The following is a 45530-nucleotide window of genomic DNA, read 5'->3' on the forward strand; positions in this document are numbered from 1 at the left end:
AGCCCGCGCCGATGATGCAGACATCGCAGTCCACCGCCTCTTCAAGCACCGGGAAGTCGATGACTTCGTTGCGGGTGGCGGCGTAGTAGCTGTTGACGTGTTGTTGTTTCATACGATTCTCCGATGGCCGCCAGACACTGGCGACCGCCGCTGTTAAAGAATTAGAGCTTGATCCAGGTCGCTTTCAGCTCGGTGTACTTGTCGAACGCGTGCAGCGATTTGTCGCGACCGTTGCCCGACTGTTTGAAACCACCGAACGGCGCGGTCATGTCACCGCCGTCGTACTGGTTGACCCAGACGCTGCCGGCGCGCAGGCCGCGGGCAAAGGTGTGCGCCTTGCTGAGGTTGCGGGTCCACACACCGGCGGCAAGACCGAAAATGCTGTCGTTGGCAATCTGCAGCGCTTCTTCGGCGGTGTCGAAGGTGATCAGCGACAGCACCGGGCCGAAAATCTCTTCCTGAGCGATGGTCATCGCGTTGGTCACGCCATCGAAAATCGCCGGCTGCACGTAGAGCCCGCCGGTTTCTTCGAGGCTGCGCTGGCCGCCGGCAATCAGCTCGGCGCCCTGCTCACGCCCGATGCTGATATAGCGCAGGACGTTGTCGAGCTGACGCTGATCGACCACGGCGCCGACGGTGGTCGCCGGATCGAGGGCATGCCCCGGTTGCCACGCTTGCATCGCCTCGACCAGCAACGGAATGAACTGCTCACGAATCGAACGCTCGACCAGCAATCGCGAACCAGCGGTGCAGACTTCGCCCTGGTTGAAAGCGATGGCACTGGCCGCCGCCTGGGCTGCGGCGCGCAGGTCCGGCGCGTCGGCAAACACCACATTGGGGCTCTTGCCGCCGGCTTCGAGCCAGACGCGTTTCATATTGCTCTGGCCGGCATAAATCATCAGTTGCTTGGCAATCGCCGTGGAGCCGGTAAAAGCCAGTACGTCGACATCCATGTGCAGCGCCAGCGCCTTGCCCACGGTGTGGCCGAAGCCCGGCAATACGTTGAACACGCCTTTCGGGATACCGGCCTCCAGCGCCAACTGCGCGATGCGGATGGCCGTCAGCGGCGACTTTTCCGAAGGTTTCAGAATGAACGAGTTGCCCGCCGCCAATGCCGGAGCGAATTTCCAGCTGGCCATGATCAGCGGGAAATTCCACGGCACAATCGCCGCGACCACCCCGGACGGCTCGCGGGTAACGAGGCCGAGTTGATCGTGCGGCGTGGCGGCAACTTCGTCGTAGATCTTGTCGATCGCTTCGGCGCTCCAGCGGATCGCATTGGCGGTCGCCGGGATGTCGATGCTCATCGAATCGCTGATCGGTTTACCCATATCAAGGGTTTCCAGCAGCGCCAGTTCTTCCTGGTGTTGCAGGATCAGATCGGCGAAGCGGATCAGGATACGCTTGCGCTCGGCCGGGGCTTTTTTCGCCCAGATGCCGGAGTTGAAGGATTGGCGTGCGGCTTCGACGGCGAGGTTGGCGTCGGCTTCATCGGTGCTGGCCACGGCGGCGAGGAAGCGGCCGTCGACCGGGCTTACGCATTCGAACGTGTCACCGCTGATAGCCGGGCGGTATTCACCGTTGATGAAGGCGCGGGATTCGATGGACAGAGACTGGAAGCGTTGTTCCCAGTCGTTGCGGGTATTGGTCATTGTTTTGGGCTCGACAAGGAGATTGGGTGGCGGACAGACCCGCTAATCAATTTGCTAACCCGATCCCATGTAGGAGTGAGCCTGCTCGCGATAGCGTCGTCACATTTAACAGAAATGTTGACTGATGCACCGCTATCGCGAGCAGGCTCACTCCTACAGGATCAGGTTTTGGCTTTCAGACGGTATGCAGATACCAGTTGTACTCAAGGTCAGAGATCGAGTTCTCGAACTCGGCCAGCTCGCTCTCCTTGCACGCGACAAACACGTCGATGTACATCGGGTCGATGTAGCGCGCCATGACTTCGCTGTCGTCCAGCTCGCGCAAGGCGTCGCGCAGGTTGTTCGGCAGGCTCTGTTCGTTCTGCTCGTAGCTGTTGCCTTCGACCGGGGCGCCCGGTTCAATCTGATTGGTCAGGCCGTGGTGAATACCGGCCAACACTGAGGCCATCAGCAAATACGGGTTGGCGTCGGCACCGGCGACGCGGTGTTCAATGCGCACGGCGTCCGCTGAACCGGTCGGCACGCGCACGGCAACGGTACGGTTGTCGATGCCCCAGCTCGGCGAATTCGGCACGTAAAACTGCGCGCCAAAGCGACGGTACGAGTTGACGTTCGGGCAGAGGAAGGCCATTTGCGCCGGCAGGGTCTCCAGCACACCGCCGATGGCGTGTCGCAGCGCGGCGTTCTGCTCGGGATCCTCGCTGGCGAAGATGTTGTTGCCTTCTTTGTCCAGAATCGAAATGTGCACATGCAAACCGTTGCCCGCCTGACCCGGATACGGCTTGGCCATAAAGGTCGTGTCCATCTCGTGGTCGTAGGCGATGTTCTTCACCAGACGCTTGAGCAGGACGGCGTAATCGCAGGCCTTGATCGGGTCGGAAACGTGATGCAGGTTGACTTCGAACTGCGCCGGGGCGCTTTCCTTGACGATGGCGTCAGCCGGGATGCCCTGCTCTTTCGCGCCTTCGAGGATGTCCTGCAGGCAGTCGACGTATTCGTCGAGGTCGTCGATCAAGTAGACCTGCGTCGACACCGGGCGCTTGCCCGATACGGGCGAGCGTGGCGACTGGGGACGACCATTAACGTTGTCCTGGTCGATCAGATAGAACTCGAGTTCGAACGCGGCGCAGATAGTCAGGCCGAGGTCGTCGAATTTGCGCACGACGTTGGCCAGCACTTCACGCGGATCGGCAAAGAACGGCTGACCTTCGATCTCGTGCATGGTCATCAGCAACTGTGCAGTCGGACGCTTTTGCCACGGCTCGATGCTCAGGGTGCCGGGGATCGGGTAGCAGATGCGGTCCGCGTCGCCGATGTCCAGGCCCAGGCCGGTGCTTTCCACCGTGGAGCCGTTGATGTCGAGCGCGAAAAGCGAGGCCGGCAGGTTGATGCCTTTCTCGTACACCTTATGAAGACTGGTGCGTTCGATGCGCTTGCCGCGCACCACACCGTTCATGTCCGCAATCAGAAGGTCGACGTACAAAACCTCAGGATATTTCTTAAGGAATGCGTTGGCTTCGTTGAGTTGAACGGTACGCAGAGGGACCGACATGATGCACCTATCTAGCTGTTAATTATTATGTTCACTGCCGTGTTGCGCAGCCAGTCAACCCGAAAGGCAAAGTGAAGTCAATAGCGAACAGCTGGGCCTTCAGCCTTTATTTTTCGGGCTTTTATTAACACTTTCGTGCCTTATCGACCGCCAAACGCCGTAAAACCTGAGCGATTTGACTAGCGGCGTTTAGAATTTTTTACATGGCAGTTGTTAATTAAAATCAACGAGGCTAAGCTCCGGAAAAGCTCGTTCAAGTGACAGACTTCGAGGTGAATAAAAATGGCATTCAAGCCATTGATCGGCGTTACTGCGTGCGTCAAACAGATTGGCCTGCACCCCTATCACATCAGCGGCGACAAGTACGTTCGCGCTGTCAGCGTTGCCGCTGATGGGTTGCCCGTGGTCATTCCATCCTTTGGCAACCTGACGGAAATCGACGACCTGCTCGGTCAGCTCGACGGCCTGTTGCTGACCGGCTCGCCTTCCAACGTGGAACCGTTCCATTATCAAGGCGCCGCCAGCGCCCCGGGCACGGATCACGATCCGGCGCGCGACGCCACCACCCTTCCTTTATTGCGTGCAGCCATCGCGGCGGGCGTTCCGGTGCTTGGCATCTGCCGGGGCTTCCAGGAAATGAACGTCGCGTTCGGCGGCAGCCTGCACCAGAAGGTGCACGAGTTGCCGGGCATGCTCGATCACCGCGAAGCCGACAGCCCCGACGTCGCCGTGCAATACGCACCGGCCCATGTGGTCAGCGTGCTCGCCGGCGGTGTGTTTGAAGCGCTGCAGTTGCCGGATGAATTTCAGGTCAACTCGATTCACAGCCAGGGCATCGACCGCCTCGCGCCCGGCCTGCGCGCCGAAGCCGTGGCGCCGGACGGGTTGATCGAGGCGATCTCGGTCGAGCACAGCCCGACCTTCGCCCTCGGCGTGCAATGGCACCCGGAATGGCAGGTGCTGTACAACCCCAACTACCTGAAGATTTTCCAGGCGTTCGGCGCCGCCTGCCGGCAACGGGCGGCGCGGCGCAGCCAGCGCTGACACCAGCAACGAATACGTAACGATTGACTGCCCCCACAGCGGTCGGGCGTGCCTGCGCGCACCCGTCAGTTGTGAGCAACAACACCTGTAATAACAACAAGTACGACCCAGGCAGCCAGGACGGCGGCGCCGAACAAGCCGGATCGGTAAGTGCAATACCTGTCAGAACAATGCAAAACCCTGTGGGAGCTGGCTTGCCAGCGATGAGGCCGTCACCTTCAACCTTAAAGGTGACTGACCCACCGCCATCGCTGGCAAGCCAGCTCCCACAGGGTATTGCGGCGATTCGACCGGGGCAGCACTTACAGGCTTGCAATCCACTTAAGCCCGGCCACATTGGCCAGGCAACTGAAACCTGTTGGGAGTTTCACATGGCAAACGCCTCCAGCACTTACAGGAAGGCACTTGAAGGTCATCAGCAACCGAAAAAGGTGCTGGTGAAGGTCGATCGTGTCACCAAGAAGTTCGACGAAACCGTCGCCGTGGACGATGTGTCCCTGGAGATCCATCAGGGCGAAATCTTTGCCCTGCTCGGCGGCTCCGGTTCGGGCAAATCGACCCTGCTGCGCATGCTCGCCGGTTTCGAGCGGCCGACCGAGGGGCGGATTCTGCTTGATGGCGTCGACATCACCGACATGCCGCCGTACGAACGGCCGATCAACATGATGTTCCAGTCCTACGCGTTGTTTCCGCATATGACGGTGGCGCAGAACATCGCCTTCGGCCTCAAGCAGGACCGTTTGCCCGCCAGCGAAATCGATGCCCGCGTCGAAGAAATGCTGCGCTTGGTGCACATGAGCCAATACGCCAAACGCCGCCCGCATCAGTTGTCCGGCGGTCAGCGCCAGCGCGTCGCCCTCGCCCGCTCACTGGCCAAACGGCCGAAGCTGCTGCTGCTCGACGAGCCGATGGGGGCGCTGGATAAAAAGCTGCGTTCGCAGATGCAACTGGAGCTGGTCGAGATCATCGAGCGCGTCGGCGTGACTTGCGTGATGGTCACCCATGACCAGGAAGAAGCCATGACCATGGCCGAGCGCATCGCGATCATGCACCTGGGCTGGATCGCGCAGATCGGTAGCCCGGTCGACATTTACGAAGCGCCGGTCAGCCGCATGGTCTGCGAGTTCATCGGCAACGTGAACGCCTTTGACGGCACCGTGGTGGAAGACCTCGAAGGCCACGCGATCATTCACAGCCCGGATTTGCAGCAGAAGATCTACGTCGGCCACGGCGTCAGCACCTCGGTGCAGGACAAGTCGGTCACCTACGCGATCCGCCCGGAAAAAATGCTTGTCAGCACCACCCAGCCCGAAGGCCGCTACAACTGGTCCGAAGGCAAGGTGCATGACATCGCCTACCTCGGTGGCCACTCGGTGTTCTACGTCGAGCTGCCCGGCGGCAAGGTCGTTCAGTCGTTCATGGCCAACGCCGAACGCCGTGGCGCGCGGCCGACCTGGGACGACAAGGTCTACGTCTGGTGGGAAGACGACAGCGGCGTGGTACTGCGCTCATGAGAACCTTCAATCAGCAATTCCTGCGCCTGGTGCCCAGCGGACGAAAACTGGTGATCGGCATTCCGTTCATCTGGCTGTTCCTGTTCTTCATGCTGCCGTTTTTTCTGGTGATGAAGATCAGCTTCTCGGAAGCGGCACTGTCGATCCCGCCGTACTCGGAGATCTACACCTTCGCCGAGCAGAAATTCCAGCTGCTGCTGAACATCGGCAATTACACCCTGCTGGGTGAAGACGAGCTGTACCTGTCGGCGTACCTCGGTTCGCTGAAGGTCGCGGCGCTGAGCACACTGATGTGTCTGGTGATCGGTTTCCCGATGGCCTATGCGATCACCAGGACCGGCAAGGAAACGCAAAACGTCCTGCTGCTGTTGATCATGATGCCGACGTGGACGGCGATTCTGATCCGCGTATATGCGTGGATGGGCATCCTCAGCAACAATGGCCTGCTCAACGGTTTTCTGATGTGGACCGGGCTGACCGATCACCCGATCGAGATCCTCAACACCAACACCGCCGTCTATATCGGGGTCGTGTACGCGTATCTGCCGTTCATGGTCCTGCCGCTCTACGCCAATCTGGTCAAGCACGACAACAGCCTGCTGGAAGCCGCGCAGGATCTGGGGTCGAGCAACTTCAACAACTTCTGGAAAATCACCGTGCCGTTGGCCAAAAACGGCATCATTGCAGGCTGCATGCTGGTGTTCATTCCGGTGGTCGGTGAGTTCGTGATTCCGGAACTGCTCGGCGGCCCGGAGACCCTGATGATCGGTCGCGTGCTGTGGCAAGAGTTTTTCAATAACCGCGACTGGCCGGTGGCGTCCGCCCTGGCGGTGGTGATGCTGTTGATCCTGATTGTGCCGATTCTGCTGTTCAACCGCAGCCAGGCCAAAGAGATGGAGGCACGGGGATGAAACGCTTCAATTTTTCAAAATTCATGCTGATCTTCGGCTTGATGTTCATCTATCTGCCGATGCTGATCCTGGTCATTTACTCGTTCAACGCCTCAAAACTGGTGACGGTCTGGGGCGGCTGGTCGGTGAAGTGGTATGTCGGCCTGCTCGACAACACGCAACTGATGGGTTCGGTGGTGCGCTCACTGGAAATCGCCTGCTACACCGCGATTGCGGCGGTGGCGCTGGGCACGCTGGCGGCGTTCGTGCTGACCCGCGTGACGCGCTTCAAGGGCCGTACGCTGTTCGGGGGGCTGGTGACGGCGCCGTTGGTGATGCCTGAGGTGATTACCGGTCTGTCGTTGTTGCTGCTGTTCGTGGCGATGGCGCAGTTGATCGGCTGGCCACAGGAACGCGGCATCGTCACGATCTGGATCGCCCACACCACGTTTTGTGCCGCTTATGTAGCAGTGGTGGTCTCTGCCCGTCTGCGGGAACTGGACCTGTCGATCGAAGAAGCGGCAATGGATCTCGGCGCCAAACCGTTCAAGGTGTTTTTCCTGATCACCATTCCGATGATCGCGCCGTCGCTGGCGGCAGGCGGGATGATGTCTTTCGCCCTCTCGCTGGACGACCTGGTGCTGGCGAGTTTCGTTTCCGGGCCGGGTTCCACCACCCTGCCGATGGAAGTGTTCTCGGCGGTACGTCTGGGCGTCAAGCCTGAGATCAACGCCGTGGCCAGCCTGATTCTGCTGGCGGTGTCGCTGATGACTTTCCTCGTCTGGTACTTCGGCCGTCAGGCAGAAGCCAACCGCAAGCGGGCGATTCAGGAAGCGATGGAGCAGACCGCGAACGAGTCGTGGCAGCCGCAACGTGCGGCGACCGCCTAAGCAAACATTGATGAACAACTGTGGCGAGGGAGCTTGCTCCCGCTTGAGTGCGCAGCGCTCACAGCTTTTTGGGTCTGCTGCGCAGCCCAGCGGGAGCAAGCTCCCTCACCACAAAGATTCTGTGTACATCAGGATTCGGTTTGTGTTTTTGAATAAGAAGAATGGAGTTGTACCGATGAAAATGTTTGGCAGGACTCTGCTGACACTGTCCTTAACGGGCGCAATGGTCATGGGCGCCCAGGCCAACGACAAGGTGCTGCGTGTTTACAACTGGTCCGATTACATCGCGCCAGACACCGTGAAGAAGTTTGAAGACGAAACCGGCATCCGCGTGACCTACGACGTTTTCGACAGCAACGAAACCCTTGAGGCGCGCTTGCTGGCGGGCAAATCCGGTTACGACATTGTCGTGCCGTCGAACAGTTTTCTGGCCAAGCAGATCAAGGCCGGCGTTTACCAGCCGCTGGACAAATCGAAGCTGCCGAACTGGAAGAATCTCAACCCGGTGCTGCTGAAAAACGCCGCCGCCAGCGATCCGGACAACGCCCATGCGTTCCCGTACATGTGGGGCTCGATCGGCATCGGTTTTAATCCGTCCAAGGTCAAGGAAGTGCTCGGCGCCAACGCCCCGACCGACTCCTGGGACTTGCTGTTCAGACCCGAGAACGCTGAAAAGCTCAAAGCCTGCGGTATCAGTTTCCTCGATTCGCCGACCGAAATGCTCCCGGCCGCTCTGCATTACCTGGGCTATCCGGTGAACGACAGGGACAAGGCCCACATCGCCGAAGCCGAAGCGCTGTTCATGAAGATCCGTCCCTACGTGGCGTATTTCCATTCCTCCAAGTACATCTCGGATCTGGCCAACGGCAACATCTGCGTGGCCGTCGGTTACTCCGGCGACGTGTTGCAGGCCAAGGCCCGTGCGGTGGAATCGGGCAACAACGTGGTGATCGACTACAGCATTCCCAAGGAAGGCGCCGGCAGCTTCTACGACATGGTTGCCATCCCGCGCGATGCGGCGAACGTCGACAATGCCTATCTGTTCATGGATTTCCTGATGCGGCCTGACATCATCGCCGAAGTCACCAACAGCATCGGCTACAGCAACGCCAACGCCGCCGCGACGCCGTTGGTCGATGAAGCGATCCGCAACGAGCCGGGCTCGTACCCGTCGCAAGCGGTGATGGCGACGCTGTATGCGGTGCCGGATCAGCCGATTGCTACGCAGCGGATCATGACGCGCGGGTGGACCCGGGTGAAGCTCGGTAAATAAGCAAGCTAGTCAATGCCGATCGACTGATCGTTCCCACGCTCCGCGTGGGAACGATCAGTGGGAGAATTTTCCGTTCACGCAGCGCCTTACCACCGCTGCACTCTGCTCTGAACGGCCTCACCCGGCTCCCTCGGCTCGGGTGAATTTGCAGGCGCCTTCGTGCGCCTTTTTTTATGCGGTCAGATCAGCGACCAGTCCTGCAACACCCGATAGCGCCCCTTGTGTGATTCGAACAAAGCGAAGCGTTCAGCGCGCAGCAAGAATTCCGGCGGCGTGCTTGCTTCCGGTTCCGCTGCTCGAAATTCGCGCGCCAGGGTCAGGTGCGGGCGGAACTCACGGGTGGACTCTTCAAAGCCGAATGGCAACATCGCCTGCTCCAGGGCGTAGACCAGACGCAACAACGCCGGCGGTGCCTGCTCGGGTGCCCGCGATAAAACCCCCGCACGTTGCCAGACCTGCAAACGGTCCAGCGCAACCCTCAACGCCTGCCCCGGCGTGCGCACGCTGCCAGCCGCTTCGCAGACGCCATGAATCTGCGCTAACGGCACCGCACCGAGAAACAGCAGGGTCAGATGAAAATTATCGGCCGGCACCGGTTTACCGCTTCGCAAACCCAACTGCGCACGCCATTGCGCAATCGCCTTGCGCTGAGCCGGCGGGCAGTCGAGGGCGAAAAACAGCCGCTTCGACGGTTCGTCCCTGCGCACCTCATCCATCATCGCCCTGCCCCCTCGCTCATTGTGATACGCGCGATTCTACACAGCCTGTTCTGACGACTCGCGACAGGACGCTATAGTTCAAGGATTGCCAATAACCGGAGGCTGCCATGCGCACAATCCTCAGCAAAGAACCCTGGTGGGCCCGGCCACCGCACCCCGGGCAGGACGAAAGCGAACTGGAATGGGGCTGGCTGGTGCACTACAGCGAGGGTAAACCCCGCTTTGAATTCGTGCGCGACAGGCCCACCGACGAGCAGATTCGCAACCGCAAGGGTTGCCGCATCACCCCCTCGCCCGATTAAACACGGCCCGTGAGCACTAATCCTGTGGGAGCGGTGGTTCAGACACTGACTTCTTTCATTCTCCTTGCATACTGGCTTCGATCGGTCGACTGATCGACTGCCCCGGGCGCCATTCGACCCGGTTCACCCCCAGCCCCACCGGCGACTCATCAGCCGCACCGAGACTGCGCTCGATGTGCCCGGCCATGTGCAGCGTGCCGGCCATGACCCCGGTCGTCGGGTTTTGCACCAGCTTCAGCCAGGCCTTGTCGAAGGTATTGCCCAGACTGCTGCGAATCAGCGCTTCGCTGTCGGGGCGGTCGTTGGCCTGGATAATTGCGCGAATACCCGCCACCCCCACTGAAATCATCGCCCCGGCCAGCTTTCCCGCGGCGGCTGCTACGGCGCTGGCCGCGCCGCGCGGGGCCATTTCCGCTTCGATGCGCTGGCTGGCGCGCTTGGCGACCGGGGCCATCGCCGCATCGGTAGAGGAAATGCCCTTGGCGCCGCCGTCGGTGTGGATCTTGTCAATCAGCGCGGCATAGGCCGGCAGGGTGTTCAGCGGCTCGGTGCTGATCACCTTGAACAAGGAAGCGTCGCGCGCAGGCGGCGGCCCAAGGGCGATGGCGGGAATCTTCTGCAAGCGCCCGTTGAGTTGCGCCACCGGCACGCCATGGCGCTGGGCGATGAGCGGCATCTGCTGCGCCATCAGTTGCGCATAGAACGCCGTGGCCTGGGCGAGTATCGCATCCGGATCGATCTCTACAGCGACGGGGGCCAGCACTCTTTCCTGATATTGCTCAAGCAGATACGCCGCCAGCCGTTTCGCCGAAGCGTCCTGCTCGCCGCCGGCGCTGATCGTGTACCAACTGACCTTCATCGACAGCCATTCCTGGGTCCAGTAGCTGCTGAACCACGGGATGAAATTTTCTTCAGTTTGCTGATAGACCCGCGTGCGCCAATGTTCCATCGAACCACGGGCGAACAGCTTGACCTGCTCGGTGGCCTGCTGCGAGGCGCTGAGGATGTCGCGATCGATTTGCTGCCAGGTTTGCGGTGACACCACCACGGCTTGCGGCGCACTCACCGGCGTCCGGGCCGAGGAGGCGCAGCCGGCCAGCAGAAACAGTGCGACGACAACCAGCGCGCGCGGGTTCACGGTGGTGGTGTCCTTTGGATGAGGGAGGTGCAGGTTTGAGTATAGGTGCGTCAGTAAAAGGTGATGGTGGATGCAGCGGCCTCTTCGCGAGCAGGCTCGCTCCCACAGGGGATATTCGCTAACCATCACTGTTGTCGATATCCACCATCGCCACGATTGCCTTCCGCCCATCGTTCATGGAAGGCACGATTAGCGCATCCGACACACAACGAGGCGTTCACATGAAAATGCATACCCCAATCACCCTCTGCGTGAGTTTCCCGGTGTTCGGCAGCAACTACTACGAACAGCATGTGGTGAACCGCAAGGTGCCGACTCTGGTGTTCAACGAAGATTTCGAAGATCTGCTGATGCCCGCCGCGAGCAATCACTTCAGCAATGAAGTGGTCGGCCTCAACGATCAGTTCCGCTTTCTGAGCGACATCCTCGCCACCCATTTGCTGGACATCGAGGCCGCCGTGCCTGCGCGATCCAGCGTCCGGGCGAGCGCTCATTTTTAACCGTTGAGGGCGTTCCCCTTTCGGATGAACGCCCTCTTTTTCATTCAATCAGTCATCGTCGCGATCACGGTAATAACGACGCCCGTCGCGGCGATCGTCATCGCGGTCATCCCAGCGCCGGTCATGATCGTAATAGCGGCCATGATCACGGTCGTAATGCCGGCCATGCCGGTGGTCATCATCAAAGTCTGCAATACAGCCGCCGAGCAGTACGGCGGCGCAAACGGTCAGCAGCATCGTTGTCGCGCGCTTCATTCAACACTTCCCTAAAACCAAGGTCTTGACGACGGAAATCGCCGCGCTGCCCGTGTCTTCGAAACACGCTGCGCGCAGCCGCAGATACGACCGGGCAATCGGTCGATGATTCAGTGGCCACTATCGACCGTTTGTCGCCCCGCCTGCGCTGACCGAACAGCGGCGAAATGCCTCCTATACTGCTTGCAACCAACCCCCACGCAACGGATCTGCGCCCTCAATAACAACAAGCAGAGGTGGACCATGGTCTGGCAGCAAATTTATGACCCGTTCGGCAACCCGGTGCTCTCCACATTGATGGCCGCCGTGCCGGTGGTGGTGATGCTCGCGGCACTGGCGTTTTTTCACGTCAAGGCGCATCTGGCAGCGTTGCTGGCGCTGGCTTCAGCGTTGCTCATTTCGATCTTTGCCTTCGACATGCCGGCGGGCATGGCCGGTTCGGCGGCGTTGTTCGGCGCGGCGAATGGCCTGCTGCCGATCGGCTGGATCGTCCTTAACATCATCTTTTTGCATCGCCTGACCACCGAGAACGGTTCGTTCAAAGTGCTGCAAGACTCTCTGGCGCGCATCACCGATGACCGCCGCTTGCAGCTATTGCTGATCGCCTTCTGCTTCGGCGCGTTTTTCGAAGGCGCGGCTGGCTTCGGCACCCCGGTGGCGGTGACCGGGGCGATTCTGATCGGCCTGGGTTTTTCGCCGCTGGCCGCATCGGGCCTGGCGCTGATCGCCAATACTGCGCCGGTCGCGTTTGGTGCGCTGGGCACGCCGATCATCACCTTGGCCAAAGTTACCGGGCTGGACGAAATGGAGCTGTCGATGATGGTCGGGCGGCAGTTGCCATTCTTTTCGGTGCTGGTGCCGTTCTGGTTGATCTGGGCCTTTGCCGGGTGGCGCAAGATGCTTGAGGTATGGCCGGCGATTCTGGTGGCCGGCGTCAGTTTCGCCATCCCGCAATTCGTCGTGTCGAACTACCACGGGCCGATGTTGGTGGATGTGATCGCCGCGCTGATTTCCATGGCCTGTCTGACGCTGTTTTTGAAAGTCTGGAAACCGGCAACCATTCACACATCGGCGGCGCTGTCCGGCCGCGTCGACGATTCAAAGGTTGATGAAGAAAACATCACCGCCAGCGCCGCGTTCAGCGATCAGGCGCGCCCGGCGGTGATGCGCGCATGGATGCCGTGGATCATCCTCACCGTGTTCGTGTTTGCCTGGGGCACCCAGGGTTTCAAAAACATGTTCGATACGCGCCCGGTGATTGATCCGGTCACGCAGTCGGCCAAGCTTGATGCGCAAGGCAAACCCATGCGCGAGGCCAATCCGCTCTTCGCCCCGGCAGTGACCTTTACCAGCCTGCACCTGCAGATCGAAAAAGTCCCGCCAGTGGTCGCGGCACCGAAAGCCGAGGAAGCGGTGTACAAATTCACTTGGCTGACCGCGACCGGCAGCGGGATTTTGCTGGCGGCGATCGTTGGCGGCTTGCTGATGGGCTATTCGATCCCGCAGTTGATCAAGCAGTACCTGCGCACGTTGTGGGTGGTGCGCTTTTCGCTGATCACCATTGCGGCGATGCTCGCGCTGGGCTTTCTCACCCGGTATTCGGGGCTGGATGCGACGATGGGGCTGGCGTTCGCCGCGACGGGGATCTTCTACCCGATGTTCGGCACCCTGCTCGGCTGGCTCGGGGTGGCACTGACCGGCTCCGATACCGCGTCGAACGTGCTGTTCGGCGGCTTGCAACGGGTGACCTCGGAACAGCTCGGGATCAGCCCGGTGCTGATGGCGGCAGCGAACAGTTCCGGCGGCGTGATGGGCAAAATGGTCGACGCGCAATCCATCGTCGTCGCCTCCACCGCGACCCGCTGGTACGGCCATGAGGGCGAGATCCTGCGTTACGTGTTCTTCCACTCCATCGTGCTGGCGATCCTGGTTGGCGGGCTGGTGACATTGCAGGCGTATGTGCCGCCGTTTACCTCAATGGTAGTAGGGCATTAACTGGAAAACACATCTCCACTGTAGGAGTGAGCCTGCTCGCGATAGCGGTCTGTCAGTTGATATTGATTTGACTGACGGACCGCTATCGCGAGCAGGCTCACTCCTACAAGGGGGTTTGTGTTGTTTTGAAGATTGATGAATCCAGTACATAACCCTTTAGCGCAAATCCGACAAAACCTTTTCCCCTCTCCGGCGGTCACTCCTTTTACGAGACTGGCATGCATGCCGGCGCGCCCCTTTGGGCCTTTTTGCAATCCTGCCGCCCGATGAGACAAGGAATCGAATCATGCCGATTTCCCGACGCAATTTCATGATCCTCGGCGCCGTAACCGCGACGGCGTTCGCAATGCCCCCTTTCATCAGCCTCAAGGCCTACGCGGCCAGTCTGGAGCAACCGGCCATGAGCAAAGTCCCCCTGCACGTCAACGGTAAACCGCAAACGCTGGATGTCGACAACCGCACCACCCTGCTCGATGCCCTGCGCGAACACCTGCACCTGACCGGCACCAAGAAAGGCTGCGACCACGGCCAGTGCGGCGCCTGCACGGTGATCGCCGACGGGCGGCGGATCAATGCCTGCCTGACCCTGGCGGTCATGCACGAGGGCAGCGAGGTCACCACCATTGAAGGCCTCGGCATGCCGGACAAACTGCATCCGATGCAAGCCGCATTCATCAAGCACGACGGTTATCAATGCGGCTATTGCACGCCGGGGCAGATCTGCTCGGCGGTCGCCGTGCTCAAGGAAATCCGCGACGGCATTCCCAGCCACGTCAGCCCGAGCCTGACCGAGCCGCCGAAGCTGATCGCCGCCGAATTGCAGGAGCGCATGAGCGGCAACATCTGCCGCTGCGGCGCTTACTCGAACATCATCGAAGCCATCACTGAAGTCGCGGAGGTGCCGGCATGAGAGCCTTCAATTACAGCCGCGCCGACTCGCCTGCCGCAGCCGCCGCACAAGCTGCGCAAGTCGAGGGCGCCAAGTTCATCGCTGGCGGCACCAACCTGCTCGACCTGATGAAACTCGACATCGAGACCCCGGCGCACCTGATCGACATCAACCACCTCGGTCTGGATCAGATCGAAGCCACGCCCGAGGGCGGCCTGCGCATCGGCGCATTGGTGCGCAACACCGACCTGGCCGCCGATGCGCGGGTGCGCAAGGATTACGCCCTGCTTTCCCGCGCCCTCCTCGCCGGCGCGTCCGGGCAACTGCGCAACATGGCGACCACCGCCGGCAACCTGTTGCAGCGCACCCGCTGCCCGTACTTTTACGACACGCACCAAGCCTGCAACAAACGCAATCCCGGCAGCGGCTGCGCAGCCATCGGCGGGGTCACACGGCAATTGGCGATCATCGGCGTCAGCGACGCGTGCATTGCCACCCACCCAAGCGACATGGCCATCGCCATGCGCGCCCTCGATGCGCAGATTGAAACGGTGAAACCCGACGGCAGCACGCGCAGTATCCCGATGGCTGACTTTCATCAGTTGCCGGGCAACACACCGAATATCGAAACCAGCCTCACGCCCGGCGAATTCATCACTGCCGTAACGCTGCCGCCTCCGGTCGGTGGCACGCACATTTATCACAAGGTGCGCGATCGCTCGTCCTACGCCTTTGCGCTGGTCTCGGTGGGTTTGATCTTGCAAAAGGACGGCAGCGGCCGCGTGGCGGTCGGCGGCATCGCGCCGAAACCGTGGCGGGTCGAAGCGGCAGACGCGCTGTTGCCCAAAGGCGCAAAAGCGGTCAGCGAACGCCTGCTCGAAGGCGCGACACCTACCGCTGACAACCAATTCAAACTGACACTGGTCGAGCGCACGCTGGCCTCGGTGTTGGCGCAAGCGAGGGAAACGGCATGAAATTCGACACGCCCGCCACCACCAACCCCATCGACCGCCTGAAGGTCGTCGGCCACCCCACCGAGCGCATCGAAGGTCCGCTGAAAACCAGTGGCCAGGCCACTTATGCCTACGAGCAACATGAGGCAGCAGCCAACCAGGCTTACGGCTTCATGGTCGATTCGGCCATCGCCAAAGGCCGGATCAAAGCGATTCATCTGGACAAGGCCAAAGCCGCGCCGGGCGTGCTGGCGATCGTCACTGCCGAGAACGCCGGCAAGCTCGCCAAGGGCGATTACAACGCCGCGCACCTACTCGCCGGGCCTGAAGTCCAGCACTATCAGCAGGCCGTCGCACTGGTCGTCGCCGAGACCTTCGAACAGGCCCGCGCCGCCGCGCAATGGGTCAAGGTTGATTACGAAACCACCGAAGGCAAGTTCGATCTGGCCAGCGTCAAAGATCTGGGCGTCGAGCCGAAAGACGAGTTGCCTGACGTCAATCACGGTGATTTTGACAAGGCGTTTGCCGCGGCGCCGGTGCAGTTCGATCAGACCTACACCACCCCTGACCAGTCCCACGCGATGATGGAACCGCACGCGACACTGGCCGCATGGAAAGGCGATCAGCTGACCGTGTGGACGTCGAACCAGATGGTCGCCTGGAGTGTCGGTGACATCGCGAAAACCCTTGGCCTGCCGAAGGAAAATGTCCGTTTGGTCTCGCCGTACATCGGCGGTGGTTTTGGCGGCAAGCTGTTCATTCGCGCCGACGTGATCCTGGCCGCCCTCGGCGCACGCATGGCCGGCAGACCGGTGAAAGTCGCCCTGGCCCGCCCGCAGATGGCGAATAACACCACCCACCGCCCGGCGACGATTCAGCGCATCCGCATGGCTGCGACCGCTGACGGCAAGCTCACGGCCATTGCCCACGAAGGCTGGTCGGGCAACCTGGCGGACGGCAAGGTCGAACTCGCCGCGCAGCCGAGCCAACTGCTCTACGCCGCGCAAAACCGCCGCGTCAGCATGCGCCTGGCGCCGCTCGACTTGCCCGAGGGCAACGCCATGCGCGCGCCCGGCGAAGCACCCGGGCTGATGGTGCTGGAAATCGCCATGGACGAAATGGCCGAACAACTGAACATGGACCCGGTGCAATTTCGCATTCTCAACGACACCCAGGTCGATCCGGTGAAAACCGAGCGGCCATTCTCCCAACGCCAACTGATCAAATGCCTGCAGACCGGTGCCGAGAAGTTCGGCTGGAATCAGCGCAAGGCGAAGCCGGGCACGCACCGAGAAGGCCGTTGGCTGATCGGCATGGGCGTCGCCGCGGCGTTTCGCAACAACCTGCTGGTCAAGTCCGGCGCCCGCGTACGGCTGGAGCGCGATGGCAAAGTCGTCGTGGAAACCGACATGACCGACATCGGCACCGGCAGCTACACGATCATCGCGCAGACGGCGGCCGAAATGATGGGCGTTGGCCTCGATGATGTGGTGGTGCGTCTGGGTGATTCAAACTTCCCGGTGTCAGCCGGCTCCGGCGGCCAGTTCGGCGGTAACTGCTCGACCGCAGGCGTCTACGCTGCCTGCGTAAAACTGCGCGAAGCGGTGGCGGCCAGACTGGGGCTGGCGGCGGATCAGGCCGAATTCGTCGACGGGCAAGTGCGCGTCGGCAGCCAAAGCCTGCCGCTGCGCAACGCGGCGGCAAACGGCGCACTGGTCGGCGAGGACAGCATCGAGTTCGGTGATCTGGCCGAGAAATACCAGCAATCGACCTTCGGCGCGCACTTTGTCGAAGTCGCCGTCGATGCCGCCACCGGCGAAGTGCGCGTGCGGCGCATGCTTGCGGTGTGCGCTGCCGGCCGGATTCTCAACCCGACGTCGGCACGCAGTCAGGTGATCGGCGCCATGACCATGGGCGTCGGCGCCGCATTGATGGAAGAACTGGCGGTGGACAAACGCCTGGGCTTTTTCGTCAACCATGATCTGGCTGGATATGAAGTGCCGGTGCATGCCGACATTCCCCATCAGGAAGTGATTTTCCTGGATGAAACCGACCCGATTTCTTCGCCGATGAAGGCCAAGGGTGTCGGTGAGTTGGGGATTTGCGGCGTGAGTGCGGCGGTGGCGAATGCGATCTATAACGCCACCGGGGCGCGGGTCAGGGAGTATCCGATTACGCTGGACAAGATTCTTGATTCGTTGCCGGAGATGATCTGAAAACGTCCCTGTAGGCGCTGCGGCACGCTGCGATCTTTTGATGTTCAAAGCAAGGTCAAAAGATCGCAGCCTCGTTGCACTCGACAGCTCCTACAAGTGGCGCCACTTCACGGTAATTGCGTTATTGCTCGAAGCGTTGCGCTGGGGCAGCAACGTTTGTGCGGGGTCAGCCCACCAGTGCAATCAACTGATGCCGCTGCGCATCGGTCAGCATCGGACCGAATCCCGCCCCGGCGTTGTCGGCCATGTACCGCGGATTGCCGGTCCCCGGTATCACACAGGTCACCGCTGGATGTGCCAGCAGAAATTTCAGCGCCAGTTGCGGCCAACTGTTGACCTGCACATCCGAGACCCACGCCGGCAGGGCTTTGCCCTTGAGCCGGGCGAGCAAATCGCCGCCACCAAACGGCCGGTTGCAAATCACCGCCACTCCACGTTCGCGACACAGCGGCAGAATGCGTTTCTCGACACCTCGGTCGTCGAGGGCGTAATTGATTTGCAGAAAATCGAGCTTTTCGGCTTTCAGGACAGCTTCAACTTCGTCGTAGGCCGAGGAGGTGTAATGCGTGATGCCGATATAGCGAATCCGCCCCTGCTCTTTCCATTCGCGCAGCGTCGGCAAGTGGGTTTTCCAGTCGAGCAGGTTATGGATCTGCATCAGGTCGATGCGTTCGGTTTGCAGCAGGTTGAACGACTGCTCCATCTGCGCGATGCCCTCCTCGCGTCCGCGGGTCCACACTTTGGTTGCCAGAAAGGCCGGCGAGCGTGGTTCGTGAATCGATAGCAACTCGCCGGTGGTCTGCTCGGCGCGGCCGTACATCGGCGAGCTGTCGACCACCGTGCCGCCCTTGCGAAACAGTTCGCTGAGTACCGCCGGTAACTGTTTGTAAGCCGGATCACCCGGGGCGACGTCGAAACCGCGATAGGTGCCCAACCCGACCATGGGCAGCGACTCGGAGCTGGAAGGGATGGTACGGGTCTGCATAGTCTGCTCTCCTGCCTCGTCCGGCGAAGTGACGGTTGGCGGCAAGACAGTGGCCAGCGCCCGATCAACCGTAAAAACCGCCGTCGCCTCGGCAGCCAGCCTCAGCAAGCGACGACGGGAGTAACCCTCAGTGTGGCGCATGCGGGTCCTCCTGCTGCGCGGATCTGTTGCATGTTGTGTGCGACGGCTGTCTGGCGCAGTCGCTGAACTACACTGCGACAGCAAACCCCTCACCCCGTTAAAAGTAGCCGAATGTCCCGAACGCTGATGTCACTCGTCGTTTTCATCGTTGCCGTGTACCTGGTGCTGTGTGCGGCGCTGTTCGTGTTTCAGCGTTCGCTGATCTATTTTCCACAGCCTGCCGCAGTAACCTCAGAAGATTCACGGCTGAAGCTGTCGATGCCGGACGTGGAGGTTTGGGTGACCACTCGCGAGCGCAGCGGATCGCGGGCACTGATCTATTTCGGCGGTAATGCCGAAGACGTTTCGCGCAATCTTGAGGAATTTGCCGAGGCGTTTCCCGATTACGCGCTGTATTTTTTGCACTATCGGGGCTTTGGCGGCAGCACTGGCTCACCTTCCGAAGCGGCGATTGCCGAAGATGCGCTGGCATTGTTCGATCAGGTGTATGCGAGCCACCCGCAAATTGCCGTGGTCGGACGAAGTCTGGGCTCGGGCGTGGCGGTGCGTCTGGTCAGCCAGCGGCCGGTGCAGAAGCTGATATTGGTGACGCCGTTCAACAGCCTCAAGGAAATCGCCGAGCAGCAATACCCATGGGTGCCGGTGAAGTGGTTGCTCAAGGATCGTTTCGAATCGGGCAAGTACGCGGCGCATATCCGCGTGCCGACGTTGTTGTTGGCGGCCAGTGATGACGAAGTGATTGGACGCAGCAGCACGCAGCGGTTGTTCGAAAGTTTCCCTCAAGGCGTGGCGACGCTGAAGGTGGTACCGGATTCGGGGCATAACTCGATTTCCGGGCGGGGGGAATATTTGCAGTGGATGGAGGATGTGTTGAATCGCTAGAGGTTGTTTGCCAGTGGTAGAGGGGTTGACCGGGCCGGCCTCTTCGCGAGCAGGCTCGCTCCCACAGTTATTTTTGGTACACCATAAGTCCCGTGTGGGAGCGAGCCTGCTCGCGAAGGCGGCAGTCCAAACGACACCATTTTCGATTGCCACCCACCCGAACAAATCCCCGCGCCTGCGCTGAACCAAGTCCGCAAACCCCAGTCCTATTCGCGCCGCCCTGCGCGGCTCTCCCACTTTAGCGCTGTCCCCCTTGAGCTGCCCTTCCCATGCGCCACGCCGTTCGTTCGTCTCGCCTGCTTTCGCTGTGCCTGCTGATTCTGTCGCCACTGTTTGTGCCAACCGCCCATGCCGGAGCGGAGCGACAATTGGTGGCCGCGATCAACGACTATCGTGCGCATCCGCAGCGTTGCGAGCGCCGGCCGGGACAACGCCTGGCGCCTCTGACGTTGCAGGCGAATCTGGCCTTGCCGATCGGCTATCGCTATGGCGGCGGCATGCGGGAAGCGTTGAAGTCGTCCGGGTATTCGGCCGTCGCAGTGCGCAGCATTCGCATTGTCGGTGCCGAGGACGCCGACGAGGCTTTCGACCTGTTGCAGAGTGATTACTGCGCCGCCTTGCTGGATGCCAGCTATGCCGATATCGGCGTCAGCCGATCGCGCAATCAATGGCAAGTGGTGCTCGCGCAACCGGTGCTCGACCGTCGCGTCGGCGATAACCGCAGCGTTGGCAAAACTCTGCTCGCCGAGGTCAACGCCGCCCGCGCCCGTCCGCGGATGTGCGGGCGCCAGCGTTTCGCCGCGGCCCGGCCACTGAGCTGGAATGCAGCACTGGGCGCAGCGGCACAGGGACACAGCAAAGCCATGGCGTATGGCAACTACTTTGCCCACCGCGACCCTGACGGCGATATGCCCGCCGATCGCGCCCGGGCTGCCGGTTATCGTGGTCGGCAAGTGGGCGAGAACATTGCCGCCGGACAAAGCTCGCCCGGCAAGGCGATGGCGGGCTGGCTGGCCAGCCCGGGCCATTGCGCCAACCTGATGAGCCCGATCTTCACGCAGGTGGGCACGGGGTTCGCCAGTGAATCGCGCAGTGATAAAGGCGTCTACTGGACGATGCTGTTCGGCGCGCCGTAAGTCACGGCTGGCTCCGGGCGTTTTCATCGCCGGGAGTGGCCGGGCGCGGCATGAGGTGCTGGTGTCCGGTCGGATCCTTGATCTGCACAACATTGCCCTTCTGCCAGGCGTCAGCCCCAGGCGCAACAGGCGCCGGTTTGATCCCGGCGCGAGCCTGTTTCTTCTCGGCGCTGTCGACGCCCAGGCGCTGATCGCGCTGGCGGACCATTTGCGCATCCGCTTGACCGTCAGCAGTGAAGCCCATCATCAATTGCGGCACGCCCAAAGGCAGTTGCTTGTCCTGATCGGTGTGCCAGGTGTGCCAGGTCTTGCCGTAGGTATTGGCGAGTTTTTCCATCAGACGGGTTTCCGCCACTTGCGGAATGCCTGGCGCGATCAGCTGACCCGAGGTGACTTCGTGCGCGTGACTGTGCCACAGCGCCTTTTCCTTGGCAGGCAACTGCGTGAACAGACGCTGGCTGATGATGTACTCCACGCCCATCAACTTGGCTTCGGCGGTGTTGCCATCGTAGATCACGCACTGAAACACTTCTTCGTTGAGCGCCGAACAGTAGTGATGCGCTTCCATCTGTGCGCCAGGATGGCCGTTGTAGAAATGGAAGCCATCCAGGTACATGTTCAACGCACGGATGGGCGGCTTGTCCTGCAGCCATTGCGCGCCGACTTCGAGCATCTCTGTGTCGGAGGCTTTGGCCTGACCGGGCGTCTGCACCGGCGAATCGGTGTTGCTCATCGCGCAACCAGTCAGGGCCGCAACCATCAAGCCCACGGGAACCCAACGTCCCTGCAAGGTCGTGCTACGCATGTTTCGCTCCTCGATCATTCAGTGGCGGGCTGAGTGCCCTGTTCTGCAACTGAAAGCAGGAGAACGACAGAGTTCGAAAAAATGCGCCGGGATCAGACCGGAGAAATCGTTGCGAGGACACCAATCAGAATGGTCAGGGTCAGAAAACCGCCGAGAAAAAACGCCATCTTGTACATACAGCTCTCCTCAATGCCAAACCTGCGGTGCACTGGACGCTTCGGGATGAAGACTTGTCGCGAGTGACCGCACCTGCCGGGCATTTTGAGCTTGTGGCTGTATTGAATACAGAGGCAGATGAGACTGAAAAATACGGATCAGATGCGCATCTGATCCGCTTCCGACATAGGCGGGTATTCAATTTAATATTCAAGGATCCCATTTCAGCCGGACTGATCTAGAGTCATTGCCGTCGAACAACAATAAAAAACAGGAGTGACCATGCCCGATCTCGCCTTACAGCCCAATGTCAGCGCATCCCTAAAGCGCTGGCACGAAATGATTCGCAGCGGCAATCTCACCGCCCTTCCCGAACTGCTTGATCCGCAAGCCGTGTTTCGCTCGCCCATGGCCCACACGCCCTACCCTGGCGCGCCGGTGGTGACCATGATCCTTAACACCGTGTTTGAGGTCTTTGAGGATTTCACCTATCACCGCGAGCTGGCCACCGCCGATGGCTTGAACGTGATTCTTGAATTCAGCGCCAGGGTCGGTACGAAAGAACTCAAAGGCATCGACATGATTCGCTTCGACGGCAGCGGCAAGATTATCGAGTTTGAAGTGATGGTGCGGCCGCTGAGCGGGTTGCAGGCGTTGGGCGAGGAAATGGGCCGGCGGTTGGGTGCCTACCTGGCGAACGCGAAAATCTGAACTCACCCCTACGCTCCTTCCAAATCCAGGCCACAAAAAAACCCACTGACCGTCGCCGGTTCAGTGGGTTTTGTGTGTCAGGGTTCTAGTTACAGAGCCATGTCACGTGCAGCGCTTTCCTTCGGTGCCACAGCCTTCTGAGCCGCAGCGCCGGCTGCCGGAGCAGCGGCCTGACCGATCACCGGAGGCGTCGGCAGTTCGAGGATCTTGGCGGTGTAGGCCCACTCTGCGGCCACTTTGGCCGGATCGCTGTTCAGCTGGGTGCCGTAGCTAGGCACGATCTGGTGCAGCTTGGTCTGCCACTCAGGGGTCGCGACTTTGTCTTTGAAGACCTTCTGCAGCACGCTCAGCATGATCGGTGCAGCGGTCGACGCGCCTGGCGATGCGCCCAGCAGGCCGGCGATGGAACCGTCTTGCGAGGTAACGATCTCGGTGCCCAGTTTCAGCACGCCGCCCGCGGCTTCATCACGCTTGATGATTTGCACGCGCTGGCCGGCTTGCCACAGGCGCCAGTCTTCAGCCTTGGCGTTCGGGAAGTACTCCTTCAGCGCGTTCAGACGGTCTTCATCCGACAGCATCAGTTGACCGGCAAGGTACTCGACCAGCGGGTATTCCTTGATGCCGACCTTGGTCATTGGCCAGATGTTGTGGGTGGTGGTGCTGGTCAGCAGGTCCAGGTACGAGCCTTCCTTGAGGAACTTGGTGCTGAAGGTCGCGAACGGGCCAAACAGGATGACGCGTTTGCCGTCCAGAACACGGGTATCCAGGTGCGGAACGGACATCGGTGGCGCGCCAACCGACGCTTTACCGTAGGCCTTGGCCAGATGCTGCTCGGCAATGGTCGGGTTCTCGGTCACCAGGAACGAGCCACCCACCGGAAAGCCTGCGTATTCCTTTGCTTCAGGAATGCCCGACTTCTGCAGCAGGTGCAGGGCACCGCCGCCAGCGCCGATGAACACGAACTTGGCGTCGGTTTCGGTTTTGCTGCCGTCTTTGAGGTTTTTGTAGCTGACGCGCCAGGTGCCGTCGGCGTTCTTGGTGATGTCCTCGACTTCGCTCGACAGTTTCAAGTCGAAGTTAGGCTTGGTCTGCAGGTGCGCGGCGAACTGGCGGGTGATTTCGCCGAAGTTCATGTCCGTTCCCAGCGGGCTCCAGGTGGCCGCGATTTTCTGGTTCGGGTCACGCCCTTCCATCATCAACGGGACCCACTTCTTGATCACAGCCGGGTCTTCGGAGTACTGCATGCCAGCGAACAGCGGGCTCGCTTGCAGGGCTTCGTAGCGCTTTTTCAGGAACTTGATGTTGTCATCGCCCCACACGAAGCTCATGTGCGGAGTTGTGTTGATGAACGAGCGCGGGTTCTTCAGAACGCCTTGCTGAACCTGCCAGGCCCAGAACTGACGGGACACCTGGAACGCTTCGTTGATCTCGACAGCTTTCGGGATCGTCACGTTGCCTTTGTCGTCTTCCGGGGTGTAGTTCAGCTCGGCGAGCGCCGAGTGACCGGTACCGGCGTTGTTCCAGCCGTTGGAGCTTTCCAGGGCGACGCCATCGAGGCGCTCGACCATTTCCATCGACCAGCTCGGCTCCAGCTCATTGATCCACACACCCAGGGTGGTGCTCATGATGCCGCCGCCGATCAGCAGGACGTCAACTTTCTTTGCTTCTTCAGCATTGGCGGACGACATCCCCATCGCCAAAGCCAGCCCCAGCAAGGCTGTGTTCACTTTTTTAAACATCTGTTGCACCTATGATAAAACGCCTTCCGCCCGCCGCTGTTATCTGTATGCGCTCCGCTTGGCTGACGCTCAGGCTCGCGTCGCGGATGACGGCACACTTCAATAATGACGGGTGGGCACACAAGGCCGACATGCAGCATCGACCCCAGTTAATGTCCCTTCTGAACTGACTTCTTATCGTTATTGGCTTCAGCTGCTTGAGCGACAGGGATCCCGTCGGCCCGCCCCAAAAGGCAGGCCAACCGAATTAGGTCAAACCAAGTTGGCGCGAAGAATATCACGTCAGGGCAAACTCGCGCGTCGCTTCCTGACCTGAAAGTCTTTTTGCACTCAGGCACTTATCGGCCGACAAGCGCCGAACATGACCCGCCGACGCTGCACAATCCTGAAAGAACCTGCTACGTTGTACGATGACTGACGAATTCAGCAGTCAACAACCCATAACAACAAGGAAAATCTTCAATGAACAAGACCCGCCTCCTGATCGGTTTTCTCTGCGCCTTTAGCGGCTACGCCCTCGCCGCCCCTGCCCCGGCCGAGAAAGATGTCGCCCAAGCGGTTGATCACCTGACCCAGGCGATGCTGCACAAGGACATTGCCGAGCTCAACGCACTCACCGCGCCCAACCTGACTTATGGCCACTCCAGCGGCAAAATTCAGGACAAAAAGGAATTCATCGCCGACATCGAAACCGGCCGAAGTGCATTCAAGACCCTTGAAATGCAAAAACAGACCATCACCCTGTCTGGCGATACCGCGCTGGTGCGTAACCATTTTTCCGCGCAGGCGTTGAAGGGTACCGAGGTGATTCCGACTGAGATCGAAAATTTTCAGATCTGGCAGAAGCAGGATGGCAAGTGGTTGTTGATCGGGCGGCAGGCGTTCAAGTTCTGATCGAAGGTCAATTGGCCTGATTCAATGTTGCCTGGGCGGGCCTCTTCGCGGGCAAGCCCGCTCCCACAGGGTTTGGTGGTGTTGAGTTCCTTGTGGGAGCGAGCCTGCTCGCGAAGGCGGCCGGCCAGGCACTACAAAACCGCCTGACTCTATTGAATTTCAAAGACGAAACCGATCCACCGACTGCGCCAACTGCCCCGCCAGATTCGACAACTCATCTGTCGTCGTAGCTGTCTGCCCGATCACCCAACTATTGCCCTCGGACATCCCGGCAATCATTTCCACCTGATGAGCAATCTCATTGCTGGCCTGACTCTGCTCGCCAATGGTGCGGGTGATGTCATTAACCAGTTGCGTGGTGTTCAGTGTGGCTTGGAGGATTTCGCGAATCGCCCGCTCCACGTCGGCCGTCACCGCCATGCCCTTGTCGACTTGCGCCACACCCGCCTCCATGCTGGTGACCGCTTCGCGCGTGCTGTTTTGAATGCGCGCGACCATCGCAGCAATTTCCTGGGTCGAGGCGCTGGTGCGCGCCGCCAGGCTGCGCACTTCATCGGCCACCACGGCAAAACCGCGGCCCTGTTCACCCGCCCGGGCTGCCTCGATTGCGGCATTGAGCGCCAGCAGGTTGGTCTGGTCGGCGATGCTCTTGATCACTTGAATAATGTTGAAGATCGCCTCGGATTCCTGGTCCAGCGTGCGAATCACCTGCGCTGACTGTTGCGCCGAACGCGCAATGTCGTCCATGTCGCTGACCACTTGATGAATCACCCCTCCGCCCTCCTTGGCCAGGGTTTCGGCCTGATTGGCCATGTGCAGGGCACGCTCGGCGTGGCGGGTGATTTCTTCGATGCTGGCGGTCATCTGGCTGGCGGCGGCCGCCATCGTACCGGCGGCGACACTTTGTTGCTGACTGCTGTCGGCGACCTGATGGCAGCCCTGACTGAGTTGCTCGCTCATGCCGCTGACGCCGTGGGCGTTGCGCCGCACCACATCGATCATGTTGCGCAAATCCCGTTGCATCGTCGCCAGCGTGCGGATCAGAACACTGGCTTCGTCTTTACCGGCGGGTTCGATGATCGGTTCGCTGAGATTGCCATGGGCGATGCTTTCAGCAATGCGACTGGCAGATTTGAGCGGGCCCATGATACTCAGGATGACCCAGCGCCCCTGTCCCAGCAGCAACACCAGGCCAGCAATCAGCACCGCGCCCAACGCGAGGTTGGCGTGGCGGATGGCAGCTTCGGTGCCTTCGCTGGTGTGCAGGGTGTTGCTTTCGATCAGTTCGCTGAGCGCGCCCATTTGCTCTTCGAGCTGGGTAAACGCGCTATTGAAGGTGCCAAGCTGTTGCTGGGCGGCGTCCGGATTGTCCAGCGCCACCGCGACGATCTGTTCGCCGGTCTTGATGTAGGTGTCGAGGCTCGGCTTGATTTGCTCCAGCGCCGTGCGCAAGGTCGGGTTGATCGGCAGTTTCAGGTTGTCTTCGAGCACTTGGTGAAAATGCCCGGCGTGCTCGGCGATCGACTCACGCACTTCAGCGGCGGTACTGGTGCTTTTGCCCAGGCCGACCAGCAGCGCCGAATAAACATCGGCGCGCAGGGCGTCGTGCATCATGTCCGCTTCCATGTGGTTGCGCAGCGCACTCATGCTGGCGGCATTGTCGCTGACGGCGGCAGCCATCCGCTGGTTACCGACATAACTGACCAGACTCACGATCAGCGCCGTCAACAGACTGGTCGCAATCAGCAACACCAAACGCAGTTTGATCGACACCGTGGAATCTCCCCTGGACACGCGGAATTGCGCTTGTCGGGTTTCAGTTAAGCCTATTTCGCTATACCTGCCGACACAGAGCGTATCGGCTGATGTCAGCACCGACTTGAATCCGGCAAAACTTTTGCTTTGAGCGGCCAGTCACATTTTGCAGCGCCGATGGATTCGCCTTCATCGCCGGTTAACTCAGGCAAGGTATCGAGTCCGTCGTCAAGAACACTCATGCAGCTAAAGGAAACGCTAATGAAACGCGCATTGTGGTTAGGTCTGCTCGGCACCTTCGTCATCGGTTCGGCACAGGCAGCAACAGAAAAAGTCGCGATCAACCTGGTCAGTGCCGACGGTGCGCCGCAGGCGATCGGCTCGATCACGGTCAGCGAGACCCCGTATGGTCTGCTGTTCACGCCCGATCTGAAATCGCTGCCGGCCGGCGTTCACGGCTTTCACGTCCATGAAAACGGCAGTTGCGAGGCCGGCGTGAAGGACGGCGTCAAAGGTGCCGCGTTGGCGGCGGGCGGGCATTTTGATCCGCAGAAAACCGGCAAGCATCTCGGTCCATACGCTGACGGCCATCTGGGGGACTTGCCAGCGGTGTACGTGACGGCGGACGGCGTGGCCAACTATCCGGTGCTCGCCCCGCGCCTGAAGAAAATCGCCGAGATCAAAGGCCACGCGCTGATGATTCACGCCGGTGGCGACAACCACTCCGATACGCCCAAACCATTGGGCGGTGGCGGTGATCGCATGGCTTGTGGGGTGATCTGATCCTTCAGCGCGGCGCTCGGCGCCAACCTGCCAACACCAGCAAAGACAGCCCGGCGCCGAACAGCGCCAGGGCCATGTCTTTCTGCGAATCCCACGGATCGTTCTGCGCGCCGACGAACGCCTGGCCGGTGTCATCCCCCAGATAGGCGCCGCCCACCCACTCGATCAATTCGTACAACGCCGAGGTTGCGAGGACCACGTTCAAGGTCAGCAGCGTCAGCCAGGCGCCGCGCAATGGCGTCAGGCGCAGCAGCACTTCGCGTATCGGCCAGACCAACAGCAATCCGTAACTCAGGTGCACCAGCCGATCATAGTGATTGCGTTCCAGGCCTAGGGTCTTGTTGACACTGACGCCGGTCAGCAGCGTGCTCCACTGATCGTAAGGCACTCGCGAATAGGTGTAATGGGCGCCTACTTCATGGATGCACAGGAAGGCGAAGATCATCCCCAGCGACAGTGTCGACAGGCGAAAACGTCGATGCGCCAGCAGCAGGGTCAACACCAGCGCCACCGCGAGGACATTCTCCAGCAACCAGTCGACGCGGCTGCGCGGGGCAATGCCCAGCACGATGGTAAACAGGACAAATGCGCCGAACAATGCGGCTTCGATTCGCGGATCTGCGGGGCGTACAACGTTGTGGCTGACTCTGACGAGCATGATTCGTTTCTCGGCAATGCAGGCATGCGGTAGACCCTTCGCCGCTTCGCCCGGTTCCTCACCGCTGCGCTCTCATCGCTTACGGAACTCCCGCGCGCGGTTCACCTCTGACGTTATGCAGTCCCTTCCTTTTTGCTTCGCGCTTGTGGAGGAACACGTCATGCGCAAGTTAGTCCTGGTTTCTTCTTTACTCCTCTGCCTGCCGGTCGGTTCGGCGCTGGCCCGCGTCGATGCGGGTGATGTTGCCACCTCGGCGGGTGTCTCCGCGTCGCTGTACTCGACCTTCAAGGACGACAAAATGGTGATTCCGGCCCGTGACGACGTGTCTGCCTTTGTCGCCAGCGGCGGGGCCATCCGTGGGGTTTATCTTGAGTCGGTGCTGCAACAGGTGCGCCAGGCCAACCCTGGCCTCAATGCCAGTGACGAAGATCTGGCCAACGCCATTCTGGTGCAATACGAAGGCTTGCATCAGTAGCCACGAGGGAAGCAGCGGCCGATGGACGGCCGCTGAGTGCACATAGGCAAAACTGTCCGACGGCCTCTATGATGGAGGCCATGACGACGAACGTGCCCCTGCGCTCTCCCTGCCCACCCGGCGCCTGCATCTGCGGGCGCGATCCGTTGCTGGAAACGCCCGGTGCGGATCTGCGCATTCTGCGCCTGACTCGCGCCGAGGAAAAAATCCTCCTGGCGCGCCTGGAACAACTCAAAGACCTCGACGATCTCAAACGCCTGCAGCAGCGCATGTTTGAGCAATTGGGCATCCGCGTCGACGTTGCTCCCGGCTTCAACGAAGTGCGCACCATGCGCGGTATCGCCATTCAAATCGACCACTTGCCCGGCCTCTGCCGCAAGACCCGCGCGGCGATCCCGGCGGCGATTCGCAAGGGCCTGGAAAACCACCCGCAAATCGCCTTCGAACTGCTCAACGCCCACGACTTGCTACGCGATACCTGATCATTTTTTCAGGCCGACGCGTTTACGCATTTCGGCGGTGATGGTCTGTCGGGTTTTCTTCAGGTCCGCCCAAGGCTCCTCGCCGACCTCGGCCAGGCGCTCATGGACGTTGTGGATGTTCCAGTGATTGCCGCCCTTGATCTCGGCGACTTCCTCGCGAAACACCGGCACGGACACCGGCATGCCTTCGCGCGCGCGCGCCGCGTAGGCACAAATAGTGGTGGCGCCCAGACCGTTGCGCAGGTAATCGATGAAGATCCGCCCCACGCGGTTTTTCGGCCCGGACACCGCAGAAAAACGGTCCGGCAACAGCTTGGCCATGTGACTGACAATGGCGTGGCTGAAGTCCTTCACTTCGTCCCAGCCGTGCTTGCGGGTCAGCGGCACCACCAGGTGGATGCCCTTGCCGCCGCTGGTTTTCAGAAAAACCTTGAGGCCCAATTCGTCCAGCACGGTGAGAGTCAGCGCGGTGGCTTCGACCATGCTTTTCCAAGGCAACGCCGGGTCCGGGTCGAGGTCGAGGACAAAGCGATCGGGCTTGTCCAAGTCGACGGTCGTGCCGTTCCAGGTGTGCAATTCGACCGTACTCATCTGCACCGCGCCAATCAGCGCCTCGGCATTGTTGATCAACATCACGGGCTGGCCGGTGAGGTCCTTGTCCAGCGAAGTGATGCCGGGGATCGCCAGGCGTTCGGCGTTCTTCTGAAAGAACAGTTCGCCAGCGATACCATCCGGCGCACGCACCAGCGCCACGGGGCGATCCTTGAGTTGCGGCAGGATATGTTCGGCAACGCTGGCGTAATACTGCGCCAGTTGCATTTTGGTGGTGCCGCTGACCGCGTCGATTACCCGATCCGGGTGGGTGATGCGCACCTTGCCGCCGGCCAGCCCCGATTGCGACGGCGCGGTTTCGGCTTTGCTGGCAGCGGCTTTCTTTGCCGGTTTCTTCGCGGCGGTTTTGGTTGTTCCGCCCTTTGGGGATTTTTCAGATTTGGCAGCTTTCACAGGCTTCGCTCGCTCCTCTGTAATGTCCTTGGCCGGCTTGTCGTCGCGCAATCCATGGAATACGGCGTGGCGCACCGAGCCGTCCTTGGTCATTTCCGCGAACGCCACTTCGGCCAGTAACCTGGGTTTCAGCCAGTGCACGCCTTTGGCCTCGAAACCGCTGGGCGGGTTGACCACCGCGGCGCTTTTGGCGTGCAACGGTTTGAGCTGGGCGAGGATGCTTTTCAACGTGGTTTCGTTGAAGCCGGTGCCGACCTTGCCGGCGTAGCGCAACTCGCCGCTGTCACGGTCATGCAAGCCAAGCAGCAAAGCCCCGAACGCACTGCGCGCACCTTTCGGATCGGTGTAGCCGACGATGACGAACTCCTGGCGATGTTTGCACTTGAGCTTGATCCAGTCACTGCTGCGCCGCGACACGTAGGGCGAGCCGAGGCGTTTGCCGATCAGACCTTCCATCTGCATCTGGCAAGCGCTATTGAGCAGCGCATCAGGAGTTTCTTCGAAGGCTTCGGAAAAGCGCAGCAGCGAGGATTCTGGCTGAGCGCCGAGGATGGTGCTCAGCGCGGTGCGACGCTCTTCGACCGGCACGTCGCGCAGGTCAACGCCGTTGAGATACGGCACGTCGAACAGGTAATAAACGATGTTGCCACTGCGTCCGGCATCGAAGGCGTTTTGCAGGGCCTGAAAATCCGGCACGCCCTGCTCGTTGGCGACGACCATTTCGCCGTCGAGCCAAGCCGACTCCAGACCCAACGCGGCCAGGGCCTTGGCCTGTTGCGGCAGTTTGTGCGTCCAGTCATGGCCGTTGCGGGTGAACAGCTGAACCTCATCGTGGTCGATCCGCGCCATGATCCGGTAGCCGTCAAACTTGATCTCGTAGCTCCACTGCCCTTCGGGCGCGCTGTCGACCAGGGTCGCCAGTTCCGGCTTGATCAGCGCCGGCAGCTTGGCCTTGCGTGCACCGGTGAGCTGGCCGGACGCTTGCTTGCGCGGCTTGGCCGGGGCCTTCTTCACCGGTTTGGCCTTATCGGCGGCGGGTGCAGATTTACCGACAATCGTGCGCTCGCTGAGCACGCTGTCGGGCTCGGCGACCAATACGTCGAAGTCATCCTGCGGGCGCGCGGCGTTGTCCTGATGCTTGATCAGGAACCACTGCTCTTTCTTGCCCGGCATGTGCGTGCGCACCAGATTCCACACCCCGGCCAGTTTCTCGCCCTGCAATTCGAACTTGAGGCGGCCCTTGGCGTAGGCCTTGTGCGGATCCTCGAGAGGAATCCATACACCGCGATCCCAGACAATCACGTCACCGGCACCGTAATGCCCCTCGGGAATGCTGCCCTCGAACGTGGCGTAATCCAGTGGATGATCCTCGACGTGAATCGCCAGGCGCTTGACCTTGGGGTCCAGTGAAGGCCCTTTCGGCACCGCCCAGCTCTTGAGGGCGCCATCAAGCTCCAGACGAAAGTCGTAATGCAGGTGCGAAGCGTCGTGCTTCTGGATGCAGAACTGCAAGGCATGGTCTTTGGCGGCCCTGCGACCGGGGCGCTTGACCGCCGCCGGTTCCGAAGTCGCCGAAAAATCGCGCATACGGTTGTAATCGTCGAGGTTGCTGTTCATGGGCGCACCGATTGCAGACGGGTTCTGTTATGCAGAAGAGCGACACGGCAGCGGAAAAATTCAATCGATGTAAAAAAGCCCCGGACGGATGGAGCGGCCGGGGCTGGTAGCGACACATCCAGTAATTGCATCGGCTGGCAAAAAATCCCCTGTGTCCGGGCTTGCTCGCGCAGGCGTCAGGTCAGCCAGCATCGATGGTGAATGCTCCGCCCCCTTCGTGAGCAAGCCCACTCCCACATTGATCCTCGGCCAGCCACAAAATCCCCATACGCCACCATTCCCCCTGTGGGAGCGGGCTTGCTCGCGAAAGCGTCAGCCATCCTGCTCGCGCCGTATCGTTGCGCTAGGGGGATTACCCTTTGTGGGCTGCGATCTTTTGATGTTGCTTCAGGCTCGCCGTTTGGCCTGGTGTTCCAGATGCACTTGCAGGTCAGGATCGATTTTTAACGCTGACGCAAGCCCATCGAGATAGCTGCGTTCGGCGTCCTGTTGATCGTCGACCAGCATGACGCTCGCCAGATACATTTCGGCGGCTACGGCTGGGTCGTTTTGCGCAGACTGCGCTACTTCAGCAGGGTTCAGCGGTTTGGCGACTTCAGCGTCGAGCCATTGCTGCAATTGCGGGTCGGCAGTGTGCTTGCCGATTTCACTGCTGATCAGGTGCTTTTCCGATGCGTCGATGCGCCCGTCAGCCTTGGCGGCGGCGATCAGGGCGCGCAGTACCGCGTGGCTGTGGGTTTCGATTTGTGGGCCGGCGAGCAAGTCGGCGGTTTGTGGCATCTGTTGCGGCGCCGTGCTGGCCTGGCTGCGTTGCCAGGCTTGATACGCTTGGTAGGCCATCATTCCCAGCGATGCCAATGCTGCGTAATTCGTGCCACCGGCGCGATTTCGACTGCCGCCGCCCAGTGCACCGCCGAGCCCGCCACCGCCGAGCAAGCCACCGAGTAAACCGCCCAGGCCGCCAAGCCCGCCAGAAGAAGTCGCACCACCCGCCCCGGCCTGACTGCCGCCGCCCAACAGGCCGCCGAGCAATCCGCCCAGTCCGCCCAAACCGTCACTGGCCGAAGCCCCGCGTTGTTGTCCCGCCGAGGCCTGGCCTCGCAGTAATTGTTCGAGCAAATCGCTGGTATTCATGACGTCTTCCTCAAGGGCCTCGCCCCATTGCGTCAGGCAACGATAGACCGCCATGGCCACAGCGCCAGCACCGTTGGGCTGACACCGGCTCGCCGATGGCTTGTCACGCAGGACATTTTTCGTCAGCGAGCTAAGATTCAAGGGTGGTGAACCTTATCCCGGCCAGACCGGTCGATAGCTGCAACCCGACCCGGTTTGCCGACGCCCTTTTTCCCAGGGCGATACCCGGCTTGCTTCACTTTTTGGAGAACGCCCCCGTGATATCGACCGTACACATTGCCAGGCTCAAAGCATGGGGCGCCCATGGCTTTACCGCGACCGGCGTGGTGACCGCCTTCCTCGCCACCCTGGCCCTGTTGGAAAACCAGCCGATCCATTGCCTGATGTGGCTGGGTGTAGCGTTGATCGTCGACGGCCTCGATGGTGCGCTGGCGCGCAAGGTCAACGTGCAATCGGTATTGCCGAGTTTCGACGGCTCGATCCTCGATCTGGTGATCGATTACCTGACCTACGTATTCATCCCGGCGCTGTTTATCTATCGCTACATTCCTTTGCCTGAATACACCCTGCTGCTGACGGTGTCGCTGATTCTGGTGTCGTCGCTGTTCTGCTTCTGCAACGTCAACATGAAGAGCAAGGACAACTACTTTGTCGGCTTTCCGGCGGCGTGGAATGTGGTTGCCTTGTGTCTGTACATCATTGGCCCGGGGCCGTGGATTACCTTTCTCACGGTGATCGGTCTGGCATTGCTGACCGTGACGCGGATGAAGTTTCTGCACCCGTTCCGCGTACGCCGGTTCATGCCGATCAACATTGCAGTGACGGCGATCTGGCTGTTGTGCAGCTTGTCACTGGTGCTCAATCACCCGGTGATCAACCCGTTGGTGATGGGCTTGTGGTTGTTGATGTCGGCTTATTTCCTGGGGATCTGCATCTGGCGCACGGCGCTGGAGTGGTTTGATCGGCCGCAGATGAAATAATCACATCTCCCCTGTAGGAGTGAGCCTGCTCGCGATAGCGGTGTATGAGTCAAATAATGGTTGGCTGACACACCGCTATCGCGAGCAGGCTCACTCCTACAGGGGATCTCCGTTAATCCAAAGTCAGCGCTTGGTAATCACCACCTCCAGATATTCGCTCGGCACCACCAGCGAATCCTCCCCCGCCCGGTTCGAGCGATTGAGCAACGCCGTCAAATCGTCCTCCAGTGCCTGCCCACCCTCCCCCGGCAACACCGCGAATGCCTTATGCACAGGCCCGTACCAGTGGCGAAAGACGTCAATGAAATGCGCCGCCGAGCGGTAGCGGAAATTGAAGTGGCTGCGGGTCACGCGGACGACAAAGTCGCGATCGTCGAAGTGCTTGTGCAGCCACGCATCCGAGCCCCAATTGGACGGTGGCTGAGCAACGGCTGGCGGTGGCAGATGCTGGCCGAGCGTTTTGAACATCTGGCCGACGAAACCTTCCGGCGTCCAGTTGGCCAGACCGATGCGTCCGCCGCGTCGGCATACCCGCCCCAGTTCAGCAGCGGCCGCGACCTGATCGGGTGCGAACATCACGCCGAACGTCGACAGTACAGCGTCGTAACTCTCATCGGGAAAAGGCAGCGCTTCGGCATCGGCCACCTGAAAGATCACCTCCAAATGCTCGGCCCGGGCACGATCCTGGCCGCGCTCCAGCAGTGCCGCGACGTAATCGGTCGAGGTCACCACACAACCGCGCCGCGCCGCCGCCAGCGTCGCATTGCCATTGCCGGCCGCGACATCCAGCACCTGCTCATCACAGCGCAGGTCGCAGGCCTCGGCGAGGTTTTCGCCGACGATTTGCAAGGTGGTGCCGATCACGGCGTAGTCGCCACTGGCCCAGGCGACTTTCTGACGTTCCTTTAAGGTAGTGAGATCAATCGGGGTACTCATGGCTTCGAGCTCCGCTACAGATTGGGTATGCCGTTACTCGGCCGTGGTCGGGTCGATGACCCGCATCACCCGTGCCACGCTGTTGGCGGGAAACCCACCAAGCCGGGCATGCTCGCGCACCTGGCCTTCATCGGGTGCAATGTAGACGCAATAGATTTTGTCGGCGGTAACGTAGCTGTGCAGCCACTGCACCTGCGGCCCGAGTTCACGCAATACCTGGCAGGAGGTCTGTGACACTGTTTTGAGTTGTTGTTCCGACAGCGTCCCTGCACCCGGAATCTCGCGTTCAATCACGAATCTGGGCATGGCAACCTCGCGCTCTTGCTGTGTCGCAGGGTCGGCAGTGGCCCTGCTCCCTTACTATCGCGCCGAGGCGCTGCGGCGTCCTTGCCGATCGTCCGGCAGAGCAGTAAAACAGCGGCTTTGCCGATGAGTGGTGGCCATCTGTTAAGCCGCTGCAACAGGTTGTGGGTTTACGCCTCGGGCGCCTTCGCTTCTTTCAGCAACTGCTGGATCATTTGCTCCTGCGCCTCGTAGCGACCTTCGCCAAAGTGGCTGTAACGCACCTGGCCCCTGGCGTCGATCAAGTAGTGCGCCGGCCAGTATTGATTGTTGAAGTTGCGCCAGATTGCGTAGTTGTTGTCGATGGCTACCGGGTAAGTGATACCGAGCTTTTTCACCTGATCCTTGACGTTGTTGATAATGCGCTCGTAGCCATATTCGGGAGTGTGGACACCGATTACCACAAGGCCGTCCTTCTCGTATTTCCTGGCCCACTCTTTGACGTACGGCAGAGTGTTCTGGCAGTTGATGCAGTCGTAGGTCCAGAAATCCACCAGTACCACTTTGCCGCGCAAAGACTCGGGGCTGAGCTCCGGTGAATTGAGCCACTGCACGGCGCCGGACAGCGACGGCATGGCGCCTTTGGCTTCATCCATCATCGAATCGGCGCGGACCTTGCTGACGAAGTAATCGACCACTTTCGGTACGTTTTCCAGAACGTTTTTCTCGACGCTGGCGACGCCCTCGGAGGACGTGCCGGCGAGCAGGGTTTTGTCTGCGCCCGTCGAGATCACTGCAACGGTCGCAAGTACTGCCACCCCGGCACCGCGACGCAACCAGCCGCTGAACGGGATCGACGGTTTCAGCCGATTGACCAGACCGCGCCCGGCGAAAATCAATGTCCCCAGCGACAAGGCACTGCCGGCGCCGTAAGCCACCAGCAACAGGCTGGTCTGCGCATTGGCACCTTGCAGCATCGCTCCGGTGAGAATCACCCCGAGGATCGGCCCCGCACACGGCGCCCACAGCAGACCGGTAGCGACGCCAAGCATGATCGAGCCCATCGGGCCGGCGCGTTTACGGGTGTCCTGGTCGAGGCGGTTGCCCAGCGCAACAAAGGGCCGGGTCAGCCAGTCGCCGACGCGTGACGAGATCAGCGACAGGGCAAACAGCGCCATCACGACCAAGGCAACGTGGCGGCCGGTGTTACTGGCCTGAATCACCCACTCGCTGCTGACCACGGCGAGGCTTGAGATCAGCGCGAAGGTCAGCGCCATGCCGCCGAGGGTCAGCAAGATCGAGGAGCGCGTACGGTTGGCGCCAGCGAACAGAAACGGCACCACCGGCAGGATGCAGGGACTGAGGACGGTCAGCAGACCGCCGAAAAATGCAATGAGGTACATAGGGGGTCACCTTGAATGGGGGCTGGGCACGCAACCGGCCAGCGAGGGAAACACCCCCTCGCTAGCGCGCTTTATTGACGCCGTGACTCATGCGTTCTGGCCGTCGAGCAACTGCCCTTGAGGCGTGCGACTGGTACCGTTTTCTGCGACCAGTTGGCCTTGAGGTGTACGGCTGGAGCCATCAGCGGCGAGGGTCTGGCCTTGTGGCGTGCGGCTGGAGCCATCAGCGGCGACCAACTGGCCCTGCGGCGTGCGGCTGGAGCCATCAGCGGCGACCAACTGGCCCTGCGGTGTGCGGCTGGAACCATCGGCGGCGATCAAGGCATCGCTGCCCTCCTTCGCCACCGTCGTCAGCTGGAAGCAAGTGCTGCTGGCGCAACTGCTCTGTTCGACGGCGCTGTTGGCATGGGCCGCAACACCGGCGAAGGAAAAGGCAACAGCGGTTAAAAAGCGCGAGACGTTGTTCATGGCAAAACTCCTTGCAGAAAGTTGGGGATGACTCAGTTCTGGTTGTTGCAGCCGTCAGCGAATTTGCTGTAATCCAGCTCGCGGGTCTTGCCGGCGGAATCGAGGTAGGTCATGCGCGCCTCGGTGATGCCGCAGGTCACCGAGGTGTCCTCAGTCATCGACAGCACTTTCTGGATATCCAGATGCGTGCCGTAGGTGTAGGTTTGCCGGCTGACGTCAGCTTCGGCGTGGGCCGACAGAGTGCAGATGTTCAGCGCGGCGAACAGGCAGGCGGCGAATACGGATTTGTTGTTCATGGTGTAGTCCTCAAGGCTTCAGTGGGTTTGAGCCGAGGCGAACTGTGTGTGCCTCGATGGAGCCTATTTGAGGCTCTTGAGGTATCGCGTCTGTGTCAGGAAAGGACGAGAATCACTCGCTGTGTATCCGCGTCCGGCATAGATACACAGCGATACAAAACCCCGAAAAAATCGCGTTTTTGCGTCATCGTGTATCCGCCGTTGCGGCAGATACACTGCAATACAAAGGCAGGCAGGCGTGCGGCTAACGGCGCTATAGACTGCACGGCATTCCCCCTTCCCACAGAGGCTGCAACCGATGGAACATGTCGATCACATTCTCATCGTCGACGACGATCGCGAGATCCGTGAACTGGTGGGTAACTACCTGAAGAAAAACGGCCTGCGTACCACAGTGGTCGCCGATGGTCGGCAGATGCGCAGTTTTCTCGAAGCCAACACAGTCGACCTGATCGTGCTCGACATCATGATGCCCGGCGACGATGGCCTGCAGCTGTGTCGGGAACTGCGCGTCGGCAAACACAAAGCCACGCCGGTGTTGATGCTCACCGCGCGCAACGATGAAACCGACCGCATCATCGGCCTGGAAATGGGTGCCGACGATTACCTGACCAAACCGTTCGCCGCCCGTGAATTGCTGGCGCGCATCAACGCCGTGCTGCGCCGCACACGGATGTTGCCGCCAAATCTGGTGGTCACTGAAGCCGGGCGCTTGCTCGCCTTTGGCCGCTGGCAACTGGATACCTCGGCCCGCCATTTGCTGGACAAGGACGGCACCATGGTCGCCCTCAGCGGCGCCGAATATCGCTTGCTGCGGGTGTTTCTCGACCACCCGCAACGGGTCCTCAGCCGCGATCAACTGCTGAACCTGACCCAGGGCCGCGACGCCGATCTGTTCGACCGTTCCATCGACTTGCTGGTCAGCCGCCTGCGTCAGCGTCTGCTCGACGATGCCCGCGAGCCGGCCTACATCAAGACCGTGCGCAGTGAGGGGTATGTGTTTTCCCTGCCGGTCGAACTGCTCGGGGCGCCGGCATGAATTTCAAGCTGCAATGGCCGCGCACCCTCGCCTCGCGTCTGTCGCTGATTTTCCTGATCGGGCTGATTCTGGCCCAGGGTCTGTCGTTCGGCGCGCAGTATTACGAGCGTTACCAGAGCGCCAAAAGCACCATGCTCGGCAACCTCGAAACCGATGTTGCGACCTCGATGGCGATCCTCGATCGCCTGCCCGCCGCCGAGCGCGAGGCTTGGCTGCCGCGCCTGGCGCGGCGTAATTACGCCTACCTGCTCAATGAAGGCGAGCCGGGCATGCCGGTCACCTCAGGGGATGAATCGGTGGCCATCGCCTCGATCACCGCCGCCATTGGCGCCACCTACCCGGTGGTCTTTACCGAAATTCCCGGTGGGCCAAGGCGGCATTTCCAGGGCCACCTGCGCCTGAGTGACGGCAGCCCGGTGACCATTGATATACGTCCGGCGATGGTGCCGCTTTCACCGTGGTTGCCGGTGGTGCTGCTGGGCCAATTGGCGCTGCTGATCCTGTGCACCTGGCTCGCCGTGCGCATCGCGATCCGCCCCCTCACTCGCCTCGCCAACGCGGTGGAAACCCTTGACCCCAACGCGCACCCGATCAAGCTCGACGAGCATGGCCCGACCGAAGTGGTCCACGCGGCGCGGGCGTTCAACGCCATGCAGACGCGCATCGCAGCCTACCTGAAGGAACGCATGCAGTTGCTCGCAGCGATTTCCCACGACCTGCAAACACCGATCACGCGGATGAAACTGCGCGCCGAATTCATGGACGACTCGGTGGAGAAAGACAAGCTGAGCAGCGACCTCGGCGAGATCGAGCATCTGGTGCGTGAAGGCGTGGCCTACGCCCGAAGTATCCACGGCGCTACCGAGGAAAGTCGGCGCACCGATCTCGACTCGTTTTTAGACAGTCTGGTGTTCGATTACCAGGACATGGGCAAGGACGTGCAGCTCGGCGGCAAAAGCAAAGCCGTGATCGATACCCGTCCGCAGGCACTGCGCCGGGTGCTGGTGAACCTGACCGATAACGCGCTGAAATTCGCCGGCGCCGCGCAATTGCAGGTTGAAGCGGATGGCAACAGTCTGTCGGTGAAAGTCCTGGATCGTGGACCGGGCATCGCCGAGGATGAGCTGGCGCAGGTGATGGAGCCGTTCTACCGCGTGGAGAACTCGCGCAACCGCGACACTGGCGGTACCGGCCTGGGCCTGGCGATTGCCCAGCAACTGGCCATGGCGCTGGGCGGGTCTCTGACTTTGAGCAATCGCGAGGGCGGCGGCCTGTGTGCCGAGCTGAAATTGCCGCTGCAGGGTTAGGCGTGCAAACAACGCCGTTTAAAGCTGTTTCGCAGACCACCCCACCACCGACAACACCTTGGGCATGTGCCTACAGCCTCGCCGGAATCGACCGACTGTTGCGCTTGAGCAAAGGGCTTTACTGTTGATGGCGTGACCCTCACGCCCCGCTACTGTCAGATCTGACAGTAGCGGCCCACAGCGCTCTGCTGTCTCATGACGATTCGCCCGAATCGTACCGAGGTGCCGCCATGGCTCTGCTCGAATCCGTCACTCAGATCTGCCGGCGACTGGCACCCGGCGGCTGGCATTCGCTGATGCTGGCCCATGGGCTGGACCTGCTCGCCGAACCGCTGGCGGCTGAATTGGGCCGAACGCTGGCCATCAACCGAGCGCTGCCAGGATTTGAAGACTTCGCCGCGGACGGTGAGCGCGCAGTAACAGCGGCGGCGCCTTCGCGCAGCTTGCTGTATCACGCGCTGGCGTCGCCGCGAGTGACAGTCGATGACAAAGGTCAGGCCTTGCAGCTGTTCCCCACGGCCGGCGAAATCGAGACTGTTCTGGACTATGTCTACAGCCTTGATCCGCCCACGCTGGAGCAACTGCGCCTGACCGCCCGGGGCGCGCCGTTGGCGGTGGTCGCGTTTGCCAGCGAGTATCGCTGCGCCGCCGACACCGTGCATGGCCGACACGCCGACCTGTGCTTTTCGCGCACCGGCATCGCCCGTGTCGGCACCGCGCCCGCCCGCTATGACGCCGGGCTGCGTAGCTTTCTGCCGTTTGTCGACAACGACGCCCACGGCATCCGCGTGATGCCGGTACGCTACAGCGCCTGGGTTGCCATGCAGTTGCCCGGCGATGCCCAGCGTTTTGGGCCGATGGACTTTCAGGATGAGGTCGATCCCGGCCTGGAGTTCTGGGTGCCGCTGCACAAACTGTTCGATGGCCCGCAGTGCCTGGCCGGCATGGCACTGGCGGTGACGCTGGAGAATCATCAGGTCAACGAAAAGCTGCGCCACGTCCATTTGCGTCACAGCGGCACGGGCTGGCAAGAACCGGAAATCAGCCAGCCGCCTTTCGTCGTGAGTACGGGGCTGGCCCACTGGGCAGACGCCGAAGACTTCGGCCCGGGTCTGCTGCTGCCGCAACCGCGAACGCGCCTGGTCGAACCCGTCGAGTTTCAGGGCCAGCCGCTGTCATTCCTGATGCCGGCCAACACCGGCGGGATGGTTCACGGTCGTCACAAGCTCACAGCGGACGGCCGTATCGAAGACCTTAACCAACGCGAAGACGTCGAAGCGCTCGTGCGCCAGGGTGGCTATCGGGCCTTGCATTATCAGGACGCCACAGCCGATGGCTGGGTGCGGCCGCATTGTCCGGCGCTGGCGGACAGCTTGCCAGCAATCGCTGCCTATTCGGTGATCGGCCCTCCCGACTTTTACCCACTATGCACGCAGCGCAAATTGCTGCGATGGGTCAACGACGAACCGATTCTCGCCAGCCCCGATATCTGGCACGCCCGACTGCAAGCGCTATCGAATGTGCGCTACTGCGCCAACCTCGACTTGAAAGACCAGTTATTTTCGCCCGACGATCGCGGCGTGACGGCAATCGTCGCGCTGGCCGAGCATGGCGACCCGGCTCAAGGCCAGAGGTCACATCCCGAGGTCTTGCGCCCGTCTTCGCTGCCCGACAGTGCTGCCGGTGTTTTTGGCCCGGGGTGGGAAGTCGGCTGGGTTCGGCGGCCAGCAGCCGATGCGCAATGGCTCAACATGCTGGCCGGCTATCAGATGGCCAGCCCATTCCCCGAAGATGCGAAAATCTGCGCGGCATTGGGCTCCTTCTGGCCCGGGGTGGCACCGGATTCGGCGCGTGTCTTCGAACCCCGCTCAAGCCTGCACAGCATTATTCCGCTGACGGATCAGGAAATCGGTGGGGACGGCGCGGTTGCCTGGGACGATCAGCGCGGGCCACAACTGATTGTCCAGGAGGATCGGCTGATTGTTCAGTATCGCGCCTATGCCCACGCCGACTACACCCAGGTGGCCCTCGACGGCCGTTTCTCCCTGAGCATGACCGGCAAAACGTCGCAGCACGCCTATGAGCAGCGTGTCTTGTCGATGTATCGGGTGTACCGCGCGCTCGGCGCTGATAGCGACACAACCCTGCGCAACGCCTGGCCCCTGTTGTCGCTGCGCGATGTGCAGCGCCCCGACGGTGAGCTGAACACGGCGCAACAGGAAGCCGGACTGATCCTCGAAGGTTGGGTGTTGCGTTTTTTCATGTACAAGCGCGGCGCCGTGCAGATTGCCGAAGAGGACTTCAAGTTGCGCAACGTCGAGGTCGAAGAACAGGTGATTCTGCTGGTCAGCGCCGATGCCATTTTGATGAAACCTGACGCTCTGCCCTGGCAGGTCGTCAGTGACGCGGTTTGATGTCGTTGTTGTCGGCGCCGGTCCCGCAGGCTGCGCCTGTGCGATCAGTTGCGCCCAGCGAGGCCTGCGGGTGGCTTTGGTCGAGCGCCGGCCGTTCCCACGATTTCGCCCCGGCGAAAGTCTGCATCCGGGCATCGAGCCGTTGTTGCAACAACTCGGCGTCGCCGGACAATTATGCTCCCCGGCAGCCATGCGTTTTGACGGGCACTGGATACACTGGGACGGCCCGCCGCGTTTCAGCCCCTTTGGCGCGGATGAGAATGGCCCGTGGCGGGGTTTCCAGATTGCCCGGGCCGACCTCGATGGCGCCTTGCTGCAACAAGCACGGCGGCTCGGCGTGCATGTGCGCCAGCCGTGCCGCGCGAGCAAAGTGCTCACTCTCGATGCCCGCGTGACAGGCCTGGAAACGGACAGCGGTTGCCTGCACGCTACCTGGCTGATCGATGCCAGCGGCGCCACTGGCTGGCTGGGCCGGCAATTGGCGCTGCCGGATCAAGCGGGTTCACCGCCGCTCCAGGTGCGCTATGGTTATCTTCACGGCTGTCTCGATCCTTACGCAAACACCCCGCACCTGCTGGCCGTGCCTTACGGCTGGACCTGGATCGCTCAGGTCCAGACACAATTGCTGCACTGGACAAACCTGGCATTCGCAACTGATCGGGCGCAAAACGCTGACCGGCAAATGCTGCCCGAAGCGCTGCGTGTACTGCCGCAAGCCGGCCCGACCCGCGGCGCCGACGTCGGCTGGCGTATCAGCAAGGCCGCCGCCGGCAATGGCTATTTTCTGGTCGGCGACTGCGCAAGCCGGCTCGATCCGGCGGCGTCACACGGTGTGCTCAAGGCGCTGATGAGCGGCATGCAGGCGGCACAAGCGGTTCACGACTGCCTTCGGCGGCCTATATTAGAAGCGGTGGTACAGGCGCAATACCGGCAATGGCTGCATGCCTGGTTTGAACGCGACGCGACCCAACTGCGCCACTTCTACCGCCAGCATCCCTACCCGCCACAATGGCTCGGTTGCCCGGCAAAACCGAGCTAGACTCATTCATTACCCAGTCGAGGGGGACGCAGGACTTCAGCGGTGCCCTGCCCTAATCCGTGACCACCGCCCGGTGGCGCCTGCCTCGACACTCAACGCCGCCGGACGGTGATCCTGTTTCAGGAGCACACGTGATGAATGAGGCGAAACTCAACGAATTCATGGGCAAATTGCTCAACGACATGGGCGGCGCGGCCATGCTGGCCAATGTCATCGTCGGCGAAGAGCTCGGCTTGTACCGGGCCATGGCCGACAGCCAACCGATCAGCCCCGAAGCCCTCGCCGCGAAAACCACCTGCAACCCGCGTCTGGTGCGCGAATGGCTCAGCGCACACGCGGCGTCCGGCTACATGGAACACCGTGACGGCCAGTTCCGTTTGCCGGAAGAACAAGCGCTGGCGCTGGCGGTGGAAGACTCGCCGGTGTATGTCGCCGGCGGGCTCGGGGTGGTGGCGTCGTTTTTCCATGACAAGGACAAACTGGTCAAAGCCATGCGCGGCAACGGCGCCCTGCCATGGGGCGATCACCATCCATGCATGTTCTCCGGCACCGAGCGGTTCTTCCGCCCCGGCTACAAGGGCCACCTGATCGCCGAATGGCTGCCGGCGCTGGACGGCGTAGTGGCCAAACTCGAACGCGGTGGCAAAGTCGCCGACATCGGCTGCGGTCACGGCGCCTCGACGGTAATCATGGCTCAGGCCTTTCCCCGGTCGCAGTTTGTCGGTTTCGACTTTCATGCGCCGTCGATCACGGTCGCCACCCAACGGGCCGAAGAAGGCGGTGTCGGCAACCGGGCCGGCTTCTTCGAGGCCACGGCAAAAAACTACCCCGGCGGCGACTACGATCTGATTTGCTTTTTCGATTGCCTGCACGACATGGGCGACCCAGTCGGCGCCGCACGCCACGCTTACGACTCGCTGAAAGACGATGGCACCGTGTTGCTGGTCGAACCGTTCGCCAACGACAAGCTTGACGATAATTTCAACGCGGTCGGACGGTTGTTTTATGCGGCTTCGACGTTCATTTGCACCCCCAACTCGCTGTCCCAGGAAGTCGGCCTCGGCCTCGGTGCGCAAGCCGGCGAAATGCGCCTGCGCAAAGTGTTTACCGAGGCCGGATTCAAGCAGTTCCGCCGAGCCACGCAGACGCCGTTCAACCTGATTCTGGAGGCGCGCAAGTAGACGATGCGGATCGCGTGCTAACCTGCTGGCACTGCCCACTCTGGAGTGCTGACCATGCTCGACAGCCCGACCCGCGACCTCGACACGCTGCAACAGGCGATGGCCGATGGCGATTTTCTCGTGCTGACCGGGGCCGGGATCAGCACGCCGTCGGGCATTCCCGATTACCGTGACAGCGAAGGCGTACGCCGTGGCCGGCAGCCGATGATGTACCAGGAATTCCTCGCGGCCGCGGAGTCTCGTCGTCGCTACTGGGCGCGGGCCATGCTCGGCTGGCCGAAGGTGCGCCAGGCGCAGCCGAATGCGGCGCACCAGGCATTGGCCGCGCTGCAGCGCCATGGGCTGATCCGCGATCTCATCACGCAAAACGTCGACGCCCTCCACGATCAGGCCGGCAGTGCTGATGTGATCGAACTGCATGGCAACTTGCATCGTGTGCTGTGCCTGGATTGCGGCCAGCGCAGTGAGCGCGACGCAATTCAGCAGTTGATGGAACGGCAAAACCCCTATCTGGCGGGCGTGGATGCCGTGCAGGCACCCGATGGCGACACCCTGCTCGACCCGGCGTTCGAGGCACGCTTCGAGGTGCCGCATTGCCCTCATTGTGCCGGCGAGCGGTTGAAACCGGATGTGGTGTTTTTCGGTGAGAACGTCGCGCAACACACCGCCGCCCGTGCGATGGCCGCGGCAGAGCATGCTGCGGGAATGTTGGTGGTAGGTTCTTCGTTGATGGCGTATTCGGCGTTTCGCCTGTGCCGGGTGATCTCTGACCGCGGCAAGCCGCTGATTGCGCTCAATCTGGGCAAGACTCGCGCGGACAATTTGCTCGACCTGAAGATCGAAGCGTCTTGCGAACAGCTGTTGCCGCTGCTGACCGAACCGGGCAATGAACTGTCGGCAGCGGCGCAAGCATTATTCGACATTCTCCAGCAGGAAAACCTGAGCGAACGCCTGTCTTCCTGATTGCCCCGATCCCCTGTAGGAGTGAGCCTGCTCGCGATAGCGGTCTTTCAGTCAAAAATATTCAGCTGACGGACCGCTATCG

The 45530-nt window shown here is 61.1% G+C and carries 43 protein-coding genes (1 of these 43 only partly in view); 25 read left to right on the plus strand and 18 right to left on the minus strand.

The genetic code is table 11. The annotated features are described in order from the left end of the window. The 3 genes from HU743_RS13665 to HU743_RS13675 all read right to left on the minus strand — a co-directional run. On the minus strand, positions 1–112 hold the 5' portion of the coding sequence (locus HU743_RS13665) for an FAD-binding oxidoreductase (RefSeq protein ID WP_186623864.1). It extends 1172 nt beyond the left edge of the window; only the first 112 of its 1284 coding nucleotides appear in the window; it begins with the start codon at positions 110–112; its stop codon lies off the left edge, out of view. Positions 113–161: 49 nt separating this feature from the next. Continuing rightward, positions 162–1652: an aldehyde dehydrogenase gene (locus tag HU743_RS13670; RefSeq protein WP_186649135.1), complete on the minus strand. Its 1491-nt coding sequence runs from the start codon at positions 1650–1652 to the stop codon at positions 162–164. 175 nt (positions 1653–1827) lie between these two features. Then, a complete protein-coding gene (locus HU743_RS13675; protein WP_007918694.1) occupies positions 1828–3204 on the minus strand; it encodes a glutamine synthetase family protein in 1377 nt (458 codons plus the stop codon). Between the two features lie 282 nt (positions 3205–3486). Here HU743_RS13675 and HU743_RS13680 point away from each other — a divergent pair, with 282 nt between their 5' ends. From HU743_RS13680 to HU743_RS13700, 5 genes are all read left to right on the plus strand, one after another. Beyond that, complete coding sequence (locus tag HU743_RS13680) at positions 3487–4248, plus strand: gamma-glutamyl-gamma-aminobutyrate hydrolase family protein (protein ID WP_186649137.1); 762 nt, start codon at positions 3487–3489, stop codon at positions 4246–4248. 371 nt (positions 4249–4619) lie between these two features. Continuing rightward, positions 4620–5762: a polyamine ABC transporter ATP-binding protein gene (potA, locus tag HU743_RS13685; RefSeq protein ID WP_186649138.1), complete on the plus strand. Its 1143-nt coding sequence runs from the start codon at positions 4620–4622 to the stop codon at positions 5760–5762. Continuing rightward, complete coding sequence (locus tag HU743_RS13690) at positions 5759–6673, plus strand: ABC transporter permease subunit (protein WP_186632874.1); 915 nt, start codon at positions 5759–5761, stop codon at positions 6671–6673. The genes potA and HU743_RS13690 overlap by 4 nt, the downstream gene beginning before the upstream one ends. Then, positions 6670–7542 carry an ABC transporter permease subunit gene (locus HU743_RS13695; RefSeq protein WP_186649139.1) on the plus strand — a complete coding sequence of 291 codons (873 nt, stop codon included), beginning with the start codon at positions 6670–6672 and terminating at the stop codon, positions 7540–7542. The genes HU743_RS13690 and HU743_RS13695 overlap by 4 nt, the downstream gene beginning before the upstream one ends. A 175-nt stretch (positions 7543–7717) precedes the next feature. Next, on the plus strand, positions 7718–8815 hold the full coding sequence (locus HU743_RS13700; RefSeq protein WP_186649140.1) for a polyamine ABC transporter substrate-binding protein: 1098 nt from the start codon (positions 7718–7720) through the stop codon (positions 8813–8815). Between the two features lie 179 nt (positions 8816–8994). Here the strand turns inward: HU743_RS13700 and thpR are convergent, their stop codons facing one another. Next, positions 8995–9534 carry an RNA 2',3'-cyclic phosphodiesterase gene (gene thpR / locus HU743_RS13705; RefSeq protein WP_186649141.1) on the minus strand — a complete coding sequence of 180 codons (540 nt, stop codon included), beginning with the start codon at positions 9532–9534 and terminating at the stop codon, positions 8995–8997. 107 nt (positions 9535–9641) lie between these two features. Here thpR and HU743_RS13710 point away from each other — a divergent pair, with 107 nt between their 5' ends. Then, positions 9642–9836 (plus strand): hypothetical protein, encoded by a 195-nt coding sequence (locus HU743_RS13710; protein WP_186649142.1) that lies wholly within the window; start codon positions 9642–9644, stop codon positions 9834–9836. Between the two features lie 55 nt (positions 9837–9891). On the opposite strand, the gene HU743_RS13715 is transcribed toward HU743_RS13710, so the two are convergent. Next, on the minus strand, positions 9892–10974 hold the full coding sequence (locus tag HU743_RS13715; protein ID WP_186649143.1) for a hypothetical protein: 1083 nt from the start codon (positions 10972–10974) through the stop codon (positions 9892–9894). Between the two features lie 227 nt (positions 10975–11201). Between HU743_RS13715 and HU743_RS13720 the strand changes: the two genes are divergently transcribed. Then, a complete protein-coding gene (locus tag HU743_RS13720) occupies positions 11202–11474 on the plus strand; it encodes a hypothetical protein (protein WP_186632997.1) in 273 nt (90 codons plus the stop codon). Positions 11475–11522: 48 nt separating this feature from the next. On the opposite strand, the gene HU743_RS13725 is transcribed toward HU743_RS13720, so the two are convergent. Then, a complete protein-coding gene (locus tag HU743_RS13725; RefSeq protein ID WP_186551619.1) occupies positions 11523–11729 on the minus strand; it encodes a hypothetical protein in 207 nt (68 codons plus the stop codon). A gap of 243 nt (positions 11730–11972) precedes the next feature. Here HU743_RS13725 and HU743_RS13730 point away from each other — a divergent pair, with 243 nt between their 5' ends. The 4 genes from HU743_RS13730 to paoC all read left to right on the plus strand — a co-directional run bounded on the left by HU743_RS13730 (position 11973) and on the right by paoC (position 17782). Then, complete coding sequence (locus HU743_RS13730) at positions 11973–13724, plus strand: L-lactate permease (protein ID WP_186649145.1); 1752 nt, start codon at positions 11973–11975, stop codon at positions 13722–13724. Positions 13725–14010: 286 nt separating this feature from the next. Then, positions 14011–14634 (plus strand): aldehyde dehydrogenase iron-sulfur subunit PaoA, encoded by a 624-nt coding sequence (gene paoA / locus HU743_RS13735; RefSeq protein WP_186649147.1) that lies wholly within the window; start codon positions 14011–14013, stop codon positions 14632–14634. Beyond that, the gene (locus HU743_RS13740; RefSeq protein WP_186649149.1) at positions 14631–15587 is read left to right on the plus strand and encodes a xanthine dehydrogenase family protein subunit M; all 957 of its coding nucleotides are present in this window, start codon (positions 14631–14633) and stop codon (positions 15585–15587) included. The genes paoA and HU743_RS13740 overlap by 4 nt, the downstream gene beginning before the upstream one ends. After that, complete coding sequence (gene paoC, locus HU743_RS13745; RefSeq protein WP_186649150.1) at positions 15584–17782, plus strand: aldehyde oxidoreductase molybdenum-binding subunit PaoC; 2199 nt, start codon at positions 15584–15586, stop codon at positions 17780–17782. The genes HU743_RS13740 and paoC overlap by 4 nt, the downstream gene beginning before the upstream one ends. A gap of 166 nt (positions 17783–17948) precedes the next feature. On the opposite strand, the gene HU743_RS13750 is transcribed toward paoC, so the two are convergent. Then, complete coding sequence (locus tag HU743_RS13750; protein ID WP_186649152.1) at positions 17949–18908, minus strand: aldo/keto reductase; 960 nt, start codon at positions 18906–18908, stop codon at positions 17949–17951. Positions 18909–19019: 111 nt separating this feature from the next. Here HU743_RS13750 and HU743_RS13755 point away from each other — a divergent pair, with 111 nt between their 5' ends. After that, positions 19020–19790: an alpha/beta fold hydrolase gene (locus HU743_RS13755; RefSeq protein WP_186649154.1), complete on the plus strand. Its 771-nt coding sequence runs from the start codon at positions 19020–19022 to the stop codon at positions 19788–19790. Positions 19791–20059: 269 nt separating this feature from the next. After that, positions 20060–20926, plus strand: a complete 867-nt coding sequence (locus tag HU743_RS13760; protein WP_186649155.1) for a CAP domain-containing protein — start codon at positions 20060–20062, stop codon at positions 20924–20926. A gap of 1 nt (position 20927) precedes the next feature. Here the strand turns inward: HU743_RS13760 and HU743_RS13765 are convergent, their stop codons facing one another. Then, the gene (locus tag HU743_RS13765; protein WP_186649157.1) at positions 20928–21731 is read right to left on the minus strand and encodes an OBAP family protein; all 804 of its coding nucleotides are present in this window, start codon (positions 21729–21731) and stop codon (positions 20928–20930) included. Positions 21732–22169: 438 nt separating this feature from the next. On the opposite strand from HU743_RS13765, the gene HU743_RS13770 reads away from it, so the two are divergent. Next, on the plus strand, positions 22170–22598 hold the full coding sequence (locus HU743_RS13770) for a nuclear transport factor 2 family protein (RefSeq protein WP_186649161.1): 429 nt from the start codon (positions 22170–22172) through the stop codon (positions 22596–22598). Between the two features lie 89 nt (positions 22599–22687). On the opposite strand, the gene mqo is transcribed toward HU743_RS13770, so the two are convergent. Continuing rightward, a complete protein-coding gene (gene mqo / locus HU743_RS13775) occupies positions 22688–24337 on the minus strand; it encodes a malate dehydrogenase (quinone) (RefSeq protein ID WP_186551629.1) in 1650 nt (549 codons plus the stop codon). A 462-nt stretch (positions 24338–24799) separates the two neighbouring features. Between mqo and HU743_RS13780 the strand changes: the two genes are divergently transcribed. Then, positions 24800–25231 (plus strand): nuclear transport factor 2 family protein, encoded by a 432-nt coding sequence (locus HU743_RS13780; RefSeq protein ID WP_186649163.1) that lies wholly within the window; start codon positions 24800–24802, stop codon positions 25229–25231. Positions 25232–25390: 159 nt separating this feature from the next. Here HU743_RS13780 and HU743_RS13785 read toward each other — a convergent pair whose 3' ends face one another. Then, a complete protein-coding gene (locus HU743_RS13785; RefSeq protein ID WP_186649165.1) occupies positions 25391–27004 on the minus strand; it encodes a methyl-accepting chemotaxis protein in 1614 nt (537 codons plus the stop codon). A gap of 243 nt (positions 27005–27247) precedes the next feature. Between HU743_RS13785 and sodC the strand changes: the two genes are divergently transcribed. Then, a complete protein-coding gene (sodC, locus tag HU743_RS13790) occupies positions 27248–27769 on the plus strand; it encodes a superoxide dismutase family protein (protein ID WP_186649169.1) in 522 nt (173 codons plus the stop codon). A gap of 4 nt (positions 27770–27773) precedes the next feature. On the opposite strand, the gene HU743_RS13795 is transcribed toward sodC, so the two are convergent. Beyond that, positions 27774–28427 carry a DUF2238 domain-containing protein gene (locus tag HU743_RS13795; RefSeq protein ID WP_186649172.1) on the minus strand — a complete coding sequence of 218 codons (654 nt, stop codon included), beginning with the start codon at positions 28425–28427 and terminating at the stop codon, positions 27774–27776. Positions 28428–28587: 160 nt separating this feature from the next. On the opposite strand from HU743_RS13795, the gene HU743_RS13800 reads away from it, so the two are divergent. Together HU743_RS13800 and HU743_RS13805 are read left to right on the plus strand one after the other, a co-directional pair. Beyond that, on the plus strand, positions 28588–28902 hold the full coding sequence (locus tag HU743_RS13800; RefSeq protein WP_186551634.1) for a DUF2388 domain-containing protein: 315 nt from the start codon (positions 28588–28590) through the stop codon (positions 28900–28902). An 80-nt stretch (positions 28903–28982) separates the two neighbouring features. Then, positions 28983–29384, plus strand: a complete 402-nt coding sequence (locus tag HU743_RS13805) for a hypothetical protein (RefSeq protein WP_186551635.1) — start codon at positions 28983–28985, stop codon at positions 29382–29384. Here the strand turns inward: HU743_RS13805 and ligD are convergent, their stop codons facing one another. After that, positions 29385–32006 carry a DNA ligase D gene (ligD, locus tag HU743_RS13810; RefSeq protein WP_186649176.1) on the minus strand — a complete coding sequence of 874 codons (2622 nt, stop codon included), beginning with the start codon at positions 32004–32006 and terminating at the stop codon, positions 29385–29387. It abuts the gene before it with no gap. A 387-nt stretch (positions 32007–32393) separates the two neighbouring features. Continuing rightward, positions 32394–33140: a tellurite resistance TerB family protein gene (locus tag HU743_RS13815; protein WP_186649198.1), complete on the minus strand. Its 747-nt coding sequence runs from the start codon at positions 33138–33140 to the stop codon at positions 32394–32396. Between the two features lie 257 nt (positions 33141–33397). Here HU743_RS13815 and pcsA point away from each other — a divergent pair, with 257 nt between their 5' ends. After that, positions 33398–34120 carry a phosphatidylcholine synthase gene (pcsA, locus tag HU743_RS13820; RefSeq protein ID WP_186551637.1) on the plus strand — a complete coding sequence of 241 codons (723 nt, stop codon included), beginning with the start codon at positions 33398–33400 and terminating at the stop codon, positions 34118–34120. A gap of 123 nt (positions 34121–34243) precedes the next feature. Here the strand turns inward: pcsA and HU743_RS13825 are convergent, their stop codons facing one another. The 5 genes from HU743_RS13825 to HU743_RS13845 form a co-directional block, all read right to left on the minus strand. Then, entirely contained in the window at positions 34244–35056 is an 813-nt protein-coding gene (locus HU743_RS13825; protein WP_186632937.1) for a class I SAM-dependent methyltransferase, read from the minus strand. 33 nt (positions 35057–35089) lie between these two features. Continuing rightward, positions 35090–35362 (minus strand): DUF4242 domain-containing protein, encoded by a 273-nt coding sequence (locus HU743_RS13830; protein ID WP_186649178.1) that lies wholly within the window; start codon positions 35360–35362, stop codon positions 35090–35092. A 167-nt stretch (positions 35363–35529) separates the two neighbouring features. Then, positions 35530–36741, minus strand: coding sequence for a cytochrome c biogenesis protein DipZ (locus tag HU743_RS13835; protein ID WP_186649180.1), 1212 nt, complete (start codon positions 36739–36741; stop codon positions 35530–35532). Positions 36742–36828: 87 nt separating this feature from the next. Then, positions 36829–37209: a hypothetical protein gene (locus HU743_RS13840; protein ID WP_186649182.1), complete on the minus strand. Its 381-nt coding sequence runs from the start codon at positions 37207–37209 to the stop codon at positions 36829–36831. 32 nt (positions 37210–37241) lie between these two features. Continuing rightward, positions 37242–37505, minus strand: coding sequence for a DUF2790 domain-containing protein (locus HU743_RS13845; RefSeq protein ID WP_016775158.1), 264 nt, complete (start codon positions 37503–37505; stop codon positions 37242–37244). A gap of 298 nt (positions 37506–37803) precedes the next feature. Between HU743_RS13845 and HU743_RS13850 the strand changes: the two genes are divergently transcribed. From HU743_RS13850 to HU743_RS13875, 6 genes are all read left to right on the plus strand, one after another. Next, entirely contained in the window at positions 37804–38544 is a 741-nt protein-coding gene (locus HU743_RS13850; RefSeq protein WP_102902756.1) for a response regulator, read from the plus strand. Further along, on the plus strand, positions 38541–39851 hold the full coding sequence (locus HU743_RS13855) for a HAMP domain-containing sensor histidine kinase (protein WP_186649184.1): 1311 nt from the start codon (positions 38541–38543) through the stop codon (positions 39849–39851). The genes HU743_RS13850 and HU743_RS13855 overlap by 4 nt, the downstream gene beginning before the upstream one ends. 230 nt (positions 39852–40081) lie before the next feature. Next, the gene (locus tag HU743_RS13860) at positions 40082–42265 is read left to right on the plus strand and encodes a hypothetical protein (protein ID WP_186649186.1); all 2184 of its coding nucleotides are present in this window, start codon (positions 40082–40084) and stop codon (positions 42263–42265) included. Then, positions 42252–43304: an FAD-dependent oxidoreductase gene (locus HU743_RS13865; protein ID WP_186649188.1), complete on the plus strand. Its 1053-nt coding sequence runs from the start codon at positions 42252–42254 to the stop codon at positions 43302–43304. Before HU743_RS13860 ends, HU743_RS13865 begins: the two co-directional genes overlap by 14 nt. 134 nt (positions 43305–43438) lie before the next feature. Continuing rightward, positions 43439–44485: a class I SAM-dependent methyltransferase gene (locus tag HU743_RS13870; RefSeq protein WP_186649190.1), complete on the plus strand. Its 1047-nt coding sequence runs from the start codon at positions 43439–43441 to the stop codon at positions 44483–44485. Positions 44486–44539: 54 nt separating this feature from the next. Next, complete coding sequence (locus HU743_RS13875) at positions 44540–45448, plus strand: NAD-dependent protein deacetylase (RefSeq protein ID WP_238351743.1); 909 nt, start codon at positions 44540–44542, stop codon at positions 45446–45448. The last annotated feature ends 82 nt before the right edge of the window (positions 45449–45530 follow it).

The organism is Pseudomonas sp. SWRI99 (assembly GCF_014270125.1).
GTDB classification, from domain to species: domain Bacteria; phylum Pseudomonadota; class Gammaproteobacteria; order Pseudomonadales; family Pseudomonadaceae; genus Aquipseudomonas; species Aquipseudomonas hamedanensis.

What these genes read in the sequence shown, in the direction of transcription:
- HU743_RS13670 (WP_186649135.1), bottom strand. Translation starts at nt 1,652, where the DNA reads ATGACCAATACCCGCAACGACTGGGAACAACGCTTCCAGTCTCTGTCC.
- HU743_RS13675 (WP_007918694.1), bottom strand. Translation starts at nt 3,204, where the DNA reads ATGTCGGTCCCTCTGCGTACCGTTCAACTCAACGAAGCCAACGCATTC.
- HU743_RS13680 (WP_186649137.1), top strand. Translation starts at nt 3,487, where the DNA reads ATGGCATTCAAGCCATTGATCGGCGTTACTGCGTGCGTCAAACAGATT.
- potA (WP_186649138.1), top strand. Translation starts at nt 4,620, where the DNA reads ATGGCAAACGCCTCCAGCACTTACAGGAAGGCACTTGAAGGTCATCAG.
- HU743_RS13690 (WP_186632874.1), top strand. Translation starts at nt 5,759, where the DNA reads ATGAGAACCTTCAATCAGCAATTCCTGCGCCTGGTGCCCAGCGGACGA.
- HU743_RS13695 (WP_186649139.1), top strand. Translation starts at nt 6,670, where the DNA reads ATGAAACGCTTCAATTTTTCAAAATTCATGCTGATCTTCGGCTTGATG.
- HU743_RS13700 (WP_186649140.1), top strand. Translation starts at nt 7,718, where the DNA reads ATGAAAATGTTTGGCAGGACTCTGCTGACACTGTCCTTAACGGGCGCA.
- thpR (WP_186649141.1), bottom strand. Translation starts at nt 9,534, where the DNA reads ATGATGGATGAGGTGCGCAGGGACGAACCGTCGAAGCGGCTGTTTTTC.
- HU743_RS13710 (WP_186649142.1), top strand. Translation starts at nt 9,642, where the DNA reads ATGCGCACAATCCTCAGCAAAGAACCCTGGTGGGCCCGGCCACCGCAC.
- HU743_RS13720 (WP_186632997.1), top strand. Translation starts at nt 11,202, where the DNA reads ATGCATACCCCAATCACCCTCTGCGTGAGTTTCCCGGTGTTCGGCAGC.
- HU743_RS13725 (WP_186551619.1), bottom strand. Translation starts at nt 11,729, where the DNA reads ATGAAGCGCGCGACAACGATGCTGCTGACCGTTTGCGCCGCCGTACTG.
- HU743_RS13730 (WP_186649145.1), top strand. Translation starts at nt 11,973, where the DNA reads ATGGTCTGGCAGCAAATTTATGACCCGTTCGGCAACCCGGTGCTCTCC.
- paoA (WP_186649147.1), top strand. Translation starts at nt 14,011, where the DNA reads ATGCCGATTTCCCGACGCAATTTCATGATCCTCGGCGCCGTAACCGCG.
- HU743_RS13740 (WP_186649149.1), top strand. Translation starts at nt 14,631, where the DNA reads ATGAGAGCCTTCAATTACAGCCGCGCCGACTCGCCTGCCGCAGCCGCC.
- paoC (WP_186649150.1), top strand. Translation starts at nt 15,584, where the DNA reads ATGAAATTCGACACGCCCGCCACCACCAACCCCATCGACCGCCTGAAG.
- HU743_RS13750 (WP_186649152.1), bottom strand. Translation starts at nt 18,908, where the DNA reads ATGCGCCACACTGAGGGTTACTCCCGTCGTCGCTTGCTGAGGCTGGCT.
- HU743_RS13755 (WP_186649154.1), top strand. Translation starts at nt 19,020, where the DNA reads ATGTCCCGAACGCTGATGTCACTCGTCGTTTTCATCGTTGCCGTGTAC.
- HU743_RS13760 (WP_186649155.1), top strand. Translation starts at nt 20,060, where the DNA reads ATGCGCCACGCCGTTCGTTCGTCTCGCCTGCTTTCGCTGTGCCTGCTG.
- HU743_RS13765 (WP_186649157.1), bottom strand. Translation starts at nt 21,731, where the DNA reads ATGCGTAGCACGACCTTGCAGGGACGTTGGGTTCCCGTGGGCTTGATG.
- HU743_RS13770 (WP_186649161.1), top strand. Translation starts at nt 22,170, where the DNA reads ATGCCCGATCTCGCCTTACAGCCCAATGTCAGCGCATCCCTAAAGCGC.
- mqo (WP_186551629.1), bottom strand. Translation starts at nt 24,337, where the DNA reads ATGTTTAAAAAAGTGAACACAGCCTTGCTGGGGCTGGCTTTGGCGATG.
- HU743_RS13780 (WP_186649163.1), top strand. Translation starts at nt 24,800, where the DNA reads ATGAACAAGACCCGCCTCCTGATCGGTTTTCTCTGCGCCTTTAGCGGC.
- sodC (WP_186649169.1), top strand. Translation starts at nt 27,248, where the DNA reads ATGAAACGCGCATTGTGGTTAGGTCTGCTCGGCACCTTCGTCATCGGT.
- HU743_RS13795 (WP_186649172.1), bottom strand. Translation starts at nt 28,427, where the DNA reads ATGCTCGTCAGAGTCAGCCACAACGTTGTACGCCCCGCAGATCCGCGA.
- HU743_RS13800 (WP_186551634.1), top strand. Translation starts at nt 28,588, where the DNA reads ATGCGCAAGTTAGTCCTGGTTTCTTCTTTACTCCTCTGCCTGCCGGTC.
- HU743_RS13805 (WP_186551635.1), top strand. Translation starts at nt 28,983, where the DNA reads ATGACGACGAACGTGCCCCTGCGCTCTCCCTGCCCACCCGGCGCCTGC.
- ligD (WP_186649176.1), bottom strand. Translation starts at nt 32,006, where the DNA reads ATGAACAGCAACCTCGACGATTACAACCGTATGCGCGATTTTTCGGCG.
- HU743_RS13815 (WP_186649198.1), bottom strand. Translation starts at nt 33,140, where the DNA reads ATGAATACCAGCGATTTGCTCGAACAATTACTGCGAGGCCAGGCCTCG.
- HU743_RS13825 (WP_186632937.1), bottom strand. Translation starts at nt 35,056, where the DNA reads ATGAGTACCCCGATTGATCTCACTACCTTAAAGGAACGTCAGAAAGTC.
- HU743_RS13830 (WP_186649178.1), bottom strand. Translation starts at nt 35,362, where the DNA reads ATGCCCAGATTCGTGATTGAACGCGAGATTCCGGGTGCAGGGACGCTG.
- HU743_RS13835 (WP_186649180.1), bottom strand. Translation starts at nt 36,741, where the DNA reads ATGTACCTCATTGCATTTTTCGGCGGTCTGCTGACCGTCCTCAGTCCC.
- HU743_RS13840 (WP_186649182.1), bottom strand. Translation starts at nt 37,209, where the DNA reads ATGAACAACGTCTCGCGCTTTTTAACCGCTGTTGCCTTTTCCTTCGCC.
- HU743_RS13845 (WP_016775158.1), bottom strand. Translation starts at nt 37,505, where the DNA reads ATGAACAACAAATCCGTATTCGCCGCCTGCCTGTTCGCCGCGCTGAAC.
- HU743_RS13850 (WP_102902756.1), top strand. Translation starts at nt 37,804, where the DNA reads ATGGAACATGTCGATCACATTCTCATCGTCGACGACGATCGCGAGATC.
- HU743_RS13855 (WP_186649184.1), top strand. Translation starts at nt 38,541, where the DNA reads ATGAATTTCAAGCTGCAATGGCCGCGCACCCTCGCCTCGCGTCTGTCG.
- HU743_RS13860 (WP_186649186.1), top strand. Translation starts at nt 40,082, where the DNA reads ATGGCTCTGCTCGAATCCGTCACTCAGATCTGCCGGCGACTGGCACCC.
- HU743_RS13870 (WP_186649190.1), top strand. Translation starts at nt 43,439, where the DNA reads ATGAATGAGGCGAAACTCAACGAATTCATGGGCAAATTGCTCAACGAC.
- HU743_RS13875 (WP_238351743.1), top strand. Translation starts at nt 44,540, where the DNA reads ATGCTCGACAGCCCGACCCGCGACCTCGACACGCTGCAACAGGCGATG.